The organism is Corynebacterium sp. HMSC070H05 (assembly GCF_001837615.1).
In the GTDB taxonomy this organism is placed as follows: domain Bacteria; phylum Actinomycetota; class Actinomycetes; order Mycobacteriales; family Mycobacteriaceae; genus Corynebacterium; species Corynebacterium coyleae.
On sequence record NZ_KV833343.1, the window covers coordinates 384 to 57,904 of the forward strand.

At 61.5% G+C, this 57,521-nt stretch carries 49 protein-coding genes (1 of these 49 only partly in view); 26 read left to right on the top strand and 23 right to left on the bottom strand.

The features are described from left to right. Positions 1–60: 60 nt before the first annotated feature. From HMPREF2617_RS09895 to HMPREF2617_RS09915, 5 genes are all read right to left on the bottom strand, one after another. The gene (locus HMPREF2617_RS09895) at positions 61–570 is read right to left on the bottom strand and encodes a GNAT family N-acetyltransferase (protein WP_083323264.1); all 510 of its coding nucleotides are present in this window, start codon (positions 568–570) and stop codon (positions 61–63) included. After that, positions 560–1,534 carry a 2,3,4,5-tetrahydropyridine-2,6-dicarboxylate N-succinyltransferase gene (gene dapD / locus HMPREF2617_RS09900; RefSeq protein ID WP_070840626.1) on the bottom strand — a complete coding sequence of 325 codons (975 nt, stop codon included), beginning with the start codon at positions 1,532–1,534 and terminating at the stop codon, positions 560–562. The genes HMPREF2617_RS09895 and dapD overlap by 11 nt, the downstream gene beginning before the upstream one ends. Positions 1,535–1,539: 5 nt before the next feature. Then, positions 1,540–2,898 carry an amino acid permease gene (locus tag HMPREF2617_RS09905; RefSeq protein WP_070840627.1) on the bottom strand — a complete coding sequence of 453 codons (1,359 nt, stop codon included), beginning with the start codon at positions 2,896–2,898 and terminating at the stop codon, positions 1,540–1,542. Continuing rightward, positions 2,898–4,319, bottom strand: coding sequence for an amino acid permease (locus tag HMPREF2617_RS09910; RefSeq protein WP_070840716.1), 1,422 nt, complete (start codon positions 4,317–4,319; stop codon positions 2,898–2,900). The genes HMPREF2617_RS09905 and HMPREF2617_RS09910 overlap by 1 nt, the downstream gene beginning before the upstream one ends. Before the next feature lie 62 nt (positions 4,320–4,381). Further along, positions 4,382–5,323, bottom strand: a complete 942-nt coding sequence (locus tag HMPREF2617_RS09915) for a 2,3,4,5-tetrahydropyridine-2,6-dicarboxylate N-succinyltransferase (RefSeq protein ID WP_070840717.1) — start codon at positions 5,321–5,323, stop codon at positions 4,382–4,384. A gap of 29 nt (positions 5,324–5,352) precedes the next feature. On the opposite strand from HMPREF2617_RS09915, the gene dapE reads away from it, so the two are divergent. From dapE to HMPREF2617_RS09950, 7 genes are read left to right on the top strand one after another with little or no spacing between them, the layout of a single operon-like run. Next, on the top strand, positions 5,353–6,453 hold the full coding sequence (gene dapE / locus HMPREF2617_RS09920; protein ID WP_070840628.1) for a succinyl-diaminopimelate desuccinylase: 1,101 nt from the start codon (positions 5,353–5,355) through the stop codon (positions 6,451–6,453). 5 nt (positions 6,454–6,458) lie between these two features. Continuing rightward, positions 6,459–7,244: an LOG family protein gene (locus HMPREF2617_RS09925; protein WP_070569802.1), complete on the top strand. Its 786-nt coding sequence runs from the start codon at positions 6,459–6,461 to the stop codon at positions 7,242–7,244. Further along, positions 7,237–8,076, top strand: a complete 840-nt coding sequence (gene folP / locus HMPREF2617_RS09930; protein ID WP_246818904.1) for a dihydropteroate synthase — start codon at positions 7,237–7,239, stop codon at positions 8,074–8,076. The genes HMPREF2617_RS09925 and folP overlap by 8 nt, the downstream gene beginning before the upstream one ends. Beyond that, positions 8,073–8,822, top strand: coding sequence for a glucosyl-3-phosphoglycerate synthase (locus tag HMPREF2617_RS09935; protein ID WP_371441308.1), 750 nt, complete (start codon positions 8,073–8,075; stop codon positions 8,820–8,822). Before folP ends, HMPREF2617_RS09935 begins: the two co-directional genes overlap by 4 nt. Before the next feature lie 10 nt (positions 8,823–8,832). Continuing rightward, positions 8,833–9,138 (top strand): hypothetical protein, encoded by a 306-nt coding sequence (locus HMPREF2617_RS09940; protein ID WP_070615215.1) that lies wholly within the window; start codon positions 8,833–8,835, stop codon positions 9,136–9,138. A 12-nt stretch (positions 9,139–9,150) separates the two neighbouring features. Then, a complete protein-coding gene (locus HMPREF2617_RS09945) occupies positions 9,151–9,321 on the top strand; it encodes a DUF3117 domain-containing protein (protein WP_070421785.1) in 171 nt (56 codons plus the stop codon). 28 nt (positions 9,322–9,349) lie between these two features. Further along, complete coding sequence (locus tag HMPREF2617_RS09950; protein WP_070820552.1) at positions 9,350–10,210, top strand: methyltransferase domain-containing protein; 861 nt, start codon at positions 9,350–9,352, stop codon at positions 10,208–10,210. 106 nt (positions 10,211–10,316) lie between these two features. Here HMPREF2617_RS09950 and HMPREF2617_RS09955 read toward each other — a convergent pair whose 3' ends face one another. Then, positions 10,317–11,741 (bottom strand): GH32 C-terminal domain-containing protein, encoded by a 1,425-nt coding sequence (locus tag HMPREF2617_RS09955; protein WP_070840629.1) that lies wholly within the window; start codon positions 11,739–11,741, stop codon positions 10,317–10,319. Further along, complete coding sequence (gene glgA / locus HMPREF2617_RS09960) at positions 11,741–12,895, bottom strand: glycogen synthase (RefSeq protein ID WP_070840630.1); 1,155 nt, start codon at positions 12,893–12,895, stop codon at positions 11,741–11,743. Before glgA ends, HMPREF2617_RS09955 begins: the two co-directional genes overlap by 1 nt. Before the next feature lie 67 nt (positions 12,896–12,962). On the opposite strand from glgA, the gene glgC reads away from it, so the two are divergent. Then, positions 12,963–14,180: a glucose-1-phosphate adenylyltransferase gene (gene glgC, locus HMPREF2617_RS09965; RefSeq protein ID WP_070829517.1), complete on the top strand. Its 1,218-nt coding sequence runs from the start codon at positions 12,963–12,965 to the stop codon at positions 14,178–14,180. Here the strand turns inward: glgC and HMPREF2617_RS09970 are convergent. Further along, positions 14,177–14,830, bottom strand: coding sequence for an O-methyltransferase (locus tag HMPREF2617_RS09970; protein WP_070816898.1), 654 nt, complete (start codon positions 14,828–14,830; stop codon positions 14,177–14,179). The genes glgC and HMPREF2617_RS09970 overlap by 4 nt on opposite strands. Positions 14,831–14,941: 111 nt before the next feature. Between HMPREF2617_RS09970 and sigE the strand changes: the two genes are divergently transcribed. Genes sigE through tatB form a run of 3 tightly spaced genes read left to right on the top strand, consistent with a single transcriptional unit; the run spans position 14,942 to position 16,269 of the window. Then, positions 14,942–15,532, top strand: a complete 591-nt coding sequence (gene sigE, locus HMPREF2617_RS09975; RefSeq protein WP_070569810.1) for an RNA polymerase sigma factor SigE — start codon at positions 14,942–14,944, stop codon at positions 15,530–15,532. Positions 15,533–15,551: 19 nt separating this feature from the next. Then, on the top strand, positions 15,552–15,872 hold the full coding sequence (locus tag HMPREF2617_RS12415) for an anti-sigma factor family protein (protein WP_070453058.1): 321 nt from the start codon (positions 15,552–15,554) through the stop codon (positions 15,870–15,872). 10 nt (positions 15,873–15,882) lie between these two features. Next, positions 15,883–16,269 (top strand): Sec-independent protein translocase protein TatB, encoded by a 387-nt coding sequence (tatB, locus tag HMPREF2617_RS09985; protein ID WP_070421791.1) that lies wholly within the window; start codon positions 15,883–15,885, stop codon positions 16,267–16,269. Here the strand turns inward: tatB and HMPREF2617_RS09990 are convergent. Further along, positions 16,262–17,398 (bottom strand): Mrp/NBP35 family ATP-binding protein, encoded by a 1,137-nt coding sequence (locus tag HMPREF2617_RS09990; protein WP_070840631.1) that lies wholly within the window; start codon positions 17,396–17,398, stop codon positions 16,262–16,264. The genes tatB and HMPREF2617_RS09990 overlap by 8 nt on opposite strands. A gap of 59 nt (positions 17,399–17,457) precedes the next feature. Between HMPREF2617_RS09990 and HMPREF2617_RS09995 the strand changes: the two genes are divergently transcribed. Both HMPREF2617_RS09995 and HMPREF2617_RS10000 read left to right on the top strand, forming a co-directional pair. Beyond that, positions 17,458–17,985 carry a YflT domain-containing protein gene (locus HMPREF2617_RS09995; protein WP_070421793.1) on the top strand — a complete coding sequence of 176 codons (528 nt, stop codon included), beginning with the start codon at positions 17,458–17,460 and terminating at the stop codon, positions 17,983–17,985. Between the two features lie 6 nt (positions 17,986–17,991). After that, complete coding sequence (locus HMPREF2617_RS10000; RefSeq protein WP_070829521.1) at positions 17,992–18,702, top strand: type 2 periplasmic-binding domain-containing protein; 711 nt, start codon at positions 17,992–17,994, stop codon at positions 18,700–18,702. Between the two features lie 63 nt (positions 18,703–18,765). On the opposite strand, the gene HMPREF2617_RS10005 is transcribed toward HMPREF2617_RS10000, so the two are convergent. The 3 genes from HMPREF2617_RS10005 to HMPREF2617_RS10015 all read right to left on the bottom strand — a co-directional run bounded on the left by HMPREF2617_RS10005 (position 18,766) and on the right by HMPREF2617_RS10015 (position 27,142). After that, positions 18,766–22,500: a multifunctional oxoglutarate decarboxylase/oxoglutarate dehydrogenase thiamine pyrophosphate-binding subunit/dihydrolipoyllysine-residue succinyltransferase subunit gene (locus HMPREF2617_RS10005; protein WP_070840632.1), complete on the bottom strand. Its 3,735-nt coding sequence runs from the start codon at positions 22,498–22,500 to the stop codon at positions 18,766–18,768. 123 nt (positions 22,501–22,623) lie between these two features. Continuing rightward, positions 22,624–26,250 carry an ABC transporter ATP-binding protein gene (locus HMPREF2617_RS10010; protein WP_070840633.1) on the bottom strand — a complete coding sequence of 1,209 codons (3,627 nt, stop codon included), beginning with the start codon at positions 26,248–26,250 and terminating at the stop codon, positions 22,624–22,626. After that, positions 26,237–27,142, bottom strand: a complete 906-nt coding sequence (locus HMPREF2617_RS10015) for a hypothetical protein (RefSeq protein WP_070820543.1) — start codon at positions 27,140–27,142, stop codon at positions 26,237–26,239. Before HMPREF2617_RS10015 ends, HMPREF2617_RS10010 begins: the two co-directional genes overlap by 14 nt. A gap of 100 nt (positions 27,143–27,242) precedes the next feature. Here HMPREF2617_RS10015 and HMPREF2617_RS10020 point away from each other — a divergent pair, with 100 nt between their 5' ends. Then, a complete protein-coding gene (locus HMPREF2617_RS10020) occupies positions 27,243–28,772 on the top strand; it encodes a carboxylesterase/lipase family protein (RefSeq protein WP_070840634.1) in 1,530 nt (509 codons plus the stop codon). A gap of 88 nt (positions 28,773–28,860) precedes the next feature. Further along, the gene (locus HMPREF2617_RS10025; protein ID WP_070840635.1) at positions 28,861–29,679 is read left to right on the top strand and encodes a hypothetical protein; all 819 of its coding nucleotides are present in this window, start codon (positions 28,861–28,863) and stop codon (positions 29,677–29,679) included. Here the strand turns inward: HMPREF2617_RS10025 and HMPREF2617_RS12135 are convergent. After that, positions 29,676–30,203 (bottom strand): hypothetical protein, encoded by a 528-nt coding sequence (locus tag HMPREF2617_RS12135; RefSeq protein ID WP_168161869.1) that lies wholly within the window; start codon positions 30,201–30,203, stop codon positions 29,676–29,678. The two genes, HMPREF2617_RS10025 and HMPREF2617_RS12135, sit on opposite strands and share 4 nt — an antisense overlap. Before the next feature lie 95 nt (positions 30,204–30,298). On the opposite strand from HMPREF2617_RS12135, the gene HMPREF2617_RS10035 reads away from it, so the two are divergent. From HMPREF2617_RS10035 to HMPREF2617_RS10060, 6 genes are all read left to right on the top strand, one after another. Then, entirely contained in the window at positions 30,299–31,498 is a 1,200-nt protein-coding gene (locus tag HMPREF2617_RS10035; RefSeq protein ID WP_070453095.1) for an MFS transporter, read from the top strand. Beyond that, positions 31,495–32,490, top strand: a complete 996-nt coding sequence (locus HMPREF2617_RS10040; RefSeq protein WP_070840636.1) for a nucleoside hydrolase — start codon at positions 31,495–31,497, stop codon at positions 32,488–32,490. The genes HMPREF2617_RS10035 and HMPREF2617_RS10040 overlap by 4 nt, the downstream gene beginning before the upstream one ends. A gap of 91 nt (positions 32,491–32,581) precedes the next feature. Next, positions 32,582–33,388: a glycosyl transferase family 9 gene (locus HMPREF2617_RS10045; protein ID WP_070421802.1), complete on the top strand. Its 807-nt coding sequence runs from the start codon at positions 32,582–32,584 to the stop codon at positions 33,386–33,388. A 9-nt stretch (positions 33,389–33,397) separates the two neighbouring features. Next, a complete protein-coding gene (locus HMPREF2617_RS10050; protein WP_246815309.1) occupies positions 33,398–34,105 on the top strand; it encodes an energy-coupling factor transporter transmembrane component T family protein in 708 nt (235 codons plus the stop codon). Continuing rightward, a complete protein-coding gene (locus HMPREF2617_RS10055; RefSeq protein WP_168161870.1) occupies positions 34,096–35,259 on the top strand; it encodes an ATP-binding cassette domain-containing protein in 1,164 nt (387 codons plus the stop codon). Before HMPREF2617_RS10050 ends, HMPREF2617_RS10055 begins: the two co-directional genes overlap by 10 nt. A 107-nt stretch (positions 35,260–35,366) precedes the next feature. Next, positions 35,367–38,309, top strand: a complete 2,943-nt coding sequence (locus tag HMPREF2617_RS10060) for a TrlF family AAA-like ATPase (protein ID WP_349018895.1) — start codon at positions 35,367–35,369, stop codon at positions 38,307–38,309. Positions 38,310–38,360: 51 nt separating this feature from the next. Here the strand turns inward: HMPREF2617_RS10060 and HMPREF2617_RS11765 are convergent, their stop codons facing one another. The 3 genes from HMPREF2617_RS11765 to HMPREF2617_RS10065 form a co-directional block, all read right to left on the bottom strand. Then, the gene (locus HMPREF2617_RS11765) at positions 38,361–39,248 is read right to left on the bottom strand and encodes an NgoMIV family type II restriction endonuclease (RefSeq protein WP_070482727.1); all 888 of its coding nucleotides are present in this window, start codon (positions 39,246–39,248) and stop codon (positions 38,361–38,363) included. After that, positions 39,245–40,270: a DNA cytosine methyltransferase gene (locus HMPREF2617_RS11770; RefSeq protein WP_083284728.1), complete on the bottom strand. Its 1,026-nt coding sequence runs from the start codon at positions 40,268–40,270 to the stop codon at positions 39,245–39,247. Before HMPREF2617_RS11770 ends, HMPREF2617_RS11765 begins: the two co-directional genes overlap by 4 nt. Before the next feature lie 191 nt (positions 40,271–40,461). After that, a complete protein-coding gene (locus HMPREF2617_RS10065; RefSeq protein ID WP_070482729.1) occupies positions 40,462–41,421 on the bottom strand; it encodes an L-lactate dehydrogenase in 960 nt (319 codons plus the stop codon). A gap of 134 nt (positions 41,422–41,555) precedes the next feature. On the opposite strand from HMPREF2617_RS10065, the gene hisD reads away from it, so the two are divergent. Continuing rightward, entirely contained in the window at positions 41,556–42,854 is a 1,299-nt protein-coding gene (gene hisD, locus HMPREF2617_RS10070) for a histidinol dehydrogenase (RefSeq protein ID WP_070840637.1), read from the top strand. A gap of 21 nt (positions 42,855–42,875) precedes the next feature. Here hisD and HMPREF2617_RS10075 read toward each other — a convergent pair whose 3' ends face one another. From HMPREF2617_RS10075 to HMPREF2617_RS10090, 4 genes are all read right to left on the bottom strand, one after another. Beyond that, entirely contained in the window at positions 42,876–44,285 is a 1,410-nt protein-coding gene (locus tag HMPREF2617_RS10075; RefSeq protein WP_070569839.1) for an amino acid permease, read from the bottom strand. A gap of 413 nt (positions 44,286–44,698) precedes the next feature. Beyond that, entirely contained in the window at positions 44,699–45,658 is a 960-nt protein-coding gene (locus HMPREF2617_RS10080; RefSeq protein ID WP_070840638.1) for a hypothetical protein, read from the bottom strand. Positions 45,659–45,698: 40 nt separating this feature from the next. Next, entirely contained in the window at positions 45,699–46,292 is a 594-nt protein-coding gene (locus HMPREF2617_RS10085; protein WP_070569841.1) for a hypothetical protein, read from the bottom strand. Between the two features lie 13 nt (positions 46,293–46,305). Beyond that, a complete protein-coding gene (locus HMPREF2617_RS10090) occupies positions 46,306–47,655 on the bottom strand; it encodes a CitMHS family transporter (RefSeq protein ID WP_070840639.1) in 1,350 nt (449 codons plus the stop codon). A 98-nt stretch (positions 47,656–47,753) separates the two neighbouring features. On the opposite strand from HMPREF2617_RS10090, the gene HMPREF2617_RS10095 reads away from it, so the two are divergent. The 3 genes from HMPREF2617_RS10095 to HMPREF2617_RS10105 all read left to right on the top strand — a co-directional run bounded on the left by HMPREF2617_RS10095 (position 47,754) and on the right by HMPREF2617_RS10105 (position 51,948). After that, positions 47,754–49,898 carry a DEAD/DEAH box helicase gene (locus HMPREF2617_RS10095; protein ID WP_070840640.1) on the top strand — a complete coding sequence of 715 codons (2,145 nt, stop codon included), beginning with the start codon at positions 47,754–47,756 and terminating at the stop codon, positions 49,896–49,898. Positions 49,899–50,005: 107 nt separating this feature from the next. After that, positions 50,006–50,821 carry a chymotrypsin family serine protease gene (locus tag HMPREF2617_RS10100; RefSeq protein WP_070569847.1) on the top strand — a complete coding sequence of 272 codons (816 nt, stop codon included), beginning with the start codon at positions 50,006–50,008 and terminating at the stop codon, positions 50,819–50,821. 98 nt (positions 50,822–50,919) lie between these two features. Next, the gene (locus HMPREF2617_RS10105; RefSeq protein ID WP_141740791.1) at positions 50,920–51,948 is read left to right on the top strand and encodes a chymotrypsin family serine protease; all 1,029 of its coding nucleotides are present in this window, start codon (positions 50,920–50,922) and stop codon (positions 51,946–51,948) included. A 70-nt stretch (positions 51,949–52,018) separates the two neighbouring features. Here the strand turns inward: HMPREF2617_RS10105 and HMPREF2617_RS10110 are convergent, their stop codons facing one another. From HMPREF2617_RS10110 to putP, 3 genes are read right to left on the bottom strand one after another with little or no spacing between them, the layout of a single operon-like run. Further along, complete coding sequence (locus tag HMPREF2617_RS10110; RefSeq protein ID WP_070840641.1) at positions 52,019–52,504, bottom strand: DUF2269 family protein; 486 nt, start codon at positions 52,502–52,504, stop codon at positions 52,019–52,021. A gap of 16 nt (positions 52,505–52,520) precedes the next feature. Continuing rightward, positions 52,521–53,141: an HNH endonuclease family protein gene (locus tag HMPREF2617_RS10115; RefSeq protein WP_070482743.1), complete on the bottom strand. Its 621-nt coding sequence runs from the start codon at positions 53,139–53,141 to the stop codon at positions 52,521–52,523. 6 nt (positions 53,142–53,147) lie between these two features. Then, entirely contained in the window at positions 53,148–54,722 is a 1,575-nt protein-coding gene (gene putP, locus HMPREF2617_RS10120; protein ID WP_070840642.1) for a sodium/proline symporter PutP, read from the bottom strand. A 118-nt stretch (positions 54,723–54,840) separates the two neighbouring features. Between putP and HMPREF2617_RS10125 the strand changes: the two genes are divergently transcribed. Further along, a protein-coding gene (locus HMPREF2617_RS10125) for a DEAD/DEAH box helicase (protein WP_070840643.1) crosses the window boundary here: on the top strand, positions 54,841–57,521 show its 5' portion. Its footprint extends 448 nt past the window's final position; the window shows 2,681 of its 3,129 coding nt (coding positions 1–2,681); the start codon lies at positions 54,841–54,843; its stop codon lies beyond the right edge, outside the window.

The window sequence follows — 57,521 nt, forward strand, 5'->3', positions numbered from 1 at the left end:
GCATCCGCCCGGAGCCATGCAACAACTCTTTAACTAGCCAATAACCCGCCAGCGAGCGGGCTATTCGGCATGCTTGACATACTCCACGTGTTCATCACGCTCGCCAGCAAAGACGAAACCGTTGACCTCCGCGACGTGGCGCGAGGCAGCATTGTCTGGCAGCGCCCGAATAATCAGCAGGGGAGCCCCCTCGGCGAAAGCGTGATCGGTCACCAGGCGCACGGCACGAGTCATCAGGCCACGCCCGCGGGCCCACGGGGCAGTGTTGTAACCAAAATCGGCACCACCGGAATCATCGGGGCGCAGCTCGATGCTGCCGCAGTACCGGTCATCGACGACAAGCGCCCACCGCACACACCCATCACCCGCATCGCCGAGGAACGCCTCCGCCATCTCCACGGTGTACGGCGACGGCACCGTCGTCCACTCAACCATCCGCGGGTCAACCGACGCAGCGAACAGGTCGTCGCGCACGCCCGGAACGGTTTTCACGCGCGACCACGGCAGGAGCGTCAACTCGCCGTCGGTGAGAGTGTCGTTGGCGGGTGGGAACCAGGGGTTAGTTGGCATGGAGGGCCTCGTTGAGTTCGATGCCCTTTGCAGGGACGGCTTCGACGGAGCCGGTGACGGAGTTGCGGCGGAATTGCAGGCCGTTCGCGCCGGAGAGTTCGAGGGCCTTCACCTCGGCGCCGGTGTCTTTGCCCAGGGCTTCGGCGACGGGTGCGGTGAGGACGACCTTTGTGCCGGCGGTGACGTAGAGGCCGGCTTCGACGATGCAGTCGTCGCCAAGCGAGATGCCCACGCCGGCGTTGGCGCCGAGGAGGCAGCGTTCGCCGAGGGAGATGACTTCTTTGCCGCCTCCGGACAGGGTGCCCATGATGGAGGCGCCGCCGCCGATGTCGGTGCCGTCGCCGACGACAACACCTGCGGAGATGCGGCCTTCGACCATGGATGCGCCGAGGGTGCCGGCGTTGAAGTTCACAAATCCTTCGTGCATCACGGTGGTGCCTTCGGCGAGGTGGGCGCCGAGGCGGATGCGGTCGGCGTCGCCGATGCGCACGCCGCTCGGCACAACGTAGTCGACCATGCGTGGGAATTTGTCCACGGAGAAAACGACGACGGGGCCGTTTTCGGCGAGGCGTGCGCGGGTCATTTGGAAGTCGGCGACGGCGCAGGGGCCGTAGTTGGTCCAGACGACGTTGGACAGGAGGCCGAAGATGCCGTCCATGTTGGCGCCGTGTGGGCGGATGAGGCGGTGGGACAGTAGGTGGAGGCGCAGGTAGACGTCGTATGCGTCGATGGCCGGTGCGCTGAGGTCGGCGATGGTGGTTTCGACTGCGACGCGGGCGACGCCGCGGGCCTCGTCGGGGCCGACGAGGTTGGTGAAGCGGGCGTCGGGCTCTTCTAATCGACGAGTGCCTGTTTCCGTCACCGCCTCGTCAACCTTGGGGGCGGGGTACCAGACGTCGAGGACTGTGCCGTCGTGGGTGATGGTCGCGATTCCGCGTGCAATTGCAGTCGTGGGGGTAGTCATGGCGACTACCTTACGACACTGCGTTTCTTGGTCAGTAGCGACAAGCCGACCAGGGCGAGGGAGAGGATGGTGACGGAGATGACTTGGGAGCGGGCGGCGTCGTCGAAAAGCATGAGCACCGTCAAACCGACGAGGGCGGCGAGCGTGACCCATGGCACCCAGGTGGCGCCGTGGACGCGGACGGCGGATTCGCTGATGCGTGGGTGGAGTTTGATGAAGCTTAAGGTGATCATGATCCAGGTGACGATGAGGCAGCCGCCGGTTGCGGACATGATGAAGTCGATCATTCCGGGCGGGTTCCACCATTGCAGGCCGACGGCGAGAAACGCGAAGACTACGGAGACGAGCACGGAGTTCATGGGCACGTTGTTGGCGTTGGTTTTTGCCATCCATTTTGGTGCGTCGCCTTCGAGCGCTTGTTGGTAGCCGAGGCGGGAGGTGCCGTAGAGCTGCGCGTTGAATGCGGAGAGTAGTGCGAGCACGATGACGACTTCCATGAAGGCTGCGGCGCCTGGGATGTTTGCCATTTCGAGCACGGCGGTGAAGGGGGAGTCGGCGGCGGAGTCGGCGCCGTCGATGGTGGCGTATGGCAGCAGCAGGGTGATCACGGCGACGGAGCCGAGGTAGAAGATCGCGATGCGCCAGATGATGGAGTTGACGGCGCGTTTGACGTTGTCGGCGGGGTCTTCAGATTCGGCTGCAGCGATGGTGACCACTTCGATGCCGCCGAATGCGAATGCCACGGCGAGGAGGCCTGCGGCGATGCCGGCGACACCATTGGGGGCGAAGCCGGATTCGCGCACGTTGTCAAAGCCGACGAAGCCGCTGGCGGGCAGCACGCCCAGCCAGAGGAGAACGCCGATGATGAGGAAGCCGACGATGACGGCGATTTTGATCATGGCGAACCAGTACTCGAACTCGCCGAAGCCTTTGACCTGTGCGAGGTTTACGGCGGTGAGTACGACGACGACGATGAGGCCAGGCACCCATTGGGGGACGTCGAACCAGGAGGCCATCATGGCGGAGGCGCCGGTGAGTTCGGCACCACACGCCATGATCAGCAGGAAGTAATACAGCCAGCCGAGGAGGAATCCTGACCAGTGGCCGTACGCCATGCGTCCGTAGGTGGCGAATGAGCCCGATGATGGGTGGGCGGCGGCCATTTCGCCGAGCATGCGCATCACGGCAATGACGATGAGTCCGGCGATGGCGTATGCGACCAGAATCGCGGGGCCGGCGGCACGAATGCCGACGCCGACGCCGAGGAACAGGCCCGCACCCACGGCAGTGCCGAGCCCCATGAGTGTCAGGTGGCGGGACTTCAGCCCGGTGCCGAGCTCGCTATTGCTTGTCGACGACCCCATTACCGCACCTCCTCAATCTCTGCCACGTTCTTCTTCGCCGGTTGCTTTCCTGTCGCGCGGGTCCACAAAACTCCCGCGAGGGAAACGACACCGACAACGACGGCGACGGCGAACATTTGGAATCGCCCGTCGGGGTCGGCGAGCATGAGCAGGATGACTCCGCCGGCGAGCGCGATCATGACCCAGGGAAGGACGTTGGGGGCCCACATACGTACGTCGGTGATTTCGCCGCTTGCTTCGAGCTTCGGGTGCAGGCGGACGAACGACAGGGCGACGACGATCCACAGCACGATCAGGCAGCCACCGACTGCGTTGAGGAGGAAGGCGAGCAGCCCGGGCGGGTTCCAGTACTGCAGGGCAACGGCGACGAAGCCGAAGAACACGGACACGATCACGGCACGGACGGGCACGCCGCGGGGGTCGGTTTTAGCGAAGATCTCGGGGGCGTCGCCACGCACTGCAAGGTTTTGCATGAAGCGCGACGAACCGTAGATCTGCGTGTTGCAGGCGGACAGCAGGGCGACGACGATGACGGCCTCCATGATGCCGACGGCGCCCGGGATGTTTGCCATTTCGAGCACTGCAGTGAACGGGGAGTCGGCTGCGGAGTCCGCGCCGCCGATTTCGTCGAAAGGCAACAGCAAGACGATCAGCAGCACGGAGCCGATGTAGAAGATGGAGATGCGCCAGATGATGGAGCGGATCGCGGAGTGGACGCCGGCTTCGGGGTTTTCGGATTCGGCGGCGGCGACGGTGACCAGTTCAATGCCGCCGAACGCGAAGGCGACCGCGAGCAACGCGGTGGCCACACCAGCCCAGCCGTTGGGCATGAAGCCGACCTCGCTGATATTCGACAGGCCTACGAACCCGCCGGTGGGTAGCACACCGAGCCACAGGGCCACACCGATGCACAGGAACGCCACGATCACAACGACCTTGATCAGGGCGAACCAGAATTCGAACTCGCCGAAGTTTTTCACCGCGGCGAAATTGATCACGGTGAAAAAACCAATGGCGATCAGCGCCGGGATCCAGGGGGAAATGGCGAACCATTGGGCGACGATCGCGGACGCGCCGGTGATTTCGACGGCCATGATCATGATCATCATGAACCAGTACAGCCAGCCGATGGCGAAGCCGGCCCAGCGGCCGAAGGCTTGCTCGGCGTAGGTGGAGAACGTGCCCGACGACGGGCGCGCGGCGACCATTTCCGCGAGCATCTGCATGAAGCACACGGTGATGAAGCCTGCGACGATGTAGGCGAGGATGACGGCGGGGCCGGCGGCTGCGATGCCAACGCCGGTGCCAAGGAAGAGCCCGGCACCGATGGCTGAGCCGAGGCCCATCATGGTGAGGTGGCGCGTTTTCAGGCCGCGTGCGAGCGCGGTGGAATCGGCGACGGGGGAAACGGGGGTTGACATGTCGAACACCTTAAACCTCGACATGCAGTGAAGTGCATTCTTTTCCGGTTTATATGCGTGTGTTACGTGCGCGTGGTTTCTGTGGGGCGCAGCACGGGGGCGGTGGTGTAGGGCTCGTGTTGGATGCGCAGGTTGTCGCGGCCGGTGAGTTTTCCCGCGGGAAAATCTTCTCCGGTGGCGGGGTCGAAGATTCGGGTGTGGGGTTCGAGGGTGATGCCGGCGCCGATGTCGCAGTTGTTGCCGAGGGTGATGCCGTTGATGCTGGCGGTGGGGTGGAGGTGGCAGTTGGCGCCGATGCGCATGGGTTGGCGGGCGAGGGCGTTGTTGTTGGTGGGGGTGGCGATGAGGGCGGTGCTGCGGGCGAGGGTGGTGTTGGCGCCGACGGCGACTGCGGAGGAGATGGTGCCTTCGATGCGTGCGGGGCCGAGGGTGCCGGCGTTGTAGGAGATGTAGCCTTCGCGGACGACGGTGGTGCCTTCGGCGAGGTGGGCGCCGAGGCGGACGCGTTCGGCTTCGGTGATGGTGACGCCGGTGGGGACGACGTAGTCGACCATGCGGGGGAGGCGGTCGATGCCGTAGACGTGGATGGGGCCGCGGGCGCGGAGGTTGGTGCGTACGGTTTCGAAGTTGTTGGGGAGGCAGGGGCCTTTGTTGGTCCAGGCGACGGGGGTGAGGTGGTTGAGGGCGCCGTCGAGGTTGATGGTGAGTGGTTCGACGAGGCGGTGGGAGAGGAGGTGGAGGCGGAGGTAGACGTCGTGGGCGTCGATGGGTGGGGCGTCGAGGTCGGCGATGGTGGTGCGGACGGGCACGGTTTCGACGAGGCGGTCGCGGTCGGCGCCGATGAGGCGCAGGAATTCGGGGGAGAGGTTGTGGGCGGAGGTGCGTTGGGTGGTGGTGGGGTGGTCGTCGTTAAGTGTGAGCTTGGGGTTGGGGTACCAGGTGTCGAGCACTGTGCCGTCTATGGCGATGTTGGCGATTCCGAGGCCGTGTGCTCCCAAAGACATGGCCGTCATTGTAAACGTAGGATCGCGGTGTGACTTCCTTAGATCTTTTTGCGGACCCTGTTGTTTTGTCGGCTGCGTTGGTGGATATTAAGTCGCCGTCGCACCATGAGGAGGCGATCGCGGACGCCGTTGAGGCTGCGTTGCGTGGCCTTGAGCATGCGGAGGTGCAGCGCTTCGGTAATACCGTGGTGGCGCGTACGAATTTCGGGTTGGATTCGCGGGTGGTGTTGGCGGGCCATATTGATACGGTGCCGCTGGCTGATAACACGCCGCATCGGCTCACTACGTCGACGTCGGGTGAGATCTTGCACGGCTGTGGTTCAGTGGATATGAAGTCGGGGTTGGCGTGTTATTTGCATGCGTTTGCCACGTTGGCGCAGCCGGGGAAGGCGGCGCATGATTTGACGCTGATCGCTTATGAGGGCGAGGAGGTGGCGCAGGAGTTCAATGGCTTGTACCACCTTGAGCGTGATCATCCGGAGTTGCTGCAGGGGGATATTGCGTTGTTGGGCGAGCCGTCGGGTGCGATCATTGAGGCGGGTTGCCAGGGCACGATCCGGGTGTTTGTGGATGCGCATGGCACGCGTGCGCATTCGGCGCGTTCGTGGCTTGGCCATAATGCGGCGCATGATCTTGCGGGTGTGCTCACCCGTATCGCGGCGTATGAGCCGCGCACTGTGCTTATCGACGACTGCGAGTACCGCGAGGGTTTAAACGTCGTCGGGCTGGAGGGCTTCGTGGCGACGAATACGATCCCGGATCACGCGCGACTGATCGTGAATTTCCGCTACGCGCCGGATCGCAGCGTCGAGGACGCGAAGGCGCACTTGGAAGAGACACTCGCGCTGGAAGAGGGCCTCGAGCTCATTTACGACGACGTCGCGCCGGGTGCCATGCCGGGTCTTGGCGACCCGGTGGCGGCTGGGCTGGTCAAGGCTGTGGGCGGGAACTTCCGTGCGAAGTTCGGCTGGACGGATGTGGCGCGCTTTTCTAGCCTGGGTGTTCCTGCGGTGAACTTCGGGCCTGGCGATCCGGGGTTTGCCCACAAGAAGGACGAGCAGTGCCCGGTCGATGAGATTCGTCAGGTGGCGGCGCAGTTGCTCGATTACCTGAGTGCTGAAAGCGAGTAAGAGATATGGCTCCGTTGAATTTCCCCCGCCCGGACCGTGACCGGAAGTTGCGTGGGCCGATGGCGCTGCGCAATGAGGCTGAGCAGGCCACGACCTATGATCAGCGTTTGTTGGAGTCCATGGGGCAGTCTGATGGGTACTGGAAGCACCAGGATCCGTGGCGTGTGATGCGGATCCAGTCGGAGTTTGTGGCTGGGTTTGATGCGTTGTCGGAGTTGCCGAAGGCTGTGACGGTGTTTGGCTCAGCACGTCTTGGCGAGGGCACGCCTGAGTACCAGTTGTCCTACGAAGTCGGCCGCGCGCTGGTGGAGGCGGGCTACGCCGTGATCACCGGCGGTGGGCCGGGTTTGATGGAGGGGCCGAACCGGGGTGCTCACAACGCGGATGGTTTGTCGGTTGGTTTGGGTATCGAGTTGCCGTTTGAGCAGGGCCTGAACGACTGGGTGGATCTGGGTCTGAATTTCCGGTACTTCTTCGCTCGCAAGACTATGTTTTTGAAGTACTCGCAGGCGTTTATTTCGCTGCCCGGTGGTTTCGGCACGATGGACGAGGTCTTTGAGGTGCTGTGCATGGTGCAGACTGGCAAGGTGACCAACTTCCCGATCGTGCTGATGGGCACTGAGTTTTGGTCCGGGCTCGTGGATTGGATTGAGCAGCAGTTGCTCGGCCGCGGGTTGATTTCGCCGGGGGATGAGAAGTTGTACCTGGTTACCGATTCGGTGGAGGAGGCCGTGGCGCACATCGTGGAGGCCCACAAGGTGATGACGGATCAGCGTCTGCGTGATGAGTGAGGTCATGGCGATCGTGAACCGCACGCCCGACTCGTTTTATGACAAGGGTGCGACGTTCGCGATTGAGAAGGCGCTTTTGCGTGTCGACGACGCCGTTTCCGCCGGGGCCAGCATCATCGACATCGGCGGCGTGAAGGCAGGCCCGGGCGACGACGTGTCCGTTGCCGAGGAGATTGACCGTGTCGTGCCGCTTATTGCCGGGGTGCGTGAGCACCACCCGGACGTGACGGTGAGCGTGGACACCTGGCGCGCCGCGGTGGCCGAGGAGGCGATCGCAGCCGGCGCGGACCTGATTAACGACACGTGGGCAGGCTTCGACCCCGAGTTGGTTGAGGTGGCAGGCGCCCACCGCGTGGGGTACGTGTGCTCGCACACCGGCGGGGTCACGCCGCGCACGCGCCCGCACCGGGTGCACTACGACGACGTGGTCGCCGACGTGATTGCGGAAACCACCGCCTTGGCCGAGCGCGCCGTCTCGCTGGGCGTGCCGGAGGAAGCGGTGTTCATCGACCCCACGCACGACTTTGGCAAGAACACCTACCACGGGCTGGAGATCCTGCGGCGTATCGACGAAATCGTCGCCACCGGCTGGCCCGTCCTCATGGCCCTGTCCAACAAGGATTTCGTAGGCGAGACCGTCGGGCGTGGCCTCAACGGTGCCGACATCACCCAGCGCGTGCCGGGAACCCTTGCAGCGACTGCCTGGGCGGCCGCGCGCGGCGTTGCGGCGTTTCGCGTCCACGAGGTCGAGGCGACCATCGACGTCATCCGCATGATCGAGGCGATCCAGGGCACCGCGGCACCGCTGGCAACCGTGCGGGGGCTCGCGTGAGTGCCGACACGCTCGCCGGCATGCGCACCGATGTACGAATCAGTGTGGTGATTCCTGCGCTGGATGAGGAGGCGACGGTGGGTGGGGTCGTCGAAAAGTGTGTGGCTTCGTCAGCGGACGAAGTCATCGTCATCGACTCAGACTCCACCGACCGCACCGCCGAGCGCGCCGCCGCAGCCGGGGCAACCGTGGTGAACTGGCGCGACGTCGACCCGCGCGTACCCTGGCCCGGCAAGGGCGAGGCGCTGTGGCGCGGCGTGAAGGCCGCATGCGGCGACGTGGTGGTCTTCGTCGACGCCGACGTCACCTCACTCGAACCCTGGTGGGTCGACGCGCTCGCCGAGCCATTTATCGACGACACCGTCCACCTCGTCAAAGCCTCCTACACCCGCGAAGGCGCCGGCGGTCGCGTGACCGAATTGACCGCGAAACCCCTCCTGCGCGCCCTCTTCCCGGAGATCGCCGTGGACCAGCCGCTCGCCGGCGAATACGCCATCCGACGCTCAACCGCGCTTTCGCTGCCATTCGTCGCCGGCTACGGGGTGGAAGCGGGCTTGCTCATCGACGTCGCCCGCGCCCACGGCCCAAAAGCCATCCAGCAAGCGCAACTGAGCCCCCGCACCCACCGCAATAGGCCGCTGCATGAACTTGCTGGGATGGCTGATGTCGTCGCAAAGACAATTCTCGCGCGCGCAGGAAAATTCCCCGTCGAGGTCAGCGAGCGCCCCGCCTGGGACGACAGCTAAACTAACCCGCATGCTTTCCTGGATCATCCTCATCCTGGTGCTCGCACTGCTGAGCATCATTGGCCTCAAACTGTTCGCCACCGTCTTCGGCCGCGGCGAGGCCCTGCCGCCCATGCCGCCGAGCGAAGAGGTGAAGGAAGCCAACCGCCGCGCGGTGGAAGAAGGCAACTTCGGCGACATTCAGCTCGAGGTTGTGCACCGCGGTTACCGCATGGATCAGGTCGATGCGCTCATCGAACAGTTGGCAGGCGGCAACCTTGCGCCGGAAACACGGGTAGAATCTCCGGAAGAACACGTTTCGGAAACAAAGCAATAAGGAGTGTTGACGATGGCAGCAATGAAGCCGCGTACCGGTAGTGGCCCGATGGAAGCGGTGGAGGAGTCGCGCAAGATCGTCATGCGTATCCCGTCTGACGGTGGCGGACGCCTCGTCATTGAACTGAGCAAGGAAGAGGCTGGCGAACTTGGCCGCTTGCTCACGGAGGCTGCTGGAGAGTAGTTCCGGCCAAACGCGGTAGTATCACCACATGCTCAACGAGATCGTGGATGTACTCGCGGACCCGGTAGACCTGACCCCGCTTCGGGGCGAGGACGATTTTGGTCGTCTCGTCTCCGAATCGGGGCATTCTTATGACGTAGCCAAGCAGGGTTATGTCACGCTCGCGTCGGGGCGCGGGCTGAATCATGAGGGCGATTCGCTGGAGATGATCAACTCTCGCGAAACGTTCCTGTCGAATGGCCATTTCGCGCCGTTTGTGGAGGCGGTGTCGGATCGTGTGGCGGATGTTGTGGAGCATTCCGCGGGCGATCGGGATCCGGTGATTCTGGAGGCCGGTGCCGGAACCGGCTACTACCTTGCGCACACGCTGGACCTAATTGATGGCGCGCGTGGTGTGGGGTTGGATATTTCGGTGCCTGCTGCGAAGCATTTGGCTAAGGCGCATCCGCGTTTGGGTGCGATTGTGGCGGATGTGTGGGAGCAGCTGCCTATCCGCACGGGGGCGGTTGATGTGGTGACCGTGGTGTTCGCGCCGCGCAATCCTGCGGAGTTTGCGCGTGTGCTTAGCGACGACGGCGAGGCCGTCATCCTCGTCGCCGACCAAGGCCACCTCGATGAGCTGCGCGAGCCGCTCGGCATCCTCGGGGTGGAGGACGGCAAGGTGGCGCGACTGATCGAGCAGTCGGCGCAGTGGCTGACCCCGGTGGCTGATCCGGAGTTGATTTCGTTCCCGATGAATCTGGGCCGTGACGCGATCGCCGCGCAGGTGGGTATGAGCCCGTCGGCGCGTCACCTGGATAAGGACGTGCTGCACGCGCGACTCGAGGACCTCCCGGAGCAGATGGAGGTCACCGCCCGCGCCCAGCTGATCCGTCTGCGCAAGAAGTAGCGCGCCGGCGCTTCGCTCACGCTGCGCTAAAGAAACGGAGAAGGCCCGCGTGATGCGGGCCTTCTTGCTGTGCCTAGCTCATGTGCCGGCTCACGCGCCGGCTGGCTTAGAAGCGGGCGGGGTATCCGCGGCGCCACTCGCCGCTGATGGATGCTTCGCCGGTGGCGCGGCTGCGGATGCCGTTGCAGCCGCCTTCGGGCCAGATGCGCGACGACATGACAACGCTGCCGCCGCCGGCGTAGACCTCGAGGGTGCAGCCGTCGACGATGACGGTGACGTTGTCTTCGTCGTCGTCGTGAAGCGGTGCGGTTGCGGGGGAGCCGTCGAGGCGGTCGAGTGTGAGCTGCTCGCCGTTATGAGTGATCACCGCAGCCGGTTCGTTGTTGCCGTCGAGCACCTCGAGGGTGACCTGGGAGCCGGCCGGGATTTCGCACAGGCCGGCCCACATGCGGGCGCGGTCGGTGGCGCTGACGGCGTCTGGCAGGCCTGGTGCGGGCACTTGGAAAAGACGCCCACCTTGCAGGGTGGCGCGGCGCGGGAGGGTGAGGGCGTTGGCCCAGCCTTCGGTGGCCCAGTTGGGTTCGAGGGTGGGGTCGCCGGCGCGGTCGGTGTTGGTCATGAACCCGAGCAGGTAGGCGCGCTCGTAGCGGTTTTCCGCAGTGGTTTCGTCCAGCGGGTAGTTGGTGTTGCGTGGGCGGGTGAAGTCGTGGCCGTAGTCGAGAAGCGTAAACGGCGTGGTGATGTCGAAGACGTTGCCCCGCAGCCGGCCCACGGCGTAGACGGCGGTGTCTTTGCCGTCGCGTTCGAGGGTGATGAACAGGACGTCGCGGATTTCGCCGTCGACTTCGTCGCGCAGGCGCACGATGCGTGGGGCGACGAGGGAGGCATCGAGGGTGATGCCGGTGTCGCCATTGAACTCGAGCGGGCCTTGCAACTCCCAGTCTCGGCCGTCGGGGGAGGTGAGGACGACCGGCTTGGGGTCGGTGACAGGCCCGGTCACGGCGAGCATGAGCCAGCCGTCGTGGCCTTGATTGCGGTCGGTTTCCGTGTCCCAGGCGGGTACGACGCAAGGCGAGCGGAAATTGGTGTCGCCGGCGGTGTCGTCGACTGCGGTGCCGGTGCGCTCGGCGGCATCGGAGACGTCAGTGTCGTCAGCGTCAGCGTCGTCGGCGTCGAGGTCGTCGTAAAGCCTGTCCACGTGCGCAACGTGGGCGATCTGGATGGTGTTTCCTGCCGGGGTTTCGGAGGAGAAGTACAGGTTGACGCCGTCGCCCGCGGAGGTGACGGATCCTGCGCGGATGTTGATTTCGTCGCCGGAGGGGACGATGACGTCGTTGCAGTCGAGCCAGTTGAATGCGTCGTCTTCGCTGACTTCGTGGCCCCAGCGGCTCGGGGTGTCGGGGGTTGGGCGGTACTGGTAGAACATGTGCCACAGGCGGTTCTCGCGGCTGCCGATGCGGAATACGCCAGCTGGGCCTTCGAGAATGCCGCGTTCTGCGGTGACGTGTAGTTCGGGACGGTAGACCGTCATCAGATCAACCCCTTGTAGATGTCTACGGTTTGTTTCGCGATTGTGCGCCAGGAGAAGGATTCTTTGGCTCGGGTGAGTCCGGCGCTGCCCATGGTGGCGGCGCGGTCTTTGTCGCCGGCGACGGCGTTGACCGCCTCGGCGAGGCGTTGTTCGAAGTCGGTGGTGTCGTCGGGCGTGTAGTCCACAAGCACGCCAGTTTCGCCGTCGACGACGACTTCGGGGATGCCGCCGACGCGCGAGGCCACCACCGCGGTGCCGCACGCCATGGCCTCCAGGTTCACGATGCCCAGCGGTTCGTAGACGGATGGGCAGACGAAGACGTCGGCGATGGTGTAGACCTGGCGTACTTTTTCGGCGGGCAGCATGTCTTGGACCCAGAACACGCCGTCACGCTGCGCTTGTAGCTTTTCGACGAGCCCACGCGTCTCAGCAGCAATCTCCTCGGTGTCGGGGGCGCCGGCGCAGAGGATGAGCTGGACGTCGTCGTCGAAAAGCTGTGCTGCTTTGAGCAGGTGGGCGACACCTTTTTGGCGGGTGATGCGCCCGACAAACGCGACGACCGGCCGCGAGGTGTCTACTCCGAGTTCTTCGGCGATGGTGCCGGTGTCCGGGTACCAGTTGGCGGGGTCGATGCCGTTGAGGACGACGTGGACGCGGGAGTCGTCGATACGCGGGTAGGCGCGCAAAATGGCATCTTTCATTCCGGCAGATACGGCGATGACCGCGTCGGCGTTTTCCATCGCGTTTTTCTCCGACCAGGAGGACACGTTGTAGCCGCCGCCGAGCTGTTCGCGCTTCCACGGGCGGTCCGGCTCGAGCGAGTGGGCGGTGACCACGTGGGGGATCTCGTGGAGCAGCCCGGCGAGGTGGCCGCCGAGGCCCGCGTACCACGTGTGCGAGTGCACCACGTCGAGCCCGGCTGCGGCATCGGCCATGCGCAGGCCTGTGGACAGGGTTTTGATCGCGCTATTGGCCCCCTCGAGTGCGGGGTCGACGCCGTGGACGTATACACCTGCGGCGTCGCGTGGGGCGCCCATGCAGTGGACGTCGACGTCGGCGAATTCGCGCATGAACCGCGTGAGTTCTGTGACGTGCACCCCGGCGCCGCCGTAGACCTCCGGCGGGTATTCGCGCGTGAGCATTCCTACCTTCATGTCCGCCGAGCCTACTGACGTTGCGGAATCCCTGCACGAGCCTTGAATTGGCATTAGCCTTGCGGTTATGAAAAGCCAGCCTCGAGTTCTCGCCATTGTCCTGGCCGGCGGGGAAGGCAAACGCCTGTTTCCCCTGACGGCTGACCGTGCTAAACCTGCCGTTCCGTTCGGTGGTAATTACCGTTTGATCGATTTTGTGCTGTCGAATTTGGTCAACGCCGGCTATATGCGTATTGCGGTGTTGACGCAGTACAAGTCGCACTCGCTGGACCGCCATGTGGCTACGGCGTGGAACATTTCGGGGCCAACGCAGCAGTACATCGCGTCGGTTCCGGCGCAGCAGCGTCGCGGGAAGCGTTGGTACAACGGGTCGGCGGATGCGATTGTGCAGTCGCTGAATCTCATTTACGACGACATGCCTGACTACGTCTTGGTCTTTGGCGCGGACCACGTCTACCGGATGGATCCGTCGCAGATGGTTGAAGATCACATCGCTTCGGGTAAGGCTGCCACCGTGGCAGGCATTCGCGTGCCGCGTGCGGAGGCGAGCGCGTTCGGTTGCATCCAGGCCGACGATGACGGCACGATCACCGAGTTTTTGGAAAAGCCGGCCGACCCACCGGGTACCCCGGACGATCCGGAGATGACGTTCGCATCGATGGGCAACTATTGCTTCTCTACCGAGGCGCTAATCCAGGCGCTGCTGGAGGACGAGCAGAACGAGGATTCCAGCCACGACATGGGCGGCGACATCATCCCGTACTTCGTCGCGCAGGGCGAGGCGAATGTGTACGACTTCTCCATCAACGGCGTGCCGGGCGCAACCGATCGTGACCGCGGCTACTGGCGCGATGTGGGCACGATTGATTCGTTCTACGAGGCCCACATGGATCTGATTTCCTCGCACCCGGTGTTCAACCTGTACAACAAGGCGTGGCCGATCCACGCGACTGACGACGACAACCTGCCCCCGGCAAAGTTCGTCCTCGGTGGTATTGCGCAGGAGTCCATTGTGGCGTCCGGCTCGATCATTTCCGGTGCGACGGTGCGTAACTCGGTGCTGTCCACCGACGTGCGCATCGAAGAAGGCGCGACGGTGGAGGGCTCTGTGCTCATGCCGGGTGTGCGCGTGGGCAAGGGCGCGGTGGTGCGCCACTGCATCCTGGACAAGAACGTTTACGTCTCCGATGGGGAGACGGTCGGTGTGAATACGGAGCGCGACCGCGAGCGGTTCACGGTGTCCGACGGCGGTGTTGTCGTCGTCGGTAAGAGCGAAGTTGTTTAGCCGATTTTGGTGATCAGCGTCAGGCCGCCGTCAAGCGGCAGACGCGCCACCGCGGCGCCGCGCTCGGCTGTCAGCGTATCGACGAACTCATCCGCCTCACGGGCGGCCTCTGTTTCGCGGTCGCGGCGGGTGGGGTCGGCCACGGTGCCGTCGAGAAGCGAACCTGCAAGCACCAACGTGCCGCCCGGGGCCAGCAACGGCCAGGCGGCCTCGATGAGCGGGCGCAGTTCGACGGGGGAGACGTCTGCGTAGACGATCTGGTAGGCGTCGTTAGCCAAGCGCCCCATTACTTCGAGGGGACGTGCGGTGAGGAAACGTACACGCGACGGGCTAAACCCTGCGTTGCGCACCGCTTCCTTCGCGCCGGCCTGCAGTGCGGCTTCCGGCTCGATGCAGGTCATGGTGGCCTTCTCCGGCAGGCCTGCGAGCAGGTGCAAGCCCACAACACCGGCGGCCGGGGTCACCGCAACCGCACCCTGGGATGCGTTCGGGGCTGCCGCCGCGAGCACCGTCAACAGGTCGCCGACCACCGGGCTGGGTGCCGGGGTGCCGTTTTCGGCAGCGTCCTCGCGCGCTGCGCGCAAAGCTTCCGCAACCTGGTCGGAAAGGTGGCCGCCTTCGGTGGAACGGGCGGCGAGGTACGAGTTCATCTGGGTAAATGCGGTCTCACTCACACGCCACATCATAGCCGTGTTGCGTTCACAGGATTCTGTTAACTGGTTGGCTGGCTTTGGGGCAGTGAGTCTGCGAAACTATTGCGCATGAGCACTGACGTTCCACTCACCGGTACCGCAGCGTTTGACGCAGGCCAGGCAGCAATGCCGACCTGGTCTGAACTGGTGAAAGAACATGCCGACAGTGTCTACCGCCTAGCGTTTCGTCTCTCCGGTAATCAGCACGACGCGGAAGATCTCACGCAAGAGACGTTTATGCGTGTGTTCCGCAACGTGAAGCAGTACCAGCCTGGAACGTTCGAGGGTTGGCTGCACCGCATCACCACAAACCTGTTTTTGGACATGGTGCGTCGTCGCGCCAAGATCCGCATGGAGGCGCTGCCCGAGGATTACGAGCGCGTGCCCGGCACCGACATGACCCCGGAAGATGCGTACTCCGTGACCAACCTGGACCCTGCGTTGCAGAAGGCGTTGGACGATCTGAAGCCGGAGTTCCGCGTGGCCGTGGTCCTGTGTGATGTGGTGGGGATGAGCTACGAGGAGATCGCTGAAACCCTCGGAGTGAAGATGGGTACTGTACGATCGCGTATCCACCGCGGTCGCGCGCAGATGCGCGAGTCGTTGGAGAAGCAAGCCCTCCACAGCGCCGCCGCGAAGGAACTTATCCGCGCCCGGTAGCAGGGAAGGAGTCGGCGCCGTGACCAGGTTTAACTCCACCGATCATCTCAATCCGGAGGCGATTGCCGCCTATGTGGACGGCGAGTTGTCCAAGGCTGCCACCGTGCGCGCCGAGCGGCACCTGCGGTTGTGTGGGGAGTGTTGTGAGGAAGTTCAGGCGCAGCGGGGGACGTCGCAGCGTCTGCAGGTGTGTAATTCCTCCGACATGCACGCCCCGGCGTCGCTTGTGGAGCGACTGGCGATGCTTTGCGACGAAGACGTGACCGACACCCCCGAAACCCCCAAGGGGATCCGGAGCCGAGTGGAGTCTGCGATTCGCTCGCTGACGCACCGTGAGTAAGGTGAGTTAGGTGTTTTCTAGCATCGGTTGGGGCGAGATTTTCTTCATCCTGATCATCGGGTTGATCGTGATCGGGCCCGAACGCCTGCCTTCTGTCGTCGAGGATGTGCGCGCCGCGATCTATGCGGCCAAGAAAGCGATCAACAACGCCAAGGCGGAACTCAATGGTGAACTGGGGGAGTTCGAGGAGTTTAAGAAGCCGATCGATACTGTCTCGCGCTATGCGGCGATGGGGCCGAAGCGTGCGATGGCGAAGGTGTTGTTCGAAGACGACGACCCCAGCGAGCCTCCAGCGCCGAAGACACCACCACAGGCGCCGCCGCAACAACAAATGCGCCCCGAGCCGCGGGATTCGCAGCCGGAGCGCAAAGGCTTTTCCTGGGAGGACGTTATTTAACCTGCGGGTTCAGGCTCTTGCCTGCCAGTGAGTTCGGGCGCACCTTTAGCTTGTCGACGATCTCAAGCACCGCCTTGGCCGCCGGCGAATCTGGGTCTGAGATGACAACCGGGGTGCCAGTATCGCCGTGTTCACGCAGCTTCGGGTCCAGTGGCACGGAGCCGAGTAGTTTCACGTCCGAATCGGTGAGCTGGGTCAGGCGCTCGGCGACGTGGTCGCCGCCGCCCTCGCCGAAGATGTTGAGTACCGTGCCGTCCGGCATGGTCATGCCCGACATGTTCTCGATTACGCCGGCGATCTTCTGATCAGTCTGCTGGGCAATCGTGCCGGCGCGCTCCGCGACCTCTGCCGCAGCAGCCTGCGGGGTGGTGATGATCAGCAACTCCGCATTCGGCACCAACTGCGCGACGGTGATTGCCACGTCACCCGTTCCCGGGGGCAGGTCCATGAACAGCACGTCCAGATCACCCCAGTACACGTCGCCCAAGAACTGCTGGATCGCACGGGTGAGCATCGGGCCACGCCACACGACAGGGGCGTTGCCTTCCACGAATTGCCCCACCGAGATGTGGCGCACGCCGTGGGCGATAGGGGGCATGATCATTTCGTCGACAAGCGTGGGGCCCTGGTCCTCAGAACCCATCAACCCCGGCACCGAGTGGCCGTAGATATCGGCGTCCACAATGCCCACCGTCAGGCCCTGGGCGGCCATAGCGGTGGCCAGGTTCACAGTCATCGAGGACTTACCCACACCACCCTTGCCGGAGGCCACCGCGATAACACGCGTGCGCGTATCCGGATCCGCAAATGGGATCGCCGGGCCGGTCTGCTCGCCGCGGAGTTTCTGAGCAAGCGCACGGCGCTGCTCGTCGCTCATCGTGTGCAGCGTGATGCTCACGTCGCCCACGCCGTCGAGCTCCTCGACTACAGCGCGCACATTTGACTCGATGGTGTCGCGCATCGGACAGCCTGCGATTGTGAGATAAATACCGACCGCAACATTGTTGCCGTCGATGGTGACCGATTCCACCATGTTGAGCTCCGTGATCGGTTTGCCGATCTCCGGGTCATCAACGCGCGAAAGCGCTTCGTGGACATCGCTTTCCAAAATCTGATGTTCAGTAGCCATTGCCACGCGATTATACGGCCGTTCCTGGGGGATTTTGGAATCCCGATAGACTACCCAGCATGACTGAACCTATGAACCCATCGTTGAATAAGCGTATTGGTGTCACAGAGGTGCCCACCGGCTGGCCTGTGGGCAGCTTTTCCACCTACGCCGAGGCGCAACGCGCCGTGGACAACCTGTCCGACAGGGAGTTTCCTGTAGAGAAGCTTTCCATCGTTGGTGTGGACTTGATGCAGGTGGAAAAGATTACCGGCCGGCTTACATGGCCGAAGGTGCTGGGCACCGGCGCGCTGTCGGGTTTGTGGATGGGCCTGTTTTTCGGCCTGCTGCTTTCCCTCATCTCGGTTCCGGGTGCTGGCCTGACCATGTTCGTGTGGGCGGTTGTTATCGGTGCGATCTTCGGCACGGTGGCCTCCGCTGTGGCCTACGCGTTCACCGGCGGCAAGCGCGACTTCGCGTCTGCAACCACGATCGTGGCTGGACGCTACGACGTGCTGTGCGAGCCGGATGCTGCACCGCAGGCCCGCGACATGATCGCACAAGCAGGCGGTCGCACTCCCGCCTCTGAAAACGTCATCGGCGAGTAACCGACCATGAAGGCACACCACCAGTTTGTTGCAGCCGCAGCCCTGTGCACGGCCGCGGTTGCGCTCTCTAGTTGCGCGTCGGAGGACAACATCTACACTCAGGCGCGGCCGGAGAAGGCCGATATCGCCATCGCCATCGACGGCGCCTCCAACGAACAAGTCGTACTTGGGGAGATCTACAGCCGCGTACTTAAGGGCCAAGGCCGGCCGACGAGCGTGACCTCAGTGACGGGGCTGGATGACGCGCCGACGCTTGAGGTGTTGCGTGAGCAGCCGATTGACTTCGTCGTCACGTGCACTGGGCGTCTGCTCGAAGAGTCGGACCCTAAGGCCGCCAAGGAGCTAGCGGGCGGCGATGTTACCGATGGCGCATATACTGACGAGGTCTATGGGGCCGCTGTCGCCGCCATGCCGGGGGATATGCGCACCGTCGACCCGTCACCCGCCCAAGCGTGCGGAGAGAGCGAACTGTCGCAAAACGTCATCCCGGTGTTCCATAAAGGCACCTTCGACCGCGGTGAGATCAACCGCCTGAACTTCATCACCCGCGTGCTGTCCACTGACCGTCTCGAGGAGATGGCGGAAGAAGTGGACAAGGGTGCCACGGTGGAGGATGCGATTGCGGAGTGGATGATCGAATACGCCCACATCGACGTCCACCACGACGCCCCGGCAGACCCAGAGGATGTGATCGACCCGGACTCTGCGTCCAAATAACCGAATAACAAAAACTCCGGCCCGGCTTTTCACAAGCCGGGTCGGAGTTTTTAGGTGTGCAGGTTAGTCAGCGAATGCTTCCTCAAGCAGCTGCTTTTCTTCCTGCTGGTGCACCTTGGCCACACCGGTTGCGGTGGTGGACTGTGCACGACGGGACACGCGGACCATCTCCGGCATGTCCGGGATCAGGGTGCGCAGGTGCTCGTTGTAGAACGGCCATGCGCCCTGGTTTGCCGGCTCGTCCTGGACCCAGCGGATCTCCTTGGCGTTCGGGTAGTTCTTGAACGCATCGGACAGGCGGTTGAACGGGATCGGGTGGAGCATTTCCACGCGGATGATCGCAACGTCGTCGCGGCCGTCCTTCTGACGCTTCTTGTCCAGCTCCCAGTAGATCTTGCCGGAGCACAGCATGATGGTCTTCACCTTGTCGGTGTCGCCGATCTTCTTGTTGCCGCGCTCGACGAAGTTCGGGTCGTCGATGACGGACTGGAAGCGGTTGACCTCGGTGAAATCAGACGGCTGGGACACTGCAGCCTTGTTGCGCAGCATGGACTTCGGGGTGAAGACGACCAGCGGACGCTTCATCTCGCCGAGAGCCTGACGGCGCAGCAGGTGGAAGTGGTTAGCCGGGGTGGACGGCTGCGCGATGGTCATGGAGCCTTCCGCGACGAGCTGCAGGTAGCGCTCGATACGAGCAGACGAGTGGTCCGGACCCTGACCCTCGTAGCCGTGCGGCAGCAGGGAGATCAGGGAGGACACTTCGCCCCACTTGGTCTCGGAGGAGGACAGGTACTCGTCGATAATCGTCTGGGCGCCGTTGGCAAAGTCGCCGAACTGTGCTTCCCAAGCGACAACCGCGTCCTTGTTGCCAAGGGTGTAGCCGTACTCGAAGCCCATGCCTGCGTACTCGGTCAGTGCGGAGTTGTAGACCTGGAACTGGCCGCCGTTGCCGGCTTCCTGCGCGTTGTGGTCGAGCGGGTTGAACGGCTCGGCGTTGTCCGGGTTGTACAGCACAGCGTGACGCTGGGTGAAGGTACCGCGCTGGCAGTCCTCACCGGCGAGGCGGACAAACTTGCCCTGCTCAGCCAGGGAACCGAAGGCGAGCAGTTCGCCCCAGCCCCAGTCGATGTCGCCGTCGGTGAACGAGCCGCCGCGCTTGGACAGGACGGACTTGAGACGCTTGTTCGGGGTGAAGTCCTCCGGCAGGTTGGCGTACGCGTCTGCGAGGCGCTTGAACTGCTCTTCGGAGATGTTCGTGTCCAGGCCGCGGGTGAGCTTCTGGGAATCGGTAATACCGGTCTGCTCGCTCGGCTTGCCCTTCTCGGACTTCACGTCGGTGAAGACAGCGTCGAGCTGGTCGTGGAAGTCCTGTGCAGCCTTCTCTGCGTCTTCCTGCGTGATGTCGCCACGGCCGATGAGGTCCTGGGTGTAGCGGGTACGCACCGACGGGTGGTTGTTGATGCGCTCGTACATGACCGGCTGGGTCACGGTCGGGTCATCAGCCTCGTTGTGGCCGCGCAGGCGGTAGCAGATGAGGTCGATGAAGACGTCCTTGCCAAACTCGCGGCGGTACTCGGTAGCGAGCTGCGCAACCCATGCGGCTGCCTCCGGGTCGTCGCCGTTGACGTGGAACACCGGGCAGTCGAAGCCCTTGGCCAGGTCGGTGGCGTAGTAGGAGGAACGGCCGGAATCCGGGGTGGTGGTGAAGCCGATCTGGTTGTTCACCACGATGTGGATGGTGCCGCCGACGGTGTAGCCCGGCAGGCGGGACAGGTTCAGGGTCTCCTGGACGATGCCCAGGCCGGTGAACGATGCGTCGCCGTGGAGCATGAGCGGAACCACCGGGTGGTCCTCGCGGCCCTTGGCAGCCTTGATCTGGTCTTCCTTGGCGCGCGCCATACCGACGAGCACCGGGTCGACTGCCTCAAGGTGGGACGGGTTCGCAGCCAGGGAGACCTTGATCTCGCCGTCGCCGAACATCTGGATGTGCTCGCCCTCGAAGCCGAGGTGGTACTTCACGTCGCCGGAGCCACCCTGCTGGGCTGCGCGCATGTTGCCTTCGAACTCGTTGAAGATCGTTGCAACTGGCTTGCCCACGATGTTGAACAGGACGTTCAGGCGGCCACGGTGCGGCATGCCGATGACAACCTCTTCCAGGCCCTGGCCTGCAGCGGTGTCGATGATGGCGTCCATCAGCGGGATGAGGGTCTCTGCGCCCTCGAGGGAGAAGCGCTTCTGGCCGAGGTACTTCGTCTGCAGGAAGTTCTCAAAGGCCTCAGCGGCGTTGAGCTTCTGCAGGATGTACTTCTGCTCTGCACCGGTCGGCTTCGGCATGCCTGCTTCGACGCGGTCGCGCAGCCATTCGCGCTCGTCGCGGTCCAAGATGTGGGAGTACTCGGAGCCGACCTTCAAGGTGTAGGAGGAGCGCAGGCGCGCCATAACCTCGCGCAGGGTCATCTGCTCCTTACCGCCGAAGCCGCCGACGTGGAAGGTGCGGTCCAGATCCCACAGGGTCAGGCCGTGGGTCTCCATGAGCAGGTCACGCGAATCCGGCTTCGCCAGACCAGGCTGGTGCCAATGCAGCGGGTTGGTGTCTGCGATGAGGTGGCCGCGGGAGCGGTATGCCTCGATGAGCTGCATGACACGGGTGTCCTTGTTAATGCCCGTGTTCGGAAGATCCTGTGCCCAGCGAAGCGGGGAGTACGGGATTTGCAGGGACTGGAAGATGTTGTCCCAGAACTTGTCGTCGATAAGCAGCTGCGAAATATCGCGCAGGAACTCGCCGGACTCTGCACCCTGGATGACGCGGTGGTCGTAGGTGGAGGTCAGCGTGACCAGCTTGCCAACGCCGAGCTCGGCGAGGCGGTCCTCGGAAGCGCCGGCGAACTCTGCCGGGTAGTCCATAGCGCCAACGCCGACGATGGTGCCCTGGCCCTTGGTCAGGCGCGGGATGGAGTGGCGGGTGCCGATGCCGCCTGGGTTGGTGAGCTGGATGGTGACACCGGAGAAGTCATCCATGGTTAGCTTGCCGTCGCGTGCACGAGCGACGATGTCCTCGTATGCGTCAACGAACTCGGAGAAGGACTTCTTCTCGCACTCCTTGATCGCAGCGACGACGAGGGAGCGGGAACCGTTCTTGCCCGGAAGGTCGATAGCCAGGCCGAGGTTGATGTTCTCCGGCTGGATGGCGAAGGACTTGTTGCCGTCCTCCTTGTAGTTCTTGTTCATGTCCGGGTGCAGCTTCGTCGCCAGGACGATGGCGTAGCCCAGGATGTGGGTGAAGGAGACCTTGCCGCCACGGGTGCGCTTGAGATGGTCGTTAATCAGCGCGCGGTTCTCAAACATGAGCTTGACCGGCATGTCTCGCACGGTCGTCGCCGTCGGCACCTCGAGCGACTCGTTCATGTTCTTCGCAATCGCACGGAATGCGCCCTTGAGCTGGAACTCGCCCGGCTCGACCTCGACCTGTGCGATCTTGTCCAGCGGGGAGGCCTTCGGCTTCGGCAGGGTGCGCTGCGGGCGGTTAGAGACCTTTGCTGCGGCCTCGTCGACCTTGGTCTCGCGACCATCCTGCGAAGGTGCGCCGGTGGAACGGGCAACCTTCGGGTCGGTCTTCGCCTGGCTTGCACCTGCCTGCGAAGGGGTGACGTTGGACGTGCCATTAGCGGTCTTCGGTGCACCCTTTTTCTCAAACAGTTCACGCCATTCGGCGTCGACCGAGTTCGGGTCGTCCTTGTACTGCTGGAACATCTCGTCAACCAGCCAGCTGTTCTGGCCGAACGTGTTTTCGCTGCTCACGGCAGGTTCTCGCCTTCCTTCTGTTTCGATTTCGCGGAACGTTTCTTTGACTGTAATCGTCCGCGCTGATATGGCGCGAACTTGGGTTGTTCCTGTCCACGGGGTTTCCGTCTTTCACCCCCGTTAGCGGTTGGCAGCCCACATTTGGGCATACCTACCGCCGGCGGTGAGGAGGTCCTCGTGGCAACCGTCCTCAATGATACGTCCTTCGTCGATGACGAGTATTCGGTCGGCCCTCGCAGCGGTTGCGAGGCGGTGTGCGACGACCACTGACGTGCGCCCCGAGGTTGCACGGTCGGCGGCGTCGAGCACCGCGCGTTCGGTTGCGGGATCAAGGGTGGCGGTGGCTTCGTCGAGAAGCAGCACGGCAGGGGAGAGCATCTCCGCACGTGCGAGTGCGATGATCTGGCGCTGCCCGGAACTCAAGCCTCGGCCGCGTTCACCGACGCGCGCGTTGAAGCCGCCGGGGATCGTATCGACGACACCGAGCGCGCCAATGCGGTTCACCGCTGCCTCGATCTCTTCTGGGGTCGCGCCCGGCGTGCCGTAGGCGATGTTGTCCGCGACGGTGCCGGGGAACAGGTAGGACTCCTGCGGGACCTGGGCGAGTGCGCGGCGCCAGTCTGCAAGCGGGAATTCCACGATGTTTGTGCCGGAGGCGCGCACCTTGCCCGAGGTGGGGTCGTAGAACCGGGCGAGCAGTTTGACCACGGTGGATTTGCCCGCACCTGTTGGGCCGACGAGTGCCACGGTGGTACCTGGCTCGATGGTCAGGTCCATGTGGTCAATCACGGGGGAGGCGTCTGTATCGGTGGAGGCGGAGTAGGAGAAGGTGGTGTCGTCGAAAAGCAATGGCCCACTTGCGGCGCTGTGAGCACCCGGGTTGGTGCCGGTATCGGGGACGGTGGTGCGTTGGGCAAGCAGTGCGCGGATGCGGTCGAAACTGACGGTGGCTTGCTGCCAGGAGTCGAAGATTTGGCCAAGCTGCTGGATGGGGCCGTAGAGCTGGCCGAGGTACATGGTGAATGCGACGAGCACACCGACGGACAGCGATCCGTCGGCGATGCGTCCCGCACCAAAGCCGACGATGACGGCGGTCATGGTTTGGGAGATGAAGTGCATGCCTGGGAAGTACAGCGCGACCAGGGTGACGGAGCGCATGCGCAGGCGGCGGTATTCGTCGCTTAGGGCGGTGAAGTGCGCTTCGAAGTGGGGCTGCGCGCGGTGGGTTTGGGTGGTGCGGATGCCGCCGATGAGTTCCGCGAACTCGCCGTTGACCGTGGAGATCTGTTCGCGTGAGGCCTGGTAGTAGCGCTTGGAGAAGACTCTGAACGCCCAGGTAGCGGCGACAATCACCGGGACGGCGGTCAGCGCGATGAGGGTGAGTTCGCCGTCTGTGGCAACGAGCATAACGATCACGCCCACGAGAGAGCCGACGGCGACAATCGCCTGGGCAAGCCCGGTTTGTAGGAAGCTCGACAAGGTGTCGATGTCCGTGGTCATGCGCGTCATGATCTTGCCGGACAGTCGCGATTCGAAGTAACTCAACCCCAGTTGCTGCAGGTGCGCGTAGGAGCGCAGGCGCAGCCCGTAGAGGAGGCGTTCGCCGGAGCGCGACGACAAAACAGTCATGAGTGCATCCGAGGCCCAGGCGATCGCGACCACACCGAGCGCAATGAGCCCCGCGTTGATCAGGTTCTCCTGGTTACTTGGGGTAATGCCGCGGTCCACGGCGGCGCGCACGATGGTGGGGAAGGCCAAGTCCGCCAGCACGCCCACAATCAGCAGGGCGACGGTGCCTGCGATGAGCCAGCGCACGGCCTTGAACATGTCGCGGATGTGGAATTCGCTCGACGGGGTGCGCAGGCGGGTCAGTGTCTGCTCGGCCAGATCCGGCAGTTCGCGCGCTCCCGGGAGGCGCTCCACACGCGCGAGCAGTTCCGGGGTGGCGTTGATGGTGGAGGCGCGCCCGCTCGTCGGCACGATCACGCGTTCCTGGGGTTCGGTGTCCACTTCGGGCCACAGGTTGCCAATCTCCTCGTACAGCGTTTCGGACTCCGGGTCCATGGAGGCGCGATACTCGTCGGTTGCCATGACCTCGTCGCGGGGCCCTTGCTTGACGACGACCCCACCGCGCACCACCGCTACCCGATCCGCATGATCCACCGTTGATTGGCGGTGGGCCACGGTCAGCACTGCGATGTCGCTGAGTGCTTCGCGCAGGTTGGCCAAGATGTTGGCTTCGTTGATGGAGTCGATGGCGCTGGTGGCGTCGTCAAGCACGAGCACCTTCGGTTTTGACATGAGCGCGCGGGCGAGTGCGATGCGCTGGCGCTGGCCGCCGGAAAGTGTGAGGCCACGCTCACCGACCTGGGTGTCGTAGCCGTCGGGGAGGCGCTCGATAAACTCGTCTGCCAGGGCGAGGCGTGCCGCCTCACGCACCGCGACATCAAGTTCGTCCGGCGACATGTTGTCGGCAGCGCCCATGGCGATGTTGTCGCGCACGGAGGAAGAGAAAAGGAAGGCGTCGTCGAAAACACAGACCACATCGCCACCGGTGACCGTGCTCGTATCCGGGGTGTAGAACCCGCCAGCTAGCTGCACCGCCATGGTTTTACCCGCGCCGGGCGGGCCGACCATTGCAACGGTCTCGCCCGGCGCGACCGAAAGGGTGAAGCCGTTTAAGACGTTGTGGCCACCGGTGGAAAAGTGCACGTCGCTAAAGTGCAGGCCGGGTTCGGCAGGCAAGTTTTCGGTGGAATTCACGGTGGAATTCACGGTGGAGTTTGCGGTGGACTCTTCAGGTGCGAGTGCCAGCACATCCGCGAGCCTGTCGAAGGAGCTCATACCCATCTGCATGCGGACGTACTGGTTGGTCAGCATCGACAGGGTGGACGTCATCGTGGTCAGGTACGCGGTGAATGCGACGAACTGGCCGATGGAGATCCTTCCGTGGATGGCGAGCATGCCACCGGCGATGATGGTGACCACGAGTGCAACCTTGGGCAGCTGGGACAGTACCGGCTGGAAGCGTGCGGTGAGTTTTGCTGCGCGCATCTTGACCGCGTAGAGGTGGCGGCCAAGGTTGTCGAGCTGGTCGATCTCGCGCTGTTCCTGCCCGAACGCCTTGACCACGCGCACGCCGGAGACGGTTTGTTCGACGTGCTCTGCAAGTTCTGCGGTGGCGTGCTGGTTGACCCACGTTGCTGCGTAGAGCGTTTTGCGCGACCGGTTGGCCTCCCACAGGAGCACGGGCAGCAGTGCCAGCGACATCGCGGTCAGTGCGACGTCCATGCTCAGCATGACGATCAAGGTGGCTGCTAGTTGCACGATGCGCGTGAGCATCATCGCCAGGGTGTCCAGGACCATCTGGTACATGTTCAGATCCGAGATCGAGCGCGAGACAATCTGGCCGGTCACGATCTTGTCCTGTCCCGGCCCGTCCAGGCGGTGCAGTGTGCGCAGGATCTTGGTGCGCAACCAGTGTTGCGAGGTCGTAGCAAGGCGACCGGAGGTGGTGCGCCGGATGATGCTTAGGACGTAGGTGGCCGCTGCGACTGCCACCATCAGCCATGCCACGCGGGCAACGGAACCGTCCGCATTCCCGGTGGCAATATCAATCGCTTGGCCAGTAAGAGCGGGCTCGGCCACGCGGGTGAGCGCCGCCAAGATGGCAGCGGCGAACGCGACGGCGGCAGGCGCGCGGTTCGCCTTGAGCGATTGGGTAAGAAGTGGGCTAGTGGTCCTCATGTTCCTTGTCGTTGCTGTCCTTCCCGCTACTGTCCTTACCGTCGCGGAAGATCTTCAAAATCCATGCAGCGAATTCCTTCGGGTTGAAGCCACCCTTGATGCGACCGGTCTCATCGGCCGTGTCTTCGGGCTCGAGCGGGGTGGCAAACTGCAGCGGCACCGGGCCGAGGGCCTGCTGAATGTTATCGATGATGTTGCCGGCCAGCTTGCGGTTCACCGTCGTACCGGCAATCGCACCCAGGCCGAGCGGCAGCATCTTGCCCAGCCAGGCGCGACGCATGGAACGACGCAGCGAACGCATAGCCATGCGCTGCAGCACGTTGTTGGTCTCATTGAGCGTCGGGCCAGAAAAGCGCGACAGGGTGGCCTTGCCAGGCAGCTTGCGGGAGTTTTCGCCGAGCAGCGTATCCACGATTGCTAGACCCTTCGTACCCATCAGCGTGGTCAGCACGATGGCGCGGCGGTGCTCGGGGTCGGAGATGTCGTCGCCACGCAAATATGCCGATGACATGGCGTAAAACGCCGCGAGATCCAGAAAGAGGGCGGACTCGCCGGCCACAGCAGCAGCACCTGTGAACAGGCCAACGCCTGGTACTGCCGCAGCGGCACCCACACCGGCACCGGTGCCCGTGACGGTGTTTTTCAGATGCTTATCCATAATCGCCTGGATCTGTGCCGGCGACTTATCCGGGTTGTCGCGGCGCAACCAATCTACATATCCGCGGATCACAGAGGTCTGCAGTCGCACGGCCTTGTCCACCGCGCCGATGAAAACACGACCGAGTTTGCCCGCGTCCTTTTCCAGCTGCGCTGAATTTTCCTGCAGCGCGACCTTGATTTCCTTGCGGAGCTCCGTCTCGTCGATCTGCGTTGATTTCTTCTTACCGAACACGTTTATCCTCCTGCCGTGAACTGGCGATGGGTAATTGGTACAGCATAGAACGACTTCATATCCCGGGAAGACCGGGCGGAAACGCTCTAGGCTTGAACGCATGAATGCGCGCCGCCAACCAGTCGTACAGACAACGGCCGGAGCCGTGCGCGGTCAAGTCGACCCGCACACCGGAATGCGCACCTGGCGTGGCGTGCCATTCGGCGCCAACACCGCTGGTACTCACCGGTTCCGCGAACCGAAACCCGTCCAACCCTGGCCTGGGGTGCGCGACTGCACACGCTTCGGCCCACCCGCCATGCAAGGCACCTTCGGCATCCGTGGCACGGTGCTTGGTTCGGAGGACTGCCTCAACTTAGACATCGTCAGGCCCGACACTGATGAGGTCTTGCCTGTCGTTGTCTGTTTCCACGGCGGCACTTTTGTCACCGGCGCCAGCCACGAAAAAGTCCTCCAAGGTCATCGCCTCACCGCCGCGACGAACATTGTCTACGTCTCCTTAAACTTCCGCCTCGGCGTGCTCGGCTACCTCGATGTGCGATCGCTTGGCGACGACTGCGTGGCCAACCCCGCTATCCGCGACCAGATCCTCGCCCTGCGGTGGATCCGGGACAACATCGCAGCCTTCGGCGGCGACCCAGATGCTGTGACCATCATGGGCGAATCGGCAGGCGGTGCTGCCGTGCTGCATCTCATGTGCGCACCCGATGCCCGCGGCCTGTTCCACCGCGCAATCGCGCAGTCCCCGCCACCGGCCAGCGTCCACTCGAGGCGCCAAGCCGCCAGGTGGGTCGAAGCCCTCATCAGGAAACTCGGTCTCGCACCAGACACCACCCTTGACCAGCTGCGCGACATCCCCGCAGAAACCCTCGTGCGCGCCGGGCAATCACTGATGTTTAACAGCAAGGAAGCGCTGCAATTCAACATCAGCTTCATGCCCACCCTGGACAGTGCCAGCCTGCCCCAACACCCCATTGACACGTTCAACGCCGGCGAGCAAGCCCGCGTGCCACTGATCGTGGGAACCAACTCCGACGAAGCCAGTTTCACCAAAGCCATCTACCAAACCTCCCGCCAGCGCCAACGTGCTGCGCGCCGGGCGTTGAACGTGTTTGACCCGGACAATGCGCTGGATGTCATCGAGGCGTACGACGATGTCGGCGCACGCGGCGATTTTGCGGAGTTGATGGCAGACGCCGTGTTCTGGGCCCCGAGTGTCATCCTGGCCACCGCGCACCGCATGGTTGCGCCGACCTATATGTATCGGTTCGCCTACGCATCTGCCGCGATGCGCAAGTTGGGCCTCGGCGCGATTCACGCAGCTGACCTTGTGGCGGTCTATGGCGATCCCTTTGCCACAGTGACCTCCAAACTGGATCGCTTCGGGCCGCGGGACACGTTCCAAGAGGTCAGCCGGCTCATGCAGTACCACTGGGGCGAGTTCTTCCACACCGGCACACCTGGTCCGGAGTGGCCCAGCTACGGGTTTAAGCGTGGCGACGACCCGGGGCGTGCGACTGCGGTGTTTGAGTACGGCATGCGTGTGGAATACGACCCGAAAGCCGAACAACGCACCGCGTGGGAGTCGTTTGACATGCGCGAGTGGGGAATTAGCCGGACGGATTTATGACATCCGCGATGATAATTCCAGGCACGCGCCAGCGAACGTGGCTAGGCTGAAGCCAGTCTGAAGGTCAATGCGGAAGGAACCCACTGTCATGAGCTTTTTCGAGGACATCGCGACCGCGTTGGACCGCGACGGTATTGAGTCGCGCGTAGGCGGGGACACGATGTTTGTCCCCATGTCTGCGGCGTTGGAATTGCAGTTTGTGGAAATTGATCCGCACCTGCCGGCAGCGAACGTGTACATCGCCGCGGCTGACGTGGACGAGGACGACGATGAGTTTGAGGCCGTCTTAGTCGCTGTGGTGTTCTCCGTGGAGGCAGCGGTGACTGCTGTTGCTGAGCACATGGCGACCGACCAGGTGGTAACAGTGCTGCGCGACCTGCTGGAAAGCACGGACGAGCGCATTGGGGATCTCGAGTTCTTCCAGGACCACGTCAACCCGCAGCAGGTGCGCGCCGAAGTGGGCGCGAATGCCGAGTTGCAGGTCGTCGTCGAAGCCGTCAACGGCGTACCGAGCGCCACAGTGACCTTCGTTGCACTCCCGGATGACTACGACGATGTCATCGAGGACGCCGAGGGCGAGTTGTGGGAGTCCGACGGCGATGCGGAACTGTCTGAGGAGGACCGCGCACGTCTGTTTGACGTCATCCATGACGAGGCGGTTGCCGACGCAGAGAAGCTCGAGCTGGGCAGCTTCACCGACTTCGACCGCCTCTTTGACGTGCTGTCGCTCGCCGCCGACCAGGCAGAGGAATGGGAGGCGCAGCTGCTTCCAGTCGACGACGAGATTGACGAGCCGGACGTCTACGACATCTTCGGCCAAGACGACGAAGACTACGACGAGGACCTCGATGATGAGGATGATGAGGATCTCGACGACGAAGACTTCGACGAGGACGACGAGGACTAAGCCGCGCTGAGTCCTTCGAACATGGAGGAGGGCGACTCGATCGGGGTGAACGCCCCGTCGACGAGCCAGACGTAACTTGCTGCCTTCGCCCCCGGAATTTCGTGGACGGTGTGGGCAGCATCATCGGGGATGACCGCGCGCACCCAGGACTCGGCAAGCAACGTGTCCACGGGAACCCCCGCGGCATCGGTCACGCGCAGTTCGATCAAGTAGGCCGGAATGTGGCGCTGCCCGTATCCCTGAATACGAGCGCGGGCGCGCGGGCCAACACGCCGCCGCGTGACCGCCAACGACAGCGTCGGACCGTTGTCTATCCGGGGTAGCGATATCACCGGTGGCCGCCAGGTCGCAGCCGGGCGAGACAGCGAGCGCGGGTGGTGGATCATCGCGTTGATGGCGTGCAGCTTCTCGGGGAAGAGGTCTCGGATTTCAGCAGCCAAGGAATCGGCACTGGCGTATGCATCGGCATCCACAGTGGGGGAGGTGCGGAACATGGACAGGGCATTCTTTGCGTTCAACTTCATGGCTCAAACACTAAAAGTGGCCCCGACACCACCCGGTACGTATTCGAACATATGGGCGATACGGTTATTTGACGCGTTGTGTAACCTTGCTGTTTATGAGTGCGAATAAGGTGGTGAAACCGTCGATACCCCGCACCATTTGGGTGCTCACGGGCGCCGCCTTCATTGTTGCGCTCGGGTACGGGTTAATCGCTCCGGTTCTCCCGCAGTTTGCGGGAAGTTTCAACGTATCCATGGCCGCAGCAGGTGCGGTCGTGTCTGTGTTTGCTCTTGCCAGGTTGCTTGGTGCGCCCGGCGCGGGTGTGCTGGTGGACAAACTGGGCTCGCGCCCGATCTACCTCACAGGCTTGAGCATTGTGGCTGTCTCCACGTTCTTCGTGGCGTTTGCCCAGGCGTATTGGCAGATTCTTGCGTTGCGGTTCATCGCGGGTTTCGGCTCGACGATGTTTACGTTGTCGGCGCAGGCACTGATTGTGCGGGTGACGCATCCTTCGATCCGTGGCCGCGCGAACGCGTTGTACGCTTCGGCATTTCTTGTGGGCAATGTGTTCGGTCCGATCGTGGGCGCAGCGTTGTCGTATTTGGGTTTCCGTATCCCGTTTGCCATTTATGGCGTGGCGGTCGCGATTGCGGCCGGCCTCGTCGCGTGGCTTACACAGCCGCGTCCAGGTGCGAAGGCGTTGCCGAAGGCGAAGCCCGCGATGCGGCTGCGGAGCGCCTGGAAGGTGCCCACCTACAGGGGATTGCTGGTCGCGGCGTTTACCAATGGGTTTGTGAATATGGGTGCACGCGTGGCGGTGTTGCCGCTCTTTGCCGCCGCGGTGTTTGAGCAAGGCGGGGCAGCGGCTGGTTTCGCGCTTACGGCGTTCGCGCTCGGCATGGCGATCATGCTGCAGTTTTCCGGGCGTATGTCGGATCATTTTGGCAGGCGCCCGATGATCTTTGCGGGCATGGCAATGTCTGCAGTGTTTACGGTGGTGCTTGGCACGGCGACGAGTTTCTGGCCGCTCATGATCTGGTCGGTGCTGGCCGGCGTGGCTTCCGGCACGATGAGCCCGTCCATTCAGGCAGCGTTGGCGGACATCATTGGCAATGAACGCTCCGGCGGTAAGGTGTTATCCACATTCCAGATGACGCAGGATGCGGGCCAGATTTTCGCACCTGTGGTTGTCGGTGCGATTGCGCAGACCGCAGGCTTTACTGCCGCGTTCGGCGTATGCGGTGCAATGTGTGCGGTGGCGGCTGTGGTGTGGCTGATCATCGGTAAGGAAACGATGGTGAAGGAGCCACGATGAGAGTAATTCTGGACTGCGACCCGGGTATCGACGACACCTTAGCCCTCATCTGGCTGACCGCGGCCACGCAGGCAGGCATCCATGAGCTTGAGTGCGTGACCACGACTGCCGGCAACGTCGACGCCGACCAGTGTGCCAAGAACGCCGCATGGATCCTGTCGTTGTGCGGTTTGCCGATTATCTCTCTCGCCGCTGGAGTACCGGCGCCGCTTGAGGTGGAGCTGACCACCACGCCAGAAACCCACGGCGACACGGGGCTGGGCTATGCCACTGCGCCGCAGCGTCACGTCGAGCACGACTGGGAAGCCCTGTGGATCGACGCGATTGAGCGCGGTACTGACGATCTGCACCTCATCATCACCGGTCCCATGACCAACTTGGCGTTTTTCGCCCACGCCCACCCACAGCATTTCGCGCGCCTGAAGCACATCACGGTGATGGGCGGGGCGGTGAACTATCCGGGCAACACCACGCCGACGGGGGAGTGGAACTTCTGGGTTGATCCGCACGCGGCTGCCGATGTGTTCGACATGACACCGACCCCGATCACGCTGTGTTCACTGGGTGTGACGGAGAAGATGGTGCTTGAGCCTGAGCGGTTGGAGGGGGTCGTCGCAAAGCTAGGCGCGAGCCCGATTGCCCAGCACTTGGGTGACATTGTGCGGTTCTACTTCGAGTTCCACGAGGAGGTCGGGGAGGGCTATCGTGCGCAGATCCACGACTTGCTCACGGTGCTCATCGCGCTTGGTGCGGTGGACGTTGAGCATTGCTTGACGACGATCGCCGTCGAGGCCGATTCCGACCTCACCCGCGGCACCTCAGTGGCGGATCTGCGCGACATTTGGGAGCGCGAACCCAACGCACGCTTAGTCACCGACGCGGACATTAACGCCGCGTGGCAGTCCTTCGACTGGGCCTGCGAGATCCATGCACGCGTGGTGGCGGGTGATGCAAGTCTTATGGAACTGCGCCACCTCAAAGCGGACGACTAACTGCTACACTGCCTGATCTGGACGTTCCTGCCGAGGTGACATAGGCAGGGGCGCAATTGTTCATTTGCCCGTGAGAATTACGGAAAGTTCCATGTCACACACCACTTCTCAAAACTCGCAGAAGGCGCAGTGGACCCCGCTGCGTCGCGTTCTCGTTGCCCTTGGCGCGCTGATTATCGCGGCGACCTGGCTCTACTTCGTTCTTGTCCGCCCCGCTGACTGGGATCAGGTCACTGGCTCCGGTCCTGGCATCACGTTGCTGGCGGGCTACGGCGTGGGCACCCTGCTGCTACTCGTGGCCATCGTCCCGGTGTTGCCGGCGCGCACGCTTGGGCTGATTCCGATTGCGATCATCATCAACTCCGTCATCGGCGAGATCGTCGGCTCGATTGGTCTGCCGCTGTACCTCGACTCCGTGGGTACCGTGCTGGTCGCAGCCCTGGCCGGCCCGGTTGCGGGCATGGCCACCGGTGCGCTGAACAACGTGGTGTGGGGTCTGGTCAACCCGGCCGCTCTGCCGTTCGCCGCCGGTGCGGCCTTGGTCGGCTGGTTGGCGGGTGTGTTCATTCACCGCTTCAACGCGTTCCGTAACCCTGGCACCGTGGTTGGCTTTGGCCTTGTGCTCGGCGTGGTGGGCGGCATGGTTGCAGCCCCGGTTGCCGCATATGTCTACGGCGGTACCGCCGGTGTGGGCACCGGTGCGCTGGTGAGCCTGTTCCGCGAGATGGGTGGGTCCCTGATCGCATCGGTAACCACCCAGGCGTTCATCTCTGACCCGGTGGATAAGCTCATTGTCCTGTTCATCGCCTACGCCACAGTGAAGGCGCTGCCGAAGCGCACCGTGGCTGCCTTCGCGCCACAAGAACCTGTCGCACCAGCATCGACACCTGAGGCGTAAAGCACTTCCGTGGCAGACCGTCTGAGTCCTTCAACCCGTGTGAACCCGTTGACCGCTTTGGCCATCGGGGCGTCGGGCTGGATTCTGGTGCTCGGGCTGAACCGGCCAGAAGTTTCACTCGCAGTGCTGGCCGCGGCAATGGTGCTGGGGACGTGGCGGACCCGCAACGTCGCGCTCATTGCGGCCGCCGCGTTGCTTGCCGCCCCTGTCGCAGCATCCATGGTGCTCATCCACGCGCCCTACGGTGAGCATCGCATCGCGCCGCTGCTTACTAGCGACGGACTTGCCACAGCAGGGGAGTTAGCCGCACGCTTCACCGCACTGATTGCCAGCCTGCTCGCGGCCGTCGCATGGTCGCGCACCCCGGACCTGGCCAAGGCGCTGCAGGCAGCACCGGGTGGCAACCGGATCGGATACATCGCCGGCACGACACTGCAACTCGGCCCCCAAGGTGCACACCGCGCCCGGATCGTTCGCGACGCCAACCGGCTCAAAGGCGAGCGCATCACCGTAAAAACCGTGGTCCCGAACCTGATCATGCCGGTGCTTACAGAGTTGCTCACCCAAGCCGGTGCTCGCGGCCAAGCCTTAGAGACCGCAGGCTACGACCTCACCGGCCCTCGCACCGTGCTGCACCCTGTCCACGACAGCCGCATCCAGCGTGCCGCCCGCATCCTCATCCCGCTTGCGTGTTTGGGGGTCGTGCTGTGGATCTGACATTGCTCACCCAGGCGCTCGACGAGCACCGCGCGGTGCAGGTGATCGGGAACTCCGGCGCAGGCCTGACCACCCTGGCAGCGCAAGTGCACCGCGAGTGGGACAACGCCGCCGTAGTCCAGCAGGACGCCACCGCGCACGTGTCCTACCTTCGAGATACCGTCATCGAGGAAGTTGCCCTCGGTCTCGAACAGCGCGGCGTACCCGCCGACGAGATGCGTCAGCGTTGCCAGGCAATCCTCCACGCTGCAGGGCTGAGCGATCTCGCCGAGCGCAACCCAGCGCAACTCTCCGGTGGCCAAACGCGACGCCTCGCCATCGCAGCTGTTGCGGTGCTTGAGCCGGGCACCTTGCTTCTCGACGACCCCTTCGCCGGCCTCGACCCAACCTCCTGCACCCGCATCACCGAACTGCTGGCTTCGCTGCCGTCGAAGGTGGTCATCCTGGGCACACGACATCGTGATATCGAATCGGCCGTGCTCAGACTTGTCGAAGGCGCCCTCCAGCCGGACGTCCCACCCAACCCGAACCTGCAGCTGCCCGACCGCGTTACAGCAACCGGTGAGCCGATCGACTTCGGAGAAGTCTCCGCGGTGCGCGGCGAAACAACCCGCAAGTGGTGGCAGTTCCGCACCACGTCAGAGCCAGCGTTCACGGCCGGCCCAGTGCACCTGACCGTCCTCCCCGGTGAGGCCGTGTGGCTACGTGGCGACAACGGTGCCGGCAAGACAACGCTGCTGCGTGCGATGGCCGGCCTCGACGACAACCCGGGCCTGGAACAGACTCGCGGCGTGACCGTGTCGCTGGCGTTGCAGCGCGCCGCAGACCAGCTCGCAGAATCCACCGTGGGTCGGTTCATCGGCAACGACGATGCCGTCGCCGCACTGGGCTTGGACCCGGAGGCCCACCCGTTGGATCTTCCGTCGGCCCATTTCCGGCTCGCACAGCTCGCCCAGGTGTTTGCCCAGGGGCGTGATCTTGTGCTTCTCGACGAGCCCGACGTCGGCCTCGACATCCCCTCCCGCGAGCGTGCCCACGCACTCATCGCAGCAGGCCTGGCACGCGGTCAGGCGGTGATCTTCACCTGCCACGACACCAGCTTCGCCGCGGAGGTGGGGGAGTATGCAACGGTTCAGCATGCTTTTCAGCTGTAGGTGCCGGATTCAGTTTCAAACCGGGTCGATCCACCGTTAAAAACGGTGGACGACTACACAGCCCCAGTAATTTCGCTTCTTGATTAACAGGAGGGTAATTCGGTGAGATGCGCAGCGCTTTCGATATCGACCTTCTGCGAAGCGCAAGTAAGCATGAGGCTGCAAAAACTGTCAGAAGTTTTGTAATTCGTACTAGACTAACTCCGAATCTTTGTGCGGAAGAGAAAGGTATTCTGAGAGTGGTTCGGGCTTCAAGCATAGGGGCAATTTGGCGCAAATGGGATATGCATGTGCACGTCCCAAATACCCGAATGAATAACCAATTCGAGAAGGTAGATGGAGAAACGGATTGGGGTCGATTTTGTAAAATCTTAGAAGAATCAGATGTGGAAGTATTTGGCATTACCGATTACTTCTCCCTGGACTCTTATTTTGAGTTCAAGGATCAATTTCAAAAGCTCTATCCGGATTCAAGAAAGGTTTTCTTCGCTAACCTTGAGTTGCGGCTCGATGTCGCCGTGCATCACTCCGAGTCGAACATCAATGCTCACTTGATTTTCCCCCCGGACATAACTCCGCAAACTGTAGATTTGTTGCTTTCTCACATCCCAACTTCGTCTCAAAGCGGCGAAGGTACGCGGAGTAAAGCCTTATTAGAGCATAAGAACTCCTCAGAAAAAATATTGAACGGGTTAACAGTAAATTTCAAAGAATCGTTGCAAGCGATTCAGGCTGCCCTCGATGATGTAAAACCAGGTGAATACGATTCAAAGGTAATGATCGCCCTATCAGGTAATAAGGATGGCCTGTCGCCTGGTTACTTCAACGACCGGAAGGGGCAGCTGATTGATAATTACGACCTGCACAGTCATATCATTTTTAGCAATTCAACCAATGCGCCTCACTGGCTGGATACCTCACGTGGGGAGGGGACTGGCCGGAACTTGAAACCGCATCCAACTTTCTACGGCTCGGATGCACATTCTTTTGAAGAACTTGAAAAAATGCTGGGCAAAAGTGGCAGTGATAATGCTCGTAGTTGGGAGACTACGTGGGTCAAAGCAGAACCCACATGGGAGGGGTTTCGGCAGACGCTCGCCGAACCTGCTGACAGAGTCCGTATCCAGCCCACTATTCCGGATGCTAAGAACGACTACCTGATCATCGATTCTGTCGAATTTACCGACCAAGAACTTTTTCCTGCAAAAATAAAACTCAATCCTAACCTGAACGCCATTATCGGCAGTCGTTCTTCAGGTAAGTCATCTCTGCTCGCGCATATTGCGCACAGTGTTCGTCCCGCTGAAACGGAGGAGCAGCAGAAACTGGCCGGGATGGATAAACCAGGGCCGGCAGCAGGCTTTGTTTGGGAAACCAAGAACAGCCAGTTGTGCAAGGTTAACTGGAGGGGCGACAACAGAGGCCGGGGTAACATCGTTTACGTTCCGCAGAACTTCCTGAATAGTTTGAGCGACAATGCTGCCGAGGTGACTAATCGAATCCGTCCCGCCGTACGGTCTGCAAATGAGGAGCTAATGAGAACCTTTGACTCCCGGGTACAGGAGCGGGACACTATATCTCGGCAAATAGAGGAAATAGTTCAGCAGTGGTTCCAAAAATATCAAGAATTTGGCACACGTGAAGCGGAACTAGAGAATTTCGCAGATTCTGATGCCTTGAGTTCACAACATGAGAAACTCAAATCAGAGATGGCTGAGATGTCCGCGTTCGCCAATTTGGATGAAAAAGAGTTAGAGCGCGTGACAAAGGTGAAAGAGCTGCTCGGCGAGAAACGTAAGTCGATTGAAGATCTCGAGGCGCGTAGGGCGGCGATCCGAGGATGTCTCACCGGTGCCGATCATGTAGGAGCAGGGGTCCAAACGGATGGCTTAGTGCAAGTTAGCGTGGCAATCGAAACCATGCGTGGGGAGCTGTCGGTCGGCCATATTAAGGAGATCGAAGCTTGGAGAGCGGAAAAGCAGCGTCTGCTTAATAGCGAATTCCGAAAAAAATTGGATGCGATGTCGGAAATTACTGACTCCACGCTTGTAGGCCTAAAGGCGGACGTGGCGCGAATTCAGAGTGATAATAAAGAGCTTTTCGAAAGATTCGATAAGAATGCTGATTTAGTTAATCTCCAGAAACGAATATCCAAGATTGAACTAGACCTTAGTGGCCGGGAAAAAAGTGCTGGCAAAGTCGATGATCTTAGAAAAGAGATGGGGTACCTTGAGCAGGAAATCGATTCGAAGATTATCGAGCGTAGCGCCAAGGAATCACTTCTAGAGAAGGAGTTTAATTCGGGAGTCACGCCGTTTGTCGATGGGTTGATATTCAAGATAGAAAAAGCCTTCTCATCTGAGCAAATTGATAGGTGTTCGGCAGGCTTTAACGCACGCAGCAAATCCGATTTCATTACGGAAGACAGATGCTTAGATGTTCCCTTAGCGCAGGCGAAGGCTGCTACTTTTCTGCATGAGGTCGCTTCAGGACGTCTCAAGGCTCGAAAAGAATACGAACCCGAGATGCTCGCTCGAATGGTTCTATCGGCTAAGCCGGAAATTAGATTTGCAGCAGAAATGGATGGAGATACCATCGGAGGGTTCGGCTCCTCCACAATGACTCCAGGCAAACAGGCATTGTTCGCCCTCACTCTTATTCTGAGTGACGTGGGGGAAGACTGGCCCCTGTTAATTGATCAACCGGAAGATGATCTCGATAGTAAATCGATTTACGAATCGGTGGTTAAGTTTTTGCGTCGGCAGAAGCAACGGCGGCAAATTTTAATGGTGACTCACAATGCGAATTTGGTCGTCGGAGCGGATGCGGAGTTGGTCATTGTAGCTAACCGACACGGAGCCGATCGGCCTAATGAAGATGCGAGGGTGTTCGATTACGCTTCCGGGCCATTGGAGTCAATTGAGATTGTTGAGAATGCAGAGTTTGAGCTTGATCGACTGAGTACTCGAGATCACGTTGTGGAAATCTTGGATGGTGGCGAGGAGGCCTTTCGTAAACGCCAGCAGCGTTACCAGCTGCCCGCTGTTTAGGAAAACTTACTGTCTGATTGGTTTGTCGTCCTGGCGTTTTACGTCCTCCGTTTAACCGATGAGGTCTAGGGGTAAATCCGATATGTCTCGAAGTCGGTTACCTTCGGTCAACATGGTTAGAAGTTCTTTTGCATCTTCAGACCCCTCGGCTTGAACTGCGGCACTCAGCTCAGGCAGCGCTGCGTGGTAGACCATGTCGATATCACCGGTTCCCAAAGCCAGTGAAGAAATCCTTGAAAGCATTGGCTCAGCAGTGACTGCGATGATGTGCGGTGAACGTCCTTTGCGGTTTCGAATTAAGTTAAGTGCTTCCGCGCGTGTGTTCTGTGCTCGGTCACTTCGCATAGTCAATTTGCAGCTGATAACTGCATGAAGAATTTCAATCGGTTCGGAAGAATTTGCCGCTCGAAACGGGGAAGCGAGACCTGAGAGCGAGTCGACCATAACGTGTTGGCTATTTAGCGATTCATCATTGATTGCTGTTCGGGTGACGAGAATATCCGGGCTAATGGTGTAGGAATTGCCAAGCGCAGCAGCTAGTTCTGGCGTTTCGCGAACTGCCTGGGTTAGGTCCGCTAGATGACGATAAGGTTCATAGTTTTCTACATGTCCGCTACGTCGCGAGCTGCCAATCGCTTCAGCGCTCCAATCACCCGGACGAACTGATTGAAGAAAAGGAAACGTTCCTCTGATAAAAGAAGCGACGGCTTCTTCGAAGAGCGAACCTGAGGATTGGCCCTTCATTTTCGCTTGGGTTTTGGCGCCCAGAGTACGAGCCATGTGAAACGCGATTTTCTTACTTGCGTTGCTATTGCTGTCTGCGATGGAGGCGACTCCTGAAGGTGAAATTGACACAATTCCCTGGAGGACAAGCCGCTGATGGAACAGCTCGCGGTTAGCTGTGATTATGGACTTGTTGGCTTGGCCATTTGCGGTCATGAGGGGAACTCTAACAGAGCTAAATCTGGTCGCTCGGGTTGTGCAGTGAAATTGGAGGACGATACCGACTGCTTGTTTAGTGCGGCGGTAATAGACCGTCCGACAGCAGCGGCGACTGGCGGCGGAAAAGCATTACCTACTTGCTTCCAAGCTGCAGTTTTACCGCCTTGCCATTTCCAATCCTCAGGGAATCCCTGTAATACTCCTCCCATTTTGACCGTTAGCCGCGGCATCTCAATCGCGGGGTCGATGGGAAAGTCATGTCCCGGTGCGTCTTCTGCGATGGACGAACCTTTGATGCCGAGTTTGGCCCATGCTTCACGTGCGCGAGTTGGTCCCACATCTGGGCCACCATGCTTCTTGCTTCCTCCGACAAGCGTTGGCCCAATATCTTGGGCATTTTCTGCCCACTTCTTGGCTCCAGGCCAGCCATTGGCGGCCATCAAGTCGTAGAGAGCGTTTCCAACCGTGAAAAATCGGCCGACAGGTTCGGGCCAATCGAAAAAATCCGCATACTCAGTTTTTAGAGCTACCAATATGAAACGAGGGCGCAATTGTGGCAAACCGTAATCAGCGGACGTAATGAGTTCCCAAAATACCCTGTATCCTAATGTCTCAAATTCGCGAATCAATTCACTGCGGTAGGCAGCAAATCTTGGTTGAGACAAACCTCTGACATTTTCCAGCATTACGGCCTTGGGATGCGCGATTCGCGTCAGTTCGAGCGCACGTGGGAACAAATCACGCTCGTCATCTCTACCAAGTTGTTTGCCTGCAATGGAAAACGGCGGGCATGGGACCCCTCCGGCAAGTAGGTCTAGATCCTCGGAGTAAGGAGTGATATCGAAGTTGAGTACGTCACCCTCAATCACGTTCCAGGATGGTCGGTTTGCTCGGAGAGTCGCCGCGGCATGCGGATCAAGTTCCACCGCAGCGCGAAGGTTGAAACCTGCTTCTTCAAGTCCGAGTGCCTGACCACCTGCGCCGGCGCAAATCTCAACGGAAGAAAACGGAGTGTTCATTAAGCATCAGCCTATAGGTTGAAAGCGTATTAGAGAAACGTCATTACGTTTTGTGGGCGAAAAACACGTTAGAGAGGTTGGGGGACAAGGAAACGAATATATCGAAAATGTGTGCGATGGTGAATTTTCGGTCCCACGCAAGAAAAGGGTCCGCGGTAGCCCCGCGGACCCTCGTCCATACGCAAATGCTCTTAGATCTCTGCCTTGTCGATCACGTCGCGCAGGGTTTGGGCGGAGTGGTGGAACTTGGCGGTCTCGGTGTCGTCGAGACGGAGCTCGACGACGTTGCGCACGCCGCTGCGGTTGAGCACGGTTGGGGTGCCGATGTAGATGTCGTTGAGGCCGTACTCGCCCTCGAGAAGCGCGGAGACCGGCAGGACGACGTCCTCGTTGCGCAGGATCGCGCGCGTGATGCGGGCGAGCGCGTTGCCGACGCCGAAGGACGTGTTGCCTTTGCGTTTGATGATGTCGTAGGCGGCGTCGCGGGTTTGCACAAACATCTCGTCGATCTGTGTGTAAATATCCGGATTGCGGGTGGCTTCCGTCTCAAGCAGAGCGGGGAGGGGAACGCCACCGATGGAGCCGGAGGACAACACCGGCAGTTCGGTGTCGCCGTGCTCGCCGATGATGTGGGTGTGCACCGCAGAGGGAGCGATGTCGAAGTACTGGCCCAGGTTGTGGCGCCAGCGCGCCGTATCCAGCACGGTGCCTGCGCCGATGACCTGATTCGATGGCAGCCCGGTCTGCTTCCAGGTCACGTACGTCAACACATCGACCGGGTTGGTGGCCACGACGTAAATGCCGTTGAAGCCGGCGGCCATGACTTGTTTGTTGATTGAATCGAAAATCTTCACATTGCGCGCCACAAGATCCAGACGCGTCTCGCCATCGCGCTGCGCAACACCCGCGCAATTGACCACGAGTGCCGCATCCTTGCAGTCCTCATACGTGCCAACCGTGACATCCATGTGGTGGCCAGAAAACGGGATCGCGTGATTGAGGTCTTCTACCTCTGCCCAGGCGAGGTCCTCGTTGATGTCGATGATGGCCAGGTGGTCTGCCAGCCCTTGGTTCAAGACTGCGTAGGCGTATGCGATGCCGACAGCGCCTGCACCGATGATGACAACTTTCGAACCTTGAGTGACAAACATACGACCATTATTCCATGTGTTGATTACGGGGAGCGGGGTGGGTTGGCGGCTTCGAGGTTACTTCGTCAATCCGCTTTTTAAAGGGCGAATGCTGGATAACATCTATTGATGTCCACGACAATCAAAGGAGCATCATGCTAAACGTGACAGACCTGCGAGGACGAGAGACCTCGGTACGAGAACTGCGTGCAATTCTTCCTCGTGCAGGTACCGATGTCGGCTCCGCAGCAGAACAGGTCGCGCCGATTGTCGACGACGTCCGTCGCCGCGGTGCCGAGGCAGCACTTGAATACGGGGAACGTTTTGACGGAGTACGCCCAGAAGCGGTTCGAGTTTCTTCGGATGCCATGCGGGCCGCGTTGGATGGTTTGGATGCTGATGTTCGCGCTGCACTGGAAACCTCGATTCAGCGGATCCGACAGGTGCATGCTGAGCAAAAGCCAGCTACGCGCAAAACCGAACTCGCGACAGGAGCAGTTGTTACTGAGGTGTTCCGCCCGGTACGTCGTGTGGGGCTTTATGTCCCGGGTGGTAAGGCTGTGTATCCGTCGAGTGTGCTGATGAACGTGATTCCGGCCCAGGAAGCGGGTGTGGAGTCAATGGTGGTGTGCACCCCGCCGCAAGCAGAGTTTGACGGTCAGCCGCACCCGACGATCCTCGCCGCGTGTGCGTTGCTGGGGATCGACGAGGTCTGGGCCGTCGGTGGCGCACAAGCAGTGGCGCTCATGGCCTACGGTGACGACGACCTCGAGCCCGTCGACATGATCACCGGCCCGGGCAACGTGTTTGTCGCAGCGTCGAAGCGCCTCGTCAACGGCGTGGTAGGCATCGACGCGGAAGCTGGCCCGAGCGAGATCGCGATCATTGCCGATGACACCGCCGACCCCGTCTACCTCGCCTACGACCTGATCTCCCAGGCGGAGCACGACGAGCAGGCCGCATCGATTCTGATTACGGATTCTCCGGAGCTGGCTGAGGTCGTCGACAAGGAAATCGCGAAACGCTACGGCATCACGCTCAACGCTGACCGCGTGCGCGACGCGCTGGAAGGCCCGCAGTCCGGGATTTTGATTGTGGACGACATCGAGACTGCCGTGCACGTGACCAACGTCTACGCGCCCGAGCACCTGGAGATCCACACCGCGAATGCGCAGGCTGTGGCGCGCGAGATCAACAATGCCGGCGCTATCTTCGTCGGCCCGTACTCGCCGGTGCCGCTGGGGGATTACTCAGCAGGTTCGAACCACGTGCTGCCAACGTCAGGTACCGCAAGGTTTGCCGCGGGGTTGAGCACGCACACCTTCCTCAAACCGATGAACATCGTCGAGTACTCCGCTGAGGCACTGGAAGAGGTCGCGGATGCCGTGATCACCCTTGCAGACGAAGAAGGCCTCCCCGCACACGGGGAGGCCATCAAGGCAAGGCGGGGCTAGCCGCCGGAGGCGAGGTACGTACTACTTCGCCTCGTACTCATATTCAGTCTCGGCGACAGCCTGTGGACGACCGGTGACGAAGTACAGGATGGTCATCACGATCAGGAAGCCCACACCGACGGCGAGTGCTACGTGGTATTCAGGCAGCCACACCATGGTGCCGAAGGTGAAGAGGATGAAGGCTACCGCGAACCACTGACCGTACGGCCAGAACGGAACCGGGAACTTCAACGCCTTGACCTCTTGGGCGGTCATCTCGCGGCGGGATGCGATGTGTGCGATGAGGATCATCAGCCACACGAAGATGGTGGCAAAGGTTGCAAGTGCTGCAATGGTGCCGAAGATGTCCGGGTAACGCTGGTTCAGGTACACACCGACGATCAGGGCGACGATAAGCATGGCCACAGTCATCACCGGAACATCGCGGTAGGTCTTTGCCATGGACTTCGGCGCCAGGTTTTCCTTGGCCAGACCTGCAAGCACACGACCGGTGGAGAACAAGTCAGCGTTAATCGCCGACAGGGAAGCGCTGAGCACAACCACGTTCAGCAGAGCTGCGGCCCAGCTCACGCCGAGAGTGTCGAAGATCTGAACGAACGGGGAATCATCACCGTTAATCGTGCGCCACGGGTTGATCATCAAGATGACCAGAATGGACAGTACGTAGAAGATCAGGATGCGCATCGGGACAGTGTTGACTGCCTTCGGGATAGAGCGGTCCGGATCCTCAGCCTCAGCACCTGCGACACCGATGATCTCAGTACCACCGAAGGCGAAGAGGACGAGGATGAAGGAAGCTGCCATGCCGGAGAAGCCGTTAGCGAAGAAACCACCGTCGTTCCAGAGGTTGTCAATGCCCATTGCCTCCGGGGACTCACCAAGGTTGAAGATCAGGATTGCGGCACCGCCGACGATCATCGCGATCACGGCACCGACCTTGATCAGGGTGAGCATGAACTCGAGCTCGCCAAACAGGCGGACAGCGGCCAGGTTAGCTGCACTGATGATCAACAGTGTGACGGTGATCCAGACCCATGCGGGTGTTGTGGGGAACCAGAACTTCATATAGATCGTGATTGCCGTTAAGTCAGCCAGACACACGATCATCATCTCGAAGGCAAACATCCAACCGGTGATGTAGCCACCGAGGCCGCCCAGGTACTCGCGGCAGTAGACCGCGAAGGAGCCACGCACTGGGTGACGGACGCTCATCTCGCCGAGAGCTCGGAGGATGAAGTACATCACCGCGCCACCCAGGAGGTAGACGAGGAGCACAGAAGGACCAGCCGCCTGGATTGCGCCGGCGGAACCGTAGAACAGGCCGGTACCAATCGCTGAGCCCAGAGCGATGAAGTGGATGTGGCGGGCCGTTAGGCCCGGCATTTTCGGTTTGGGAGTGTCTTGTTGCGTAGGTGCAGTCATGGTGGACATTAACTGTGCTCTTTCAAATGACAATGTGCGAATCGAAGTGCGAATCGAATCGCTACGGGAAAATATTGGTGATGACATTGCCCATGGCTGGGCTGCGTCTTCCCGGTTTGACCTTCCGGCGGTGGCACAGTGATTGGGGGCTCGCCGCGGGGGAGGGTCTCCGGGTGCGCGGCGTGTTCCGACGAATCCTTGACGCTAACGAAAAATCCCCCGCGCTTTGCTGCGAAGGGCAGTTAGCGCAGGGGCGAAAAAGTCGGCCGACACCGCGCTACAGATGATGATGCAGGCGGGCCGGCTGGGTATTCGGCAACGCGAAAGCGACGGCCTGGTCGGCCGTGGCGGAAAATGCGTTGCGGTTCATCACGTGGAGAACCATAACACGGCTGTCTTGAGTTTGGGGCGAAAATGCCAAATTAATTTTTCAGGCGGTGTGCTTCGGAGGGGTTGAGCAGGATCACGCCGCCTGAGCCCTCGAACGCTTTAGCGCCGTTCATCTGCGAATCTGTGCAGGCGGTTCTGCGGTTTTCGGGAAGGTCCTCGTCGTCGCCAAGTCGGTAACGGCCAATGCAACCCCAGCCGTTCTTCTCATTCGTCCATGCGGACACACTGCCTTGGATCTCACCGTTCTTCGCGGCTTCCTTGTATCCCTCAAGCGTCATCATTGCGACATCGCACGTGGTGTTGTCCTCCAGGGCGTACACGCCCATCTCAATGCCAAGAATGTCGGAGGTGCCGCACTGTTCGCCCTTTGCCACCGTGTGTTCTTCGGTGATGCTCTGGGTCTTGCCCGGGCGGGAGTACACGCCGTCGTGGACCTCGAAGGTGTCGTTGCCATACTCGACGCGGACACCGCCACCGTTGAGGTTGGTGATCACGACGTCATTGATCGTGACACGCTCGCCTTCGTTGAGATGGTTCGGCTGGATGTCGTAACCCTGGGAGCCGGGAGAGACTGCGGTGATGAATCCACCGCGGTCCGGCTTGTACCAAATGACATTGGGGATTTTGGTGTTCGGATCGCCACCGGTGTGCTCTACGGGAGGAATCGGATCGACGAACGCGGCCTGGCAGAACACTGGAGTGTCATCCGGGTTCCTGCCGATCCGACACCCGAACACCCCTGAGTCGAGCCCAACAACATTGTGTTCGAACCGCGAAGGATCGACATCCGTGTAGTTGTCTTGAGTGTCCTCGGCCGACGTTTCCGGTGCGTCGGAAGCGGTCGTCGTGGATTCGGTGTCTTGTGCCGAATCCGAAACGGTTGGCTCAGGCAGGGCCTGCTCAGAGCTATCGCCGCAACCGGTCAAGGTTGCGGCGGTGACGAGTACTGCGGCGAGAATCGATGTGGTGCGGTGTGCGCGGGAAAACTGCATACCGCCTAGTTTAGGAACACCACGTGGTGCTCATAGGGAATTACGCCCCTGGTGTGAAGTGGTCGGAGGAGTATTGCCCGTCGGGGGAGATCTCAAACCAGGAGTTGTCGCGCTCGCCGCGAATTGTGCCGTCGGCCCCGTGGGTGAAGGTGTAATAGCTGATGGTCACCTGTTCACCGGGGTGAAGCACGTCGCCCACGGGTTGTGCGTCACCGCCGCCGACATCGTGGGTCGTGGCAAAGCCAATCTCTGACACCCACATCAACCGGTCAACGGGAGTGCCCTGGCTGTTGTCAATGTCTAAGGGCGGCATCTGCCCAGCCGGTGCGATTACGCACCCCAGATACCCGTCGTCATCTCCGCCGGCGGGGAAGTACGAACAGGTGGTTTTGGAGTCGAACTCCACGACGTACGCCGGGTACTCGCCGCCTTCTGTGAAGTCGGCGGGATCACGCTCGACGAGGGCAGCTTCTGTTGCTTGGGCAGCTTCTGTTGCTTGTGCGGAGGGGTCCACTGAAGATTCGTTCAGTTCCGCCTCCTGGACGTCGTCGCTGGTGGAGCATGCAGAAAGCGCCAGTGAGGCAACAAAAGCAGCGGCGAGGGCTGTTGCAGGCGTTGCGCGTTGTGTGTTCATGCACACGACCCTATTAGGCGAAGACGCCCACCGCCCAGGAACCGAGCACCAAAATCACCGAGAACACCCAGCAGATCGGGAAGGCGATGCGCAGGTACTTGCCCATCTCCGCACGCGCCAGGCCGAGCGCGAGCCACAGTGCAGGGGAGAAGGGGCTGACGAAGGTGCCGATGACGTTACCCACGATCATGGCAGACGCTGCACCCATACCGGAGACGCCGAACGCCTCTGCGGTTTGCTGCACGATCGGCAGCACGGAGAAGTAGTACGCGTCCGTCGACGTTGCCAGATCCAGCGGCACGCCGAGCAGACCGATGATCACGTGGATGTACGGACCGACAGACGCCGGCAGGATGGCGATCAGCGACAGTGCAATCTGCTCGAGCATGCCAGTGCCGTCCAGGATGCCGAGGAACATCGCGGCTGCGAGGATGACGCCGGCCATGGACAGGGCGGTGGGGGCGTGTCGTCGTAAAGCATCGCTCTGATCTTCCAGCGTCGGGAAGTTCAACGCCATGAGCAGCGCAGTGCCGACGAGGAACGCGGGCGCCGGCGAGGCCAAACCCGCCACCAGCACGCCGATGAGTGCGAGCGTGATCAGGGTGTTCGCCCACGTCACCCACGCGCCGCCGCGCTGGGTGAACTCCAGCTTGGAGCGCTCTTCTGCTTGACGACGAGAAAAGTCTTCTGCAACCGCGTGAACATCCACCAGCTGGTGGTCACCATCCTGCTTGGCAGTACGGCGCTGTTCGATGATGCCGAAGATCGCGGCAACGACGAACACGAGGACAATGGCCACACCCTGGACCGGCAAGAGGTGGGCCCAGATCTCGTTCGGGGAAGGGCCGATGACGGAACTTGCGCGGCCAACCGGGCCACCCCACGGCAGCATGTTCATCACCGACGCCGACAGAGCGACGAGCGTGAGCAGGACGTAGCGCGACATACGCATCGCCTCGTAGAGCGGCAGCAACGCGGGGATGGTGAGCAGGAATGTTGTGGAGCCTGAACCGTCGAGGTGCGCCACGACCGCGATTGCGGCAGTGCCGAGCGTGACCAAAATCGGCTTGCCGCGGGTCGCGCGGATCAACGCCTTAATCACTGGTTCGAACAGGCCGACGTCCGAAAGAATGCCGAAGTAGATGATGGCGAAGATGAACATCACCACGACCTTCATGACTCTGTCGAGTCCGTCGAGGTAGAAGTCCGAAATCTCCGCCACCCCAGCGCCTGTCAGCACAGCACCGATGATCGGAATCAACGTCATCGCGACGATTGGGTGTGTTTTGCCTTTAAGGAGCAGGCCGACCGTCACCACAATGATGGCAAGGCCCAGCACAGTCAGCGCGAGGGGAGAAGTCATGGGTGGATACTAAATGATTGCTGAGAAAGCCGGGGCTAATTTTTTCAGAAACACTGAAATAGCAGATTGTCGGGCTGATGCCGTAGTGTTAGCAGGCGATGAGCATTTCCGAAAACGCCACCGGCGGCGAGAACGAGCCGGATAAGAATGTGTCGGAAAATCAGGAAAACCCGCAGGATGTCGCGGCCGAGATTGTTGAGGCCGTAGTAGAGGACACCAGGGATGCGGAGATTTCTGAGGTAACCGGCGCCGCACAAGAAGACGCGGCCATTGAAATTGAAGACAACGTGGTAAAGATCGTCGATACGGACGAGAAGTCCGAAGACAACGGCGATGACACTGCAGATACCGCAGAGGAAAAGGCAGAAGAGGTAAAGCCGGAGAACGGTTTTGAAACTCTTGGCTTGCCAGACAAGGTTGTAGAGGCCGTCAAGCGCGTCGGTTTCGAGCAGCCCTCGCCGATTCAGGCGCAGACGATCCCGCTGCTGATGGAAGGCCGCGACGTCGTTGGTCTTGCGCAGACGGGTACCGGCAAGACCGCAGCGTTCGCGCTGCCGGTGCTGTCCCAGATTGATCCGAAGAAGCGTCACCCGCAGGCACTTGTGCTCGCACCGACGCGTGAGCTGGCACTGCAGGTGTCGGACTCCTTCCAGTCGTTTGCCGATCACCTGGGCGGCATCAACGTGCTGCCGATCTACGGCGGCCAGGCCTACGGCATTCAGCTCTCGGGGCTGCGCCGTGGCGCACAGGTGATCGTCGGTACGCCGGGTCGCGTCATCGACCACCTGGAGAAGGGCTCGCTGGACATCTCCAACCTGCGCTTCCTCGTGCTTGACGAGGCAGACGAGATGCTGAACATGGGCTTCCAGGAGGATGTCGAGCGCATCCTCGAGGACACCCCGGATGAGAAGCAGGTTGCGCTGTTCTCGGCGACGATGCCGAACGCGATCCGCAAGATTTCGCGCGACTACCTGAACAATCCGGAAGAGGTCACCGTTAAGTCGGAGACCCGCACCAACACGAACATCACCCAGCGCTACCTGTTTACGGCGCACCGCAACAAGCTCGACGCGATCACCCGCATTCTTGAGGTGACCGAGTTTGAAGCGATGATCGTGTTCGTTCGCACCAAAAACGAGACCGAGGACGTTGCAGAGAAGCTGCGCGCACGCGGTTTCTCCGCCGCTGCCATTAACGGCGATATTCCGCAGCAGCAGCGTGAGCGCACGGTGGATCAGCTTCGCGACGGCCGCCTGGACATCCTCGTGGCCACCGACGTCGCAGCCCGTGGCCTGGACGTCGAGCGCATCTCTCACGTGCTGAACTACGACATCCCGAACGATACGGAGTCGTACGTCCACCGCATCGGCCGCACCGGCCGTGCAGGCCGTACCGGTGAGGCAATCCTGTTTGTCACCCCGCGTGAGCGCCGCATGCTGCGCTCGATTGAGCGCGTGACCAACGCGACCATCGAAGAGATGGAACTTCCGACTGTCGACGAGGTCAACGAGAGCCGCAAGACCAAGTTCATGGACTCCATCACCGAGTCGCTTGAGGCTTCTGAACTGCAGATCTTCAAGACCATGGTGCGCGAGTACTCCGCGGCCAACAACGTGCCGATGGATGACATTGCCGCAGCGCTTGCTACCCAGGCGTTGGCTGGCGACGAGTTCCTGATGAAGGAGCCGCCGCGCGACAAGCGTGACCGTCGTGATCGTCGTGACCGCGATCGTTTCGACCGCGACGACCGTCGTGGCCGTGACCGATTTGATCGTGGCGAGCGTGGTGGTCGTGGTCGTCGTGGTGACAGCGAGAACTTTGATACCTACCGTCTCGACGTGGGTAAGCGCCAACACGTGCGCCCGGGTGCCATCGTGGGTGCCCTGGCCAACGAGGGCGGCCTGAGCTCCAAGGACTTCGGTCGCATCACCATCGGCGGTGACTTCACTCTGGTGGAACTGCCGAAGAACCTTGACCGCGCTGTACTGGACCGTCTGGAGGACACCCGCATTTCCGGTCAGCTGATCAACATCCAGCGTGACCATGGTGCACCGCCGCGTGATCGTGGCGGACGTGGCCGTGGCGGCTACCGCGGTGGGCGCGACCGTGACGATCGTGGGTACGGCGGCCGTGGCCGCGGTGACCGTGACCGCGGTGGATACCGTGGCGGGCGCGACCGTGATGACCGCGGTTACGGCGGCCGTGGCCGTGGCGACCGGGATCGCGGTGGATATCGCGACTAGTTCTTAGCGCGTCAACGACACGGGGCCATCTCGGAACCGGGTACAGTGTGGAAAGCATTTGCCCGGCCGGGGTGGCCCCGTTTTGTTTGTAAAGAGAGCACGCCTTCATGCTTCAACCGCGCCTGTTGTCCACCATCGCTGCATTCGTGATTGCGCTCGTCGCTGGGGTTGGGGTGCTTCCAGTGGAGGCGTCAGCGCAAACCCGCACTGTCACGCAGGGTGGATCTGTAGTGGTGCATGGCACCGGTGTGTGCACGGTGGGTTACAACGATCCGGCACGTCACCGCAGTTTTGTTGCGGCGCACTGCGGACGGAACGGAGCACGGGTGGAAATCGTCGACCCCGCTACCAATGCACGCAGCGGGGCAGTGGGCACCTTGTACCGTTCGCGGGCGTACGACGGCCACCTGGGTAACGACTGGGCTGCAATCCAGTGGGATCCAGGTGTGCGCCTTGACGGCAACCGCATCACAGGCGATGCCTGGGTGCACCCCAACGACATTCGAATGGGAGAGACCGTGTGCTACTTCGGTCGAACCTCGCATGCGGGTGGTGGACGCACCTGCGGTTCTTTTGGCGGGTCGGCGGATAACACGTTTCTCCTTAACGCACCTTTGACTCGCCCCGGTGATTCGGGCGGGCCGATGTGGGTGCCCGGTCGTGGTTTCGTTGGAGTGGTTTCCAGCATGTGGACCTCGCGTCAGTTGCCGCTCGTGCAAGGCAAGAACTTCGTCGTCGGGGTCGTGCCGCAGGACGGTCCGCCGGTACCAGATGCGCGCCTTGTCGGACTGTGGGCGCAGAACACGTTCCTACCGGGGCTGACTGGTCCTGTCGCTGAGGGGATCCGGGCAGTTATCGACGCCATCTTGCGCCTGTTCACCGGGCTTGGCTTTCATGGTCCTGCGTCGCTGCACTACGGCTAGGTGTTTCGCCGTGCGATTGAACGTGGAATTTGCCTGCGTGATGCGGTGTGAGCAGGTAATCTAATGCGCGTCACCCGTGCCCTAGGAAAGTCATACAAATGAGAAAATTGGGATTCGCCGCCACGGTGAACACCGAGGTCCGTAGCCTCGTAGCCGCCGCTGGTGCAGCCGCGCTGGTGCTGAGCCCAGCGGTTGCAACCGCGGCAACGCCGACCGTTGTCGAGCAAGGCAAGGCCATCTACATCGAGGGCCACGGGGCCTGCACCATCGGCTATAACGATGTGGCAAACCGAAAGAGCTACACCGCTGCACACTGCGGCAGCGAGGGCGCGCGTGTGTCCCTCATGGACCGCGCGACAATGGAATTTAGCGAAGAGATGGGCACGTTCCACCCGTCGAAGAACTTCACCCGCCTGCCTTACAACGACTGGGGCTGGATCGAATGGGACGCCGGTGTGGCAATTGCCGGTAACTCGTATTCCGGCGACAAGGTGCTGACCAAGGACGACGTGAAGATCGGCGACGAGGTCTGCTCACACGGCGAAACCAGCCACATGGGCACACGCAACATCTTATGCGGCACGTTTGCCGGATGGTCTGCGGAATCCTTTGGCGTGCAGCTCGAAGGCTGGCAGCAGGGCGATTCCGGCGGACCAGTGTGGGTACCGGGACGGGGCTTCCTCGGTGTGATGTCGGCTGCGGCACTAGGAGAGGCCAAAGCACCTTCGATCGTGATTGGCGGGAAGAGGCAAACGGGCAAACCGGTGGGCTGGGCCGCGTCAATCCACGACGGCGAGACGCTGTCGGATCGTCAGTTCCAGATTGATTTTGCCAAGGCAGGCGGGCTGGACACCAGTATGTTTGAGGGCACCCCCGGAACACCAGGCACTACACGCCCGCCGATTGCTGTGCCGAATCTGCCAACGAAGCCAGCCCCGGCCCCAGTGCCTGGGCATCCAGGCGCCCAACAGGACAACCAGGCAGGCACCCCGCCGGGTGCGCAGCAGGATGTCCAGGGGGAGAAGGGGTCGTCGACAAGCAGTAGCTCGCTGTCTACCGGCGAGATCATCGGTATCATCGTCTCTATCTTGATCGCCGCCGTCCCTGTTGCGATGCAGTTTCTCTAACCTGCGCACATGAAAATCGCCCCGGATCCGCGCAGTACGGATGCGGGGCGATTGCTTGTGTCGAGGAGGTTTAGAACAGGTCCGTCGGCAGGAACATCAGGACAAGCACCAGAACCCACAGCACGTTGAACACGCCGGCGCCAGCGTTCGCCTTCGCCTTGGACTTCTCAAAGTCCTCGGTGACATCAGTCGGATCGGCCTCATCAGGAGAGAGCGCACCGATCGTGCCCAGCATCTTGCGCTGCTGCGGGATCACCATAGCCAGCAGGATCGCCCATGCAATCACGGACAGGACAATGGCCGAGTGCAGCCAGTAGTTGGTGCTGTAGCTCGCCCAATCTGCAAACATGACAACGCCGCCGAGCAGCGGAACAAGCGCGGATAGCAAGCCGTAGGTCTTCGTGATGCGGTACAGCACCGACGCGCGACCCATCGCTTCTTCGCCACCGTTACGGGCTTCTTCAGCCTGGCGAGGGAACATGGAGGCGGAAACGACAACTGGGCCGAGCAGTAAAATGGCAGAGGCCACGTGCAGGAAGACAAGCAATGTATTCATATGGCGCTACTCTACCTCACAGTTGTTGATTGGCGACGAGTCCCATAACGCCGGAACATGCACGTTTGATCACTTTCACATCTTCTGCCGGTAACGGAAGGCGGTACTGGGTGGCCACCTCCACGATACGGGTGCCGTACGCGCAGCGGGCTCGGCGATTCGGCGGCATCCACTCGGAGGGCAGTTTGTCGGACTTGGCCTGGTTCGCTGCGGAAGATACGGCGATGAGGTTGAGCGGATCGTTGTAGAACGCGATGCGGGTGGCGTCGTCCCAACGGTGCGCACCGAGGTCCCACGCAGCGGAGACAGGGAGGATGTGGTCGATCTCGATGTCTTCGCGACGCATCACGTCCCCGGTAAACGGGTCGGTGCCGGTAGCGCCGGCGCCGGCACGCGCTTGGGCGACGGGCAGCATATCCGGTGAGCATTGCGTGCTGTCAAGGTCGCGGACCACGATGCGCTCGCGTGTCGTGCACCCGGTGCCATCAATGGCCCAGCCGGAACCAAACGCGGTGCGGTCGTAGCCCAGCACAGTCGCGCGCTGAGGGAGAGTCGGGATAGAAAAACGCGATCGTGCCGTGGGAAACGGCACGATCGCGAGGGTGAGAATCACCAGGATTGTCAGGTAGGTACGCATACCTCCTTAGACGGCGGTTGAGCCTGCCTGGTTCCCACGGGTTGCCTCAAGGGCCTCCTGGAAGGTCGCGTCCGGGTGTGCAAGGGCGTAGTCGGTAGCAGCGATAGCCTCATCGAACTCTTCTGCCACGCCCTCCTTCGGGCGGGTAGCCAGGGACACGCCGACCATGGCGATGGTGGCAAAGGCGACGCCCGGGACGATCTCGTAGATGATGTCGCTGAGGTAGGTACCCCACACAAACACGGTGACAGCACCGACGATCATGCCGGCCAGTGCGCCCGGCGCGGTGAGCTTGCGCCAGTACAGCGACGCCAGGATTACCGGGCCGAAGGAGGCGCCGAAGCCGGCCCAGGCGAAGCCGACGAGCCCCAGGATCGTGTCGGACGGGTTGAGCGCCATGACCATGCCGATCGCGGCAACGACGACCACCATCGTGCGCGAGAGCACGAGCAGGGTGGTGTGGTTCGGGTTCTTCTTAAAGATGCGGTAGAGGTCCTCGATCAGCGCCGAGGAGGTGACCAGCAGCTGCGAGGACATCGTGGACATAATCGCCGCCAGCACGGCGGTGAGCACGATACCTGCGATCAGCGGGTGGAACATGATGCGAGCCAGGTCGAGGAAGACCGTTTCAAAGCCGGACTGGTCGGTCACCGATGCGGACTTCTGGCCGAAGTAGGCGGTGCCCACCAGGGCGGTGATTGTTGCACCGGCGAAGCAGATGAATACCCAGATGCTGCCCGTACGGCGAGCGGCCTTTGCCTGTGCAGGGGAGCGCAGCGCCATGAAGCGGGTGACAATGTGCGGCTGGCCGAAGTAGCCAAGACCCCACGCCAGGTTGCCGATAATCGTTGCTGCGGAGACACCAGCGACCATGTTGAAGAAGTCGGGGTTACCGTTCTCCCACGGACCGTACGGCTGGGAGGTCGGCCACGTGAGGACGTCGGACGGGCTATTGAGTGCAAACAGCGCGAGCACCGGCACAATCAGCAGAGCCAGGAACATCAAGGTGCCCTGCACGGCATCGGTGTAGCTCACAGCCAGGAAGCCACCGATGAAGGTGTACAGCACGGTGACAGAACCGACGATCAACACACCGGTCAGGTAGTCACCGTCGAAGGTGGACTCGTAGTAACGGCCACCGGCGACCATGCCGGAGGAGACGTAGAACGTGAAGAAAACGATGATGATCACTGCGGAGGTGAAACGCAGCGCGCGAGACTGGTCGTGCGTGCGGTTTTCAAAGAAGCTCGGCAGCGTGATCGAGTCGTTGGACACTTCCGTGTAGGCGCGCATGCGGGGTGCGACCCACTTCCAGTTCGCCCACGTGCCAAGGAAGAGGCCGATGGCGATCCAGAGCTCACTGAGGCCGGAGACGAACAGCGCGCCGGGCAGGCCCATCAGCAGCCAGCCGGACATGTCCGAAGCACCGGCAGAAAGCGCCGCGACGAACGGATTGAGGCCACGGTCGCCTAGTACGTAGTCGTCGTACTTCTCGGTCTGTAGCCATGAGTAGAATCCGATGGCTACCATGACACCGAAGTAGAGGACGATCGCGAGGACAAGCCAGAAACTCTCTGACATAGTTTCTCCAATCTTCTTGTAACGTTCGCCACACTTTAACGCAAGGGTGCTCTACGTTGCACATAATCCTTAAAAACTTTTAGGGGTCAATTTCGGGGTGAGTGGTATAAGGGTGGGTATGCCTAAATACGTTTTGCACGGGCTCTGGACGTCCGACGCTGGACTTGTCATTTGGGCTGAGCAGGTAGAAGGCCACAGAATTGTGACGATTGGTCAAGTTCCGGAAGGGACTTTTCCGCCAATTGTGCATTCGCTTCTCGACGATTCCCGGTTCCGTCATCGAGAAATCCTGCTCCTGCAAACTCCGAAAGGGCGCCAGGTAACGCTACGCGCTCCCGTGGCAAAGTTTGCGCCCGAGGATGCGATCAGGTTCTTGGAGAGCATCGCGCATCTCGACGGGCCATCACCGGCGGCAACCCCGTCGCAGCGCCAATCGATCGCACCAGATCTGTATTGGCTCATTCGTATGTATGCGGGGTTGACCAAGTTCATCCGCGCCGGGCGGGTGTCCATCCATGTGCCGTACCGGGAGAACCAGTGGTTTGCACAGTGGCAGTTGGGCACAGGTCTTGAGGAGCGTGGCTGGCTCGCGGAGATGATCGCCGTGGCCCCCGGCGTGCTCACGGCCAATAACCACAAGTTAAGCGAGGATTGTGCGACGACGTTTACGCACTGGATTGCCTCGACTCGTCTGCGTGATACGGCGACGTCAGAAGCTGGCCGTCCGTTTCCGCGCCACGACTTTGTGCTGTCGCTGATGTTCGACACCCCGCTTCGTCGCGGCGGACCGAGCCTGGCACAGCAGATCGGTGATTGGAACGGCACGATCACCGCGGCGAATCTGCAGCTGGTCTTCATTGCGGAAGACCCGCAAGAGCCGTTGACAGATCTTGACGCCAACCGCGACGGCGACGGCAGTAGCAACAGTGACGCCGCTGCAGCGGAGCCGTTGTGGCCGGTGCGGATCCAGGTCCGCTCGCAGGCGGATTCACCCCGCCCGGTTCGCATGGCGGATTTTGATAGCGCGTCGGCGGATCACCTTCGTGGCCAGTTGCGCTCCGCGATCGCAGTGTCGGAGCTGCTCGATCCCTCACTGCATGGTGCCCAAGGGCGTACTGACGGTGATTGGGATGTGCTGCTCACGGCTGATCAGATCGTCGAGTTTGTCCAAAACGTTGCGCCCGCGTTGCGTGCGGAAGGCTTCGTCGTCATGCTGCCGCGAACGTGGGCGACGGCGGAGACATCGTCGCAACTGAAACTTGCCCGACACGAGGACCCGCACGATTCCGCCACGGTCACTCGCATGGGCTTTGACACGCTGGTCAAGTACGACTGGCGCCTGTCCGTCGGCGGCGTGGAATTGACCGACGATGAGATGGCGGAACTTGCGCGCTCCAAAACCGGGCTGATCAAACTGCGCGGGGAGTGGGTGCTGGCCGATACCAAGCATCTGTCTAAGTCCGCGAAGTATCTGAACAAGCTCAAGGAAAGCACGCTGAAGAACGCGCTCGCCGAGGCGGAAGCCGCCGAGATCCACGCGCGTCTTGCAGAAGCCGGTGGCAGCGAAGATGCCGAACAACTTGCAGAGATCGCACGTGCGGCTCGCGCGGAGTACGAACGGCTAAAAGAAGCGCAGGGCGAGGGCGTGGTTTCCGCTGCGGAGCTGCGTCAGCTCGCCTTGGAAACTGGCGACGATAGCCCGATCGCGTTTACCGGCTCACCCTGGTTTACCTCGCTTGTCGGCGGCACCGACCGCCCCGCGCCTGAGCGCGTAGAGGTCCCTGAGACTGTCAACGCCGAACTGCGCGAGTACCAGCGCCGCGGTGTGGATTGGCTGTACTACATGTCCCGCAACAACCTAGGGGCTGTGCTTGCAGACGATATGGGGCTCGGCAAAACTCTCCAACTGCTGACCCTGCTTGCGGTGGAAGAGGCGAACGGCAGGAAGACCGGACCAACGCTTGTGGTCGCACCGACCTCAGTAGTGGGCAACTGGGCGCGCGAAGCAGCCCGCTTCGTGCCGGGTATGAAGGTGCGGGTCCACCACGGCACGGGACGGCTCAAAGGTGACGAGCTGTTCGCTGCGGCCGAAGAAGCGGACATTGTCATTTCCTCCTACGGCACGGTCGCCCGCGACGTGAAAGACCTGGCCAAGGTGCGTTGGGATCACGTGGTGCTGGATGAGGCGCAGGCGATTAAGAATTCGGGCACGCAGGCGTCGAAAAGCGTGCGCGCCCTGCCAGCACGCCACCGCATCGCGCTGACCGGCACGCCGATTGAAAACAAACTGTCGGAGCTGCGTAGCATCCTCGACTTTGTTAACCCCGGCATGCTTGGCTCCCAGTCGTTTTTCCGCAACCACTTTGCCAAGGTCATCGAGGCCCGCAGCGAAGATCCTGTCGCGCTCGAGATGAGCGAGCGGCTTCAGCGTCTCACCGCGCCGTTTATCATGCGCCGGCTGAAAACTGACACGGCGATTATCAGCGACCTGCCCGAAAAGGCCGAACATGTCATCGCCGTAGACATGACAGCCGAGCAAGCCGCACTGTACAAGGCGCTCGTGGACACGATGCAGGAAGAACTGCAGAACCGAAAAGGCATTGCGCGCAAGGGGCTGGTGCTGTCCACCATCACGCGCATCAAGCAGATTTGTAACCACCCGGCGCACTTTCTTGGCGATGGTTCCCCAGTCACCATCAAAGGCGTCCACCGCTCCGGCAAAGTACAAAAACTCATGGAACTGCTGGACAACGCTATCGAAACCGACCAGCGCGTCCTGATCTTCACCCAGTACAAGGC

What these genes read in the sequence shown, in the direction of transcription:
- HMPREF2617_RS09950 (WP_070820552.1), top strand. Translation starts at nt 9,350, where the DNA reads ATGCTCAACGAGATCGTGGATGTACTCGCGGACCCGGTAGACCTGACC.
- HMPREF2617_RS10060 (WP_349018895.1), top strand. Translation starts at nt 35,367, where the DNA reads ATGCGCAGCGCTTTCGATATCGACCTTCTGCGAAGCGCAAGTAAGCAT.
- HMPREF2617_RS10095 (WP_070840640.1), top strand. Translation starts at nt 47,754, where the DNA reads ATGAGCATTTCCGAAAACGCCACCGGCGGCGAGAACGAGCCGGATAAG.
- HMPREF2617_RS09915 (WP_070840717.1), bottom strand. Translation starts at nt 5,323, where the DNA reads ATGTCTTTGGGAGCACACGGCCTCGGAATCGCCAACATCGCCATAGAC.
- HMPREF2617_RS10115 (WP_070482743.1), bottom strand. Translation starts at nt 53,141, where the DNA reads ATGCGTACCTACCTGACAATCCTGGTGATTCTCACCCTCGCGATCGTG.
- HMPREF2617_RS10080 (WP_070840638.1), bottom strand. Translation starts at nt 45,658, where the DNA reads ATGCAGTTTTCCCGCGCACACCGCACCACATCGATTCTCGCCGCAGTA.
- folP (WP_246818904.1), top strand. Translation starts at nt 7,237, where the DNA reads ATGAGTGAGGTCATGGCGATCGTGAACCGCACGCCCGACTCGTTTTAT.
- sigE (WP_070569810.1), top strand. Translation starts at nt 14,942, where the DNA reads ATGAGCACTGACGTTCCACTCACCGGTACCGCAGCGTTTGACGCAGGC.
- glgA (WP_070840630.1), bottom strand. Translation starts at nt 12,895, where the DNA reads ATGAAGGTAGGAATGCTCACGCGCGAATACCCGCCGGAGGTCTACGGC.
- HMPREF2617_RS10090 (WP_070840639.1), bottom strand. Translation starts at nt 47,655, where the DNA reads ATGACTTCTCCCCTCGCGCTGACTGTGCTGGGCCTTGCCATCATTGTG.
- HMPREF2617_RS10040 (WP_070840636.1), top strand. Translation starts at nt 31,495, where the DNA reads ATGAGAGTAATTCTGGACTGCGACCCGGGTATCGACGACACCTTAGCC.
- HMPREF2617_RS12135 (WP_168161869.1), bottom strand. Translation starts at nt 30,203, where the DNA reads ATGAAGTTGAACGCAAAGAATGCCCTGTCCATGTTCCGCACCTCCCCC.
- HMPREF2617_RS10075 (WP_070569839.1), bottom strand. Translation starts at nt 44,285, where the DNA reads ATGTCCACCATGACTGCACCTACGCAACAAGACACTCCCAAACCGAAA.
- HMPREF2617_RS10010 (WP_070840633.1), bottom strand. Translation starts at nt 26,250, where the DNA reads ATGAGGACCACTAGCCCACTTCTTACCCAATCGCTCAAGGCGAACCGC.
- putP (WP_070840642.1), bottom strand. Translation starts at nt 54,722, where the DNA reads ATGTCAGAGAGTTTCTGGCTTGTCCTCGCGATCGTCCTCTACTTCGGT.
- HMPREF2617_RS10025 (WP_070840635.1), top strand. Translation starts at nt 28,861, where the DNA reads ATGAGCTTTTTCGAGGACATCGCGACCGCGTTGGACCGCGACGGTATT.
- HMPREF2617_RS10065 (WP_070482729.1), bottom strand. Translation starts at nt 41,421, where the DNA reads ATGTTTGTCACTCAAGGTTCGAAAGTTGTCATCATCGGTGCAGGCGCT.
- HMPREF2617_RS09895 (WP_083323264.1), bottom strand. Translation starts at nt 570, where the DNA reads ATGCCAACTAACCCCTGGTTCCCACCCGCCAACGACACTCTCACCGAC.
- glgC (WP_070829517.1), top strand. Translation starts at nt 12,963, where the DNA reads ATGAAAAGCCAGCCTCGAGTTCTCGCCATTGTCCTGGCCGGCGGGGAA.
- hisD (WP_070840637.1), top strand. Translation starts at nt 41,556, where the DNA reads ATGCTAAACGTGACAGACCTGCGAGGACGAGAGACCTCGGTACGAGAA.
- HMPREF2617_RS09905 (WP_070840627.1), bottom strand. Translation starts at nt 2,898, where the DNA reads ATGGGGTCGTCGACAAGCAATAGCGAGCTCGGCACCGGGCTGAAGTCC.
- HMPREF2617_RS10085 (WP_070569841.1), bottom strand. Translation starts at nt 46,292, where the DNA reads ATGAACACACAACGCGCAACGCCTGCAACAGCCCTCGCCGCTGCTTTT.
- HMPREF2617_RS11765 (WP_070482727.1), bottom strand. Translation starts at nt 39,248, where the DNA reads ATGACCGCAAATGGCCAAGCCAACAAGTCCATAATCACAGCTAACCGC.
- HMPREF2617_RS09940 (WP_070615215.1), top strand. Translation starts at nt 8,833, where the DNA reads ATGCTTTCCTGGATCATCCTCATCCTGGTGCTCGCACTGCTGAGCATC.
- HMPREF2617_RS09945 (WP_070421785.1), top strand. Translation starts at nt 9,151, where the DNA reads ATGGCAGCAATGAAGCCGCGTACCGGTAGTGGCCCGATGGAAGCGGTG.
- HMPREF2617_RS10105 (WP_141740791.1), top strand. Translation starts at nt 50,920, where the DNA reads ATGAGAAAATTGGGATTCGCCGCCACGGTGAACACCGAGGTCCGTAGC.
- HMPREF2617_RS09910 (WP_070840716.1), bottom strand. Translation starts at nt 4,319, where the DNA reads ATGTCAACCCCCGTTTCCCCCGTCGCCGATTCCACCGCGCTCGCACGC.
- HMPREF2617_RS10035 (WP_070453095.1), top strand. Translation starts at nt 30,299, where the DNA reads ATGAGTGCGAATAAGGTGGTGAAACCGTCGATACCCCGCACCATTTGG.
- HMPREF2617_RS10020 (WP_070840634.1), top strand. Translation starts at nt 27,243, where the DNA reads ATGAATGCGCGCCGCCAACCAGTCGTACAGACAACGGCCGGAGCCGTG.
- HMPREF2617_RS09925 (WP_070569802.1), top strand. Translation starts at nt 6,459, where the DNA reads ATGGCTCCGTTGAATTTCCCCCGCCCGGACCGTGACCGGAAGTTGCGT.
- HMPREF2617_RS09990 (WP_070840631.1), bottom strand. Translation starts at nt 17,398, where the DNA reads ATGGCTACTGAACATCAGATTTTGGAAAGCGATGTCCACGAAGCGCTT.
- dapD (WP_070840626.1), bottom strand. Translation starts at nt 1,534, where the DNA reads ATGACTACCCCCACGACTGCAATTGCACGCGGAATCGCGACCATCACC.
- HMPREF2617_RS10110 (WP_070840641.1), bottom strand. Translation starts at nt 52,504, where the DNA reads ATGAATACATTGCTTGTCTTCCTGCACGTGGCCTCTGCCATTTTACTG.
- HMPREF2617_RS10045 (WP_070421802.1), top strand. Translation starts at nt 32,582, where the DNA reads ATGTCACACACCACTTCTCAAAACTCGCAGAAGGCGCAGTGGACCCCG.
- HMPREF2617_RS09955 (WP_070840629.1), bottom strand. Translation starts at nt 11,741, where the DNA reads ATGACGGTCTACCGTCCCGAACTACACGTCACCGCAGAACGCGGCATT.
- HMPREF2617_RS11770 (WP_083284728.1), bottom strand. Translation starts at nt 40,270, where the DNA reads ATGAACACTCCGTTTTCTTCCGTTGAGATTTGCGCCGGCGCAGGTGGT.
- HMPREF2617_RS10000 (WP_070829521.1), top strand. Translation starts at nt 17,992, where the DNA reads ATGAAGGCACACCACCAGTTTGTTGCAGCCGCAGCCCTGTGCACGGCC.
- HMPREF2617_RS09995 (WP_070421793.1), top strand. Translation starts at nt 17,458, where the DNA reads ATGACTGAACCTATGAACCCATCGTTGAATAAGCGTATTGGTGTCACA.
- HMPREF2617_RS10100 (WP_070569847.1), top strand. Translation starts at nt 50,006, where the DNA reads ATGCTTCAACCGCGCCTGTTGTCCACCATCGCTGCATTCGTGATTGCG.
- HMPREF2617_RS09970 (WP_070816898.1), bottom strand. Translation starts at nt 14,830, where the DNA reads ATGAACTCGTACCTCGCCGCCCGTTCCACCGAAGGCGGCCACCTTTCC.